Here is a 52,636-nt window from a genome sequence, read left to right as displayed (position 1 = left end):
TTAGCGAGTGTCTCGTGGGCTAGGAGATGTGTATAAGAGACAGCCCCCCCTCAACCGGACCCACCCCGCCTTCGACAGTTTCCCGCGATCTGTCGGACATGCCGCCGCTGCTGGTGGTGGGTGCCGACCGTTGGTCGGCACAGTTGAATTCATTCGATATCTGACAGATGTGTCGACCAAGGTCGACACCTACCAACAGCAGCCAGTACCAGCCGCCTCGGGAACCTGTCGGGGGTGGGGCGGTGTGGGTGGGCAGGACCGTTGGCGCCATGGATGGCGCCATCGAGCCCCCAGGGATGGGTTTACGGCGTGTCCTGCCCACCCACACCGTCCCGCCCAACTCACAGACAACCCAGAGCCGGCTGTTGCTGTTGACGTTGCCCTGGCTTGAAGCAGGTGCAGGGCGCAGCCCTGCCGAACCCCCACTACGGTAGGGTGGGCCGATGCGGCGCTGCAGCTTGGCGCCGCCACATATTTGATTACACTTGAAACTTGTTTGCCCACGACTCCGGACACCCACCATGAAGCTTGGTTCTTTGAAGGAAGGCGGCCGCGACGGCACCTTGATCGTCGTCTCGCGTGACCTGCGCCATGGCGTGCGCGCCACCGGCATCGCCGCCACGCTGCAGCAGGCCCTGGAAGACTGGAGCCACATCGCACCGCGCCTGAATGCGCTGTACGAATCGGTGAACGCCGGCGACGCCGACGGCGTGTTCGATCTGGACCCGCAGGCCCTGGCCGCGCCGATGCCGCGTGCCTATGAATTCGTCGATGGCAGCGCCTACCTGCCGCACGTCGAGCGCGTGCGCCGCGCCCGTGGCGCCGAAGTGCCGGAAAGTTTCTACAGCGACCCGCTGATGTACCAGGCCACCAGCGCCGGCTTCTACGGCCCGCGCGATGCGGTGAAGGTGATCAGCGAGGAATACGGCATCGACCTGGAAGCCGAGATCGTGGTCATCACCGACGATGTGCCAATGGCCGCCACGCCCGAGCAGGCCGCCGGCCATATCCAGCTGGTCGGCCTGGTCAACGACGTCTCGCTGCGCAACCTGATCCCGGGCGAGCTGGCCAAGGGCTTCGGCTTCCTGCAGTCCAAGCCGCGCTCGGCGCTGTCGCCGGTGTTCGTCACCCCCGATGAGCTGGGCGCAGCCTGGCAGGACAGCAAGGTGCACCTGCCGTTGCTGACCCACATCAACGGCGCCTGGTTCGGCGCGCCGGAAGCGGGCGTGGACATGCAGTTCAACTTCGCCCAGCTGGTCGCCCACGCAGCCAAGACCCGTCCGCTCAGCGCCGGCACCATCGTTGGCTCGGGCACCATCGCCAACGAAGACACCGGCAAGGGTGCCTCCTGCTTCGCCGAACAGCGCGTGGTGGAAACCCTGCGCGATGGCAAGCCAAGCACGCCGTTCATGTCCTTCGGCGATGTGGTGCGCATCGAGATGCTCGACGCGTCCGGCAACAGCATCTTCGGTGCGATCGAGCAGCGCATCGAACAGGCGGCCAAGGCCTGAGCGTGGAGGCGGCGATGGAGATCCCGGTCGACGACGGCATCGTGCTGTACACCTACTGGCGATCCAGCGCCGCCTATCGCGTGCGCATCGGCCTGGCCCTGAAGGGCCTGGCCTGGGAGGCGCGACCGGTCCATCTGGTGCGCGCGGGCGGTGAACAGCACCACGACAGCTACCGCGCGCTCAACCCGCAGCAGCTGGTGCCGACCCTGCTGCACGATGGCCGCGCGTTGACCCAGTCGCTGGCCATTCTTGAATACCTCGAAGAGCGCTTCCCGCAGGTGCCGCTGCTGCCTGCCGATGCCGCTGGCCGTGCCCGGGTGCGCGCACTGGCACAACTGGTGGCCTGCGATATCCACCCGATCAACAACCTGCGGGTGATGCAGTACCTGGAGCGGGATCTGCAGCTGCCCGCCGATGCACGCACGCAGTGGACGCTGCACTGGATGGCAGAGGGCTTCGCGGCGATGGAGGCGATGCTGGCCGCCAGCGCTGACACCGGCACGTTCTGCCACGGTGATCATCCCGGCCTGGCTGACATCTGCCTGCTGCCACAGTTGTACAACGCGCACCGTTTTGGGCTTGATCTGGCGCCCTATCCGACCCTGCGCCGCATCGAAGCGGCCTGCCAGCCACTGGATGCGTTCGCACAGGCACGCCCGGAAAACCAGGTCGACGCCGGCTGAGGCGCGTTTCATTCGCCGGGCATGGCCCGGCGCTACCGAGGCGCGACCGGTGATAGCGCCGGGCCATGCCCGGCGGGTGCGGAATCGTCTGCCAGCAATTGCCGCAGATCATCGCGGAACAACCGGTAGGCCTCCTCGCGCCGGGCCTCGTCCTTCTGCCGCAGCACCCAGGCCGGATGCACCGTGGCATAGCCGCGGGTGCCATCATCCAGCACATGCCAGCGGCCACGGTCGCGCATCAGGTTGAAGCCGCTACCGAACAACGCGGTTGCCGCCGTCGCTCCCAGGCACACGATCACCTTCGGCTGTACCCGCGCGATTTCGCCCATCAGCCAGGGCCGGCAGGCATGTATGTGCCGGCTCTCCGGCCGTTTGTGCAGGCGCAGCTTGCCGCGTCGCTCGTGGTGGAAATGCTTCACCGCATTGGTCAGGTACAAGGTGTTGCGTTCGATGCCCAACGCCTGCAGGGCGCGGTCCAGCAGTTTGCCGGCCGGTCCAGCAAACGGGCGCCCGCTCAGGTCTTCCACATCGCCGGGCTGCTCGCCCACCAGCATCACCCGCGCATCGGCACGGCCCTCGCCGAACACGGTCTGGGTGGATGCTTCCCACAATGGGCACTGCCGGCAGCTGGCCGCGCGCTGGCGCAGCCCGTGCAGGCTGCCATCCTCCGCAACGGCTGCGGTGGGTGTGCGTACGGGAACACGCCGCTGTGGCGCCTGCGCCGGCCGATCGTGCATCTCCTGCACGCGGCTGGCCGCATCGCGCACCAAGCCGGGCAACAGCTGTGCTTCCGGAAGATGTTTCCAGTAGCGGGCAGGCATCTCCTGCTGCATCATCCGCGTGTTGAGTCGTGCCGGATTGAAGATGCTGGCGTAATAGGTCTGCCACAGCGTCTCGCGTGCATCTTCGGCAGGCGCATCCTGGCGGGTGGCGCCGGCACCGAACGAAAGGGCACTGCCATCCCACTGCACGCTGCGTGCGGGCGTCAGGATCGCCCAGCGCATGCCGGCAAAGCGGCGGGCGAAGAACGGGGCGACACGGTCGACGATGTCGTGATCAGGCTCGAACCAGGCGATGAATGCATCGGTTTGGCCCGGCACCTCGCGGAAACGCACGAAGGCCTTCATCTTGTGCGTGTCGCGGCGCACTGCCTGGGCCAGGGCCATCAAACGCAGGACATCGGCATCGGCGGGGTTGGACAGCACCGTGCGTTCGCCGTGGGTGATGCGCCACAGCACCCGGTACAGCAGGGCAAGGCGTTGCGGATCGCGATGGCACAGGCAGGTGGCGGCCAGTTCGACGAAATCGCGCGGCACGTTCGGTGTGGCGGCGCCCTCGGGAACCGGCGCCTGCTGTACGGCCGGTGCATCCAGCAACGACGCTGCGCTGCCGACCATCCAATCCAGTTGTCCGGGGGGCACGCCGCGCAGCAGCGCCTCGCGCGCGGCGTTGCGCCAGGCATCCAGCGACCACGGTGGATCCACCCGCAGCGACCAGCGTTGCATCTCAGGCAGCAGGCGCGGCATCGAACAGGGTGCCTTGGCGCGGCGGCGGGGCCAGCTTGGCGCGCAGCGCCGCCGGATCATCCAGTGCACTGCGGGGGTGGTGGTCGGCCAGCTGTACGAACGGCAGCAGCTTGCTCATCGGCGCCTTCAGCCTTGCCACGTCGGCCACCCGCAGGCGGCCATGGCGCCGGGCCATCAGCACGCGCTTGACGTTGCGCACGCCCAGCCCGGGCACCCGCAGCAGCAGTTCCTTGGGCGCGCGGTTCAGGTCCACCGGGAAGCGTTCGGGGTGGCGGATCGCCCAGGCCATCTTGGGATCGATGTCCAGATCCAGCATGCCGTCCTGGGTGGTGTCGGTGATTTCCTCCACCCCATAGCCATAGAAGCGCAGCAGCCAGTCGGCCTGGTACAGGCGGTGCTCGCGCTGCAGCGGGGGCGGCTGCAGCGGCAGCTGGCGGCTCGCATCGGGAATTGGACTGAAGGCGGAGTAGTACACCCGGCGCATGCGGTAGTTGCCATACAGGGTGTCGGCACTGGTCAGGATCTGCTGGTCGCTGGCGCCATCGGCACCGACGATCATCTGCGTGCTCTGGCCGGCGGGGGCGAAGCGTGGCGGGCGAGGGCGCGCGCTGCGCGCTGCAACCGGCGCGATCACCGTCGGGGCCCTGCGCGCCTCCCTGGCTTCCTCGATGCGCCAGCGCAGTTCGCCCATCGCGCCGCGGATCGACGTGCTGGTCTTTTCCGGGGCGAGCGCGGCCAGGCCCGCCTCGGTCGGCAGCTCGACGTTGATCGAGAGGCGATCGGCATGACGGCCGGCGCTGGCCAGCAGCTCCGGCGACGCTTCGGGAATGGTCTTGAGGTGGATGTAGCCGGCGAACCGATGCTCCTCGCGCAGCCGGCGCGCAACCTCCACCATCCGCTCCATGGTGTAGTCGGCGTTGCGGATGATGCCACTGGAAAGGAACAGGCCTTCGATGTAGTTGCGCTTGTAGAAGTCCAGCGTGAGCGTCACCACTTCGTCCACGCTGAAGCGCGCACGCGGCACGTTGCTGGACACCCGGTTCACGCAGTAGGCGCAGTCGTACACGCAGAAGTTGGTCAGCAGGATCTTCAGCAGCGATACGCAGCGGCCATCGGGCGTGTAGCTGTGGCAGATGCCCATGCCTTCGGTGCTGCCAATGCCGCCGGAGGCGCGCGAATCGCGCTTGCCCGCACCGCTGGAGGCGCAGGAGGCATCGTACTTGGCGGCGTCGGCAAGGATGGCCAGCTTGCGGATGGTTTCCATTGAGGAAACCTACGGACAGGGGGTCTCATTGGATGAGACAGCCCCTTAACCCTTCAGGATTCCGCCGGGCATGGCCCGGCGGTCACGGCTCAGAACCCGTGGGTAATGCTCGGCGCGGCTGCCGAGAAATCCGCGTACGGATCGTGCTCGCCACTGCCGCCTTCGGACAGGCGGAACTTCAACGCCAGACCATCGCGCGAGTCGGCCGCGCGCAGCGCTTCCTCCTGCTCGATGGTGCCGTTCTTGGCCAGCCGGAACAGGCACTGGTCGAAGCTCTCCATGCCTTCCTCCAGCGAGGCCTCCATCGCCGCCTTGATCTCGTGCACCTGGCCGCGACGCAGCAGGTCGCGGATCATCGGCGTGTTGATCAGCACCTCGGTGGCCGGCAGGCGGCGCCCCTCGGTGTTCTTCACCAGGCGCTGGCTGACCACCGCCCGCAGGTTCAGCGCCAGGTTCATCAGCACGTTCTTGTGCGCGCTTTCCGGGAAGAAGTTGAGGATGCGCTCGATGGTCTGGTCGGCGTTGTTGGAATGCAGCGTGGCCAGGCACAGGTGCCCGGTCTCGGCGAAGGCGATCGCCGCCTCCATGGTTTCCGCATCCAGGATCTCGCCGATCAGGATCACATCCGGTGCTTCACGCATCGCGTTCTTCAGCGCGTTGTGGAAGGCGTGGGTATCCAGCCCGACCTCGCGCTGGTTGACGATGGACATCTTGTGCTTGTGCAGGTATTCGATCGGATCCTCGATGGTGAGGATGTGGCCGGTCGTGGTGCTGTTGCGGTGGTCGATCATCGACGCCAGCGAGGTCGACTTGCCCGAACCGGTGGACCCCACCACCAGCACCAGGCCCCGCGGGGTCATGATGACGTCCTTCAGCACCTGCGGCAGGTTGAGCTCCTCGATGCTCGGAATCCGGCTGCGGATGGCGCGGATGACCATGCCCACTTCACCGCGCTGCTTGAACACGTTGACGCGGAAACGCCCGGCATCGGCCAGGGCGATGGCCATGTTGAGCTCCAGCTCGCGCTCGAACTGGGGCACCTGGCCCTCGTCCATCAGCGAGTAGGCGATTTTCTTCACCATTCCCGGCGGCAGGCCGGTATTGCCGAGCGGATACAGCTTGCCCTCGATCTTGATGTAGACCGGCGCGCCGGTGGTCAAGAACATGTCCGAAGCGTTCTTTTCGGTCATCAGCTTCAGGAAGTAGCCGATATCCATTGCGAATTTTCCCCAACGAAACTGCCGGTGCCCGTTGCAAGCACGGTGCCGGCTTGACGACAATGGCCGCGAACCGACAACCGGTACGGCCTCCCCAATGAAACGACTTAGCTTCGCACGAATGCGCCACAGCCTGTATGTGATGGCGTTTGCATTCGCACTCTCTGCTCCCGCCTGGGCGCAGGATGGCGCGCTGGAACTGGCGCAGGCCCGGCAGGCGGTGGACAAGGCCACCCAGGCCGATGCCGACCAGTACGCCCCGGATCTGATCGGGCTGGCCCGCCAGGGGCTTGAGCAGGCCCAGCGTGCCGCTGGCGACCGCCGCGAGCGCAAGAACGCGCCGGCGCTGGCCCTGCGTGCCGCCGTCGATGCCGACCTGGCCCGCGCCCGCAGCGAGGAAGCCACCGCTACCGCACAGCTGCAGCTGCGCCGCAACGAGGTCAACCAGCTGCAGCGCCAGCTCTCGACCGGGGAGGACCGCCGGTGAAGCCGATCTCTGCCATGACCCTGGCCGCACTGCTGGCCCTGCCGGCGCTGGCGACGGCCGCCGACAACCCGATGGTCGGCCAGCTGACCCAGCGGCTGCTTTCGATCCAGGCCAACCCGGACACCGCTGAACTGGGTGCCTTCGAGCGCATGCAGGCGCAGCAGGCCATCGCCACCCTGGACAAGGCCAAGCGCCGTGACCAGGAACTGGCGACGTATCTGGCCGAACGCCGGGTCGAAATCGCCGAGACCGCCGTACGGGCCGCCCTGGCCGCGCGCGAGGTCGATCGCCTGGAACGCACCCGCAGCGATCTGCTGATCGAAGCCAGCCGCCGCGACGCCGCCCGTGCCCGCCAGGAAGCCGAGCAGCTGCGCATGCAGGCGCAGATGCAGGCCGAAGAGGCCGAACGCCTGCGCCAGGCCGCCGAAGCGGAGACCCTGGCCCGCCAGGACGCCGAGAACGCCCTGACCAGCGTGGCCGGCAAGCAGCAGCAGCGCCTCAGCTCGGCCCAGCAGAACGCGGCCAAGCTGGCCCGTGAGGAAGCCGAACTGGTGTCCGGGCAGAAGCTGCCGGGCTCGAAGTTCGATGGTCGTGGCGAGGTCTTCACCTTTGCCGGTGACGCGTTCGCCGCAGGCGGCTCCAGCCTGTCCGGTGGCGCCCGCAACCAGGCCAAGGCGCTGGCCGAGTATGTGAACATCGGCAAGAAGGGCCGTATCCGCATCGAGGCCTACGACAGTGCCAACGGTGTGGGCCAGAAGCGGGCCGAGGCACTGCGCGACGCGCTGGTCTCGGCCGGTGTCGCCAGCAGCCGGATCCAGCTCAGTGGCAAGAAGGCCGCCTCGACCCGGGCACGCTCTGCCGAGGTCGTCATCGCGCCGTAATTGATTGATATTGTTTGTTTTTCGTTGTCCTGAGTATTCAGCCTGAACCCCGCCCCGGCGGGGTTCGGTCTTTCTGTCGCAGAGGCTTGAACCCGGTCCGGAGCAGGCGTAGGGTCAATTGTCCGGGACGCAATAACGCGGACCGGACGATGGGAGGGCCGGGCCGATGCAAGCAGGGCGCGAACCGCAGCAGACCGATGTGCGCAGGCCAGTGCCGCACGTCGTTGTGGGCACCCTGGTGGGCATTGACCGGCACTCCTCCATGAACAACGCCCCGTGCCTTGCGGCCGGGGCGTTCGTGTATCTGTCGAAGGAGGTCCATCATGTTTGAAGATCAGCCCCAGAGCGAGATCGACGCCCGTCGCGCGCGAGATCCGGAGTTCCGGGCACTCCATGACCAGCACCGCAAGTTGAACAAGAAGTGCATGGATGCGGAGTTGGGTGTACTCCCGATCGATGATGTCACCCTGGGTCGAATGAAGCGGGAGAAGCTGCTGGCCAAGCAACGCCTTCTGCGCATGTACGAAACACCGCTCGCAACGTCGTCCCCCACGCATTGACGCACAGCGGTCCTGCCTGGAACGGCATGACCCGGCCACCGATGGCCCCGCCAGGCACTGATAGCCTGGCACCGCGGCGCCACTGAAACCGGCGTCGCGCCAAGGCACCACAGGCAGTGGTGCCTTGGCGTGCAGCCCATCACAGCAACCCATGTCCCCCGATGCGGGCGGTACCGGTCTCCTCGTCGATCCGGGGCCGCCCGCATCCTTTTTTCCCGGTCCCATGGCCCACCATCGAACCGGCCTGACTTTCGTCGCCATCCGTCGGATAATCATCTGTCCGGCCCTGCGTGGCGCGAACCGAAAGTCCCCGAATGCCCATCCACTCTTCCGTCCTCGAACTCATCGGCCAGACCCCGATCGTCAAGGCCCAGCGCCTGGACACCGGTGTCTGCGAGCTCTACCTGAAGCTCGAAAGCGCCAACCCGGGCGGATCGATCAAGGATCGCATCGGCCTGTCGATGATCGAGGCGGCGGAAAAGCGCGGCGATCTGAAGCCGGGCGCGACCCTGGTCGAGGGCACCGCCGGCAACACCGGCCTGGGCCTGGCGCTGGTAGCGCAGCAGAAGGGCTACAAACTGATCCTCGTCGTTCCCGACAAGATGAGTCGCGAGAAGATCTTCAACCTGAAGGCGATGGGGGCCGAAGTGCGCCTGACCCGTTCGGACGTGGCCAAGGGCCATCCCGAGTACTACCAGGACCTGGCCAAGACCATCGCCGAGCAGACCCCGGGCGCCTACTTCATCAACCAGTTCGGCAACCCGGACAACCCGGCCGCGCATGAATTCGGCACCGGCCCGGAAATCCTGGAGCAGATGGACGGCGATCTGGATGCCATCGTGTTCGGCTGCGGCAGCTCCGGCACCATGACCGGCCTGTCGCGTGCCTTCGCCAAGCTGTCGCCGAAGACTGCGCTGGTGCTGGCCGACCCGGTCGGCTCGATCCTGGCCGAATACATCAACGATGGCGTGCTCAACGACAAGTCGGGCAGCTGGCTGGTGGAAGGCATCGGCGAGGACTTCCTGCCGTCGATCTCCGACTTCAGCCGCGTCACCAAGGCCTACGCCATCAGCGACGCGGAGAGCTTCCACACCGCGCGCGAGCTGCTGGGCAAGGAAGGCATCCTCGGCGGTTCGTCCACCGGCACCCTGCTGGCGGCGGCGCTGAAGTACTGCAAGGAGCAGACCACGCCGAAGAAGGTGCTGGTGCTGGTGCCCGACACCGGCAACAAGTACCTGTCCAAGATGTACAACGACTACTGGATGCTGGACAACGGCTTCCTGCAGCGTCCGCAGCACGGCGACCTGCGCGACCTGATCCTGCGTCCGTACGGCCAGCGCGACACCGTGGTGATCGGCCCCAACGACCTGCTGACCACCGCCTACCAGCGCATGAAGCTGTACGACGTGTCGCAGCTGCCGGTGATGGACGGTGACCAGCTGGTCGGCATCGTCGATGAAAGCGACGTGCTGCTGCATGTCTATGGCGATGAAGCCCGCTTCCGCGACCCGGTGGCCACTGCGATGGTCAGCAAGCTGGACCGGCTGGACGTGAAGTCGCCGATCGAGGCGCTGCTGCCGGTGTTCGACCGCGGGCAGGTGGCGATCGTGATGGACGGTGACGCCTTCCTGGGCCTGATCACCCGCATCGATCTGCTGAACTACCTGCGTCGGCGCGTTCAGTAAGGCGTTTATCGCCGCAGATCGCCGCTGAGTTCCGGTTTATCCGCGTCAAAGCCCGTTAAGGCCGCGCTGATAGACTCCCGCTCCTTCGACGACACCGGTCATCGGTGTCATTCAGGAAACCACATGTCCAACGCTTCTTCCCAGGACCGCGCGCTGGCGCTGGCCACCCTCGCCATCCATGGCGGCCAGTCGCCCGACCCGAGCACCGGCGCGGTGATGCCGCCGATCTACGCCACCTCGACCTATGCGCAGTCCAGCCCTGGCGAGCACCAGGGCTTCGAGTACTCGCGTACCCACAATCCCACCCGCTTCGCCTACGAGCGTTGCGTGGCGTCGCTGGAAGGTGGCACCCGCGGCTTTGCCTTCGCCTCGGGCATGGCGGCCAGTTCGACCGTGATCGAGCTGTTGGACGCCGGCAGCCACGTGGTGGCGATGGATGACATCTACGGTGGCAGCTTCCGGCTGTTCGAGCGCGTACGTCGCCGCACCGCTGCGCTGGACTTCAGCTTCGTTGACCTGACCGATCTGGCAGCGTTTGAAGCGGCGATCACGCCGAAGACCCGGATGGTCTGGATCGAGACCCCGACCAACCCGATGCTGAAGATCGTCGATATCGCCGCGGTCGCTGCCATCGCCAAGCGCCATGGCCTGATCGTGGTGGTCGACAACACCTTCGCCTCGCCGATGCTGCAGCGTCCGCTGGAGCTGGGCGCGGACCTGGTGCTGCATTCGGCCACCAAGTACCTGAACGGCCATTCGGACATGGTCGGTGGCATGGTCGTGGTCGGCGACGACGCCGAACTGGCCGAACAGATGGCCTTCCTGCAGAACTCGGTGGGTGGCGTGCAGGGGCCATTCGACAGCTTCCTGGCCCTGCGTGGCCTGAAGACCCTGCCGCTGCGCATGAAGGCGCACTGCGCCAACGCGCTGGCGCTGGCGCAGTGGCTGGACAAGCACCCGGCGGTGGAGAAGGTGATCTACCCGGGCCTGGCCTCGCACCCGCAGCATGAACTGGCGGGCAAGCAGATGGCCGGCTACGGCGGCATCGTCTCGATCGTGCTGAAGGGCGGCTTCGAAGCGGCCAAGCGTTTCTGCGAGAAGACCGAACTGTTCACCCTGGCCGAGTCGCTGGGCGGCGTGGAAAGCCTGGTGAACCATCCTGCGGTGATGACCCATGCCTCGATCCCGGTGGCACGCCGCGAACAGCTGGGTATCAGCGATGCGCTGGTGCGGCTGAGCGTGGGTGTTGAGGATCTGGGGGATCTGCAGGTGGATCTGGAACGGGCGCTGGGAGCGCAGGCAGCCTGATGGGCATCCTCTCGGTCTTCGGCAAGCATCGCTCGCTGACCTTCGAGTTGAGCCAGCGCGAAGTGCTGGGCCGCTATCGAGGTGCCAGTTTCGGCCTGCTGTGGTCTCTGATCAGCCCGTTCCTGATGCTGCTGGTCTACACGTTGGCCTTCGGCTTCGTCATGAAGGGACGTTGGCCCGGGTCAACAGGATCGACCACCGATTTCGCCCTGATCCTGTTCGCCGGATTGACCGTGCATGGCTTCTTCGCCGAGTGCTTCACCCGTGCGCCGCAGTTGATCGTATCCAACACCGGGTATGTAAAGCGGGTGGTCTTTCCTCTGGACATCCTGGTCTGGAGCATGACCTTCTCGGCGTTGTTCCACCTGCTGATGAACATGGTTGTGCTGCTGCTGCTGCAGCTGGCGATCAAGGGCAGCATCCCGGTCACTGCCGCACTGCTGCCGCTGGTGGTGTTGCCCCTGGTGATCCTTACTGTCGGCGTAGGCTGGATGGTGTCTTCGCTGGGTGTGTACCTGCGCGACATCGGCCAGATCGCCGGCGTGATCGCTGCTGCGATGCTGTTCCTGTCCTCTGCGATCGTGCCGGTCGAATCGGTACCGGAGAGTTATCGAATCGTCTTTGAACTCAATCCGCTGACCTTCATCATCGACCAGGTGCGCGAAGTGGTGATTTGGGGTCGATTGCCCAATTGGACCGGGCTGGGCATCTACACCGCCATCGCATGCGTGGTGGCTCTGCTGGGCCATCGCATGTTCAACAAGTTGCGCGTGGGGTTTGCCGATGTGCTCTGAACGCGTCGAACAGGAAGTCGTCATCGACGTGTGCGGCGTCGGCAAGTCCTACCATATGTATGAGCGGCCATCGCATCGCCTCCTGCAGGCGCTGGCTGGCAGGCGCAAGACGTTCTACAAGGACTTCTGGGCACTGCGCGGGGTCAGTTTCTCGATTCGTCGCGGGCAGACGGTAGGCATCGTCGGCCGCAATGGCTCGGGCAAGTCCACCCTGCTGCAGATGATTGCCGGCACCCTCAACCCAACCGAAGGAAGCATTTCGGTCAAGGGGCGTGTTGCGGCTCTGCTGGAGTTGGGTAGTGGCTTCAATCCGGAGTTCACCGGGCGCGAGAATGTATATCTCAATGCCACGATCCTGGGCCTGACCCGGCCGCAGATCGAAGCGCGCATGGACAGCATCCTGGCCTTCGCCGACATCGGCGAGTTCATCGACCAGCCGGTACGCAGCTATTCCAGCGGCATGTCGGTGCGCCTGGCGTTCGCCGTGATCGCCCATGTCGACGCCGACATCCTGATCATCGACGAAGCACTGGCGGTGGGCGATGCTTTCTTCTCGCAGAAGTGCATGCGCTTCCTGCGCGAGTTCCAGAAGAGCGGCACGTTGCTGTTCGTCAGTCACGATGCCGCGGCTGTGACCAATCTCTGCGAAAGTGCCGTGTGGCTGCAGCACGGTCAGATGCGGTTGTCCGGTACTTCGCAGGAAGTGATTGAAGCGTACATGACCGAACAGCACGTGGTTGGACGCCGCGAGTCTGGTGCCGACGAGGTCGTGGTTGAACGAAAGCAGCGACGCCTGGCCACCGATGCCCCGGACTTCCGCCATCAGGCGTTGCTGGAGGCCGGCGCAAGCAACCGTATCGCGCTGTTCCAGTTCGACCCTGACAATGTCGGGCAGGAGTTTGGTGCCCAAGGCGCACGCATCATTGATGTGGCGCTCACCGACGAACATGGCGCGCCGCTGGGCATGGCCGAAGGCGGCGAGCTGGTGCGTCTGCGCATCCGCGTCGAGCTGGTGCAGGCGCTGGACAGCCTTATCGTCGGCTTCTATGTCAAGGATCGTCTGGGCCAGCGCCTGTTCGGTGACAACAGTTACTTCGCCTGCAAGGACGCACCCGTGGGTGGCATGCCAGGCGAGTGCATTGCAGCCTCGTTCCTGTTCCGCATGCCGGTGATGCCTTCCGGCTCCTACATGATCGATGCAGCGGTGGCCTCCGGCGACCAGCACGACCACACACAGCAGCACTGGATCCATGACGCGCTGGAATTCCGCGCGATCGACGAGACCATGCGGTTTGGCCTGGTGGGCTTGCCCATGCTGGCCATCGATGTCAACAAGGAACCCTGATGATCGAGTTTACCGGCGAACGTTTCGTCCCCACCGAACACGGTGTGATACGCCAGGAGCATCTGCACCGGTATGCCTGGTGCCTGCCGCTGGTCGCGGGCAAGGACGTGCTCGACGTTGCCAGCGGCGAAGGCTATGGCAGCGCGATGCTGGCCGGCAGTGCGCGATCCGTGCGCGGCGTGGACATCTCGCCCGAGGCGGTCGCGCATGCGGCGGAGCGCTACGCTGATGTGTCCAACCTGCGTTATCTGCAGGGCTCGGCGGCCGCGATCCCGTTGCCCGATGACAGCGTGGATGTGGTGGTGTCTTTCGAGACGATCGAACACCTGTACGAGCAGGAAGAGATGATGTCCGAAATCCGCCGCGTGCTGCGGCCGGATGGTGTGATGGTCATGTCTTCGCCGAACAAGGAGGTGTACTCCGATCGCGCCGGCTACCACAACGAGTACCACGTCAAGGAACTGTACCTGGAGGAGTTCCAGGCACTGGTAGCGCGCCATTTCCCGGCGTCTCGCCTGTGCGGGCACCGGATGTCGGTCTGCTCGACGATCACGTCGCTGGATGGTGGCCCGGACCAGAAGGTCTACCAGGCCTTGACCGATACCGGAGAAGGGGTAATGGAACGCGCGGCGGTCATCCCCGACGCGGTCTATTTCGTCGTTGTCGCTGCGGCCGCCCCTTCGCTGTTGCCGCAACTGCCTGCATCCATTCTGTATGCCGAAGCAGAGGATCTGTACGCGCATCACCATGAGGTGGCGCGCTGGGCGCAGGCCCAGGATGCAGAGATCGGCGAACTGCGTGGCCACGTGGTGCGCGAGCAGTCGGTCGTGGCAGAACTGCATGGGCGCCTTGAGACGCTGCGCGGACAGGAGCAGAGCCAGCGCGCGCTGGTCGACTCGCTTCATGACGAACTGTCGGGCGAAAAAGCCAGGGCCGAGCGGCTGGAAGCTGCGATGGCTGAGATCTGGGACGCGCGCGCAGGTCTTCAACAAAGGCTCAATGCAGTGACCGGCCTGACGGATGCGGCGCGTCAGGCACTGCAGCAGCACCATCAGCAGATCCAGCACCTGATGGAGCGTTCCGGTGTGGGCCATGCAGACACCGTACAGGACCTGGAAGGCGGCGCAGACGCAGACGAAGTGTCTGCACTGCTGAAGTCCTACAGGGCCGAACTCCATGGGCTGCAGCAACTCACCGCGTCGCTGATCAATTCCCGTTCCTGGCGCATCACCAAGCCGTTGCGGCTGGCCGGTCGCGTGCTGCGGGGTGAATGGCGCACGGTGCTGCATTCGCTGCGCGCATCCGGACTGGCGCGCCATCCGCTGCTCAAGCCGATGGTTCCGATGGCCAAGAGGATGCTGCTGCGGCAGGAGGCCTCTGCGCCGACGCCACTTGAAGGACTGCTGCTGGACGATGTCATGCGCGACCCGCAGGCGATCCAGAAGGATGTGCGCTTTGCAGAGGTCGAGAATCCGGTTGTCAGTATCGTGGTTCCTACCTACGGCAACTACGAGCAGAGCCTCGCATGCGTGGCGTCCATTGCCCGTGTCGGCGCGAAGGTTTCCTTCGAGGTGCTGGTGCTGGAGGACGCTTCCGGCGATCCCAGGATCGATGCGTTGTCAACGATTCCCGGCCTTCGCTACCACGTCCATGCAAAGAACCTGGGTTTCCTGCGCTCCTGCAACCAGGCGCTGAGCCTGGCCAGGGGCCGCTATGTCTATCTGCTCAACAACGACACCGAAGTGCGGCCGGGTTGGCTGGATGCCTTGGTCGATGTCTTCGAAAGCCATCCCGATGCTGGCCTGGTGGGTTCCAAGCTGGTGTATCCGGACGGGCGGCTGCAGGAGGCTGGCGGCATCGTCTGGTCTGATGGCAGCGCATGGAACCACGGCCGGCTGCAGGATCCGACATGTCCGGCCTACAACTACCTGAAGGAAGTCGACTATGTGTCCGGCGCATCGATCATGCTGCCGATGGCGCTCTTCCAGGAGCTGGGTGGCTTTGACGAGCACTTCGCACCGGCGTACTACGAAGACACCGACATTGCCTTCCGCGTGCGCGCACGTGGGCTGAAGGTCTACATGCAGCCTGCATCGGTGGTTGTGCACTATGAAGGTGTTTCCAGCGGCACCGATGAAGGCAGCGGCGTAAAGGCGTGGCAGGCGATCAATCGCGAGAAGTTCCTCGCCCGTTGGAAGGCCACGCTTGAACAGGGCCAGTTTGCCAATGGCGAGAATGTCTTCCTTGCACGCGATCGCTCGCGCAGCAAGCGCCACGTGCTGGTGGTCGATCACTACATCCCGCAACCGGACCGAGACGCTGGCTCGCGTGCGACCTGCCAGGTAATGCACACGCTGCTGCAGGAGGGCTGCCAGGTGACGTTCTGGCCGGCAAACGCCTACCTCGATGCGGTCTACGCGCCCCCCCTGCAGCGTGCTGGCATCGAAGTGATGCACGGCGCGGATTGTGTCGGGGTGGACGGTTTCGACGCGTGGATGGCCAGCAACGGGCGCTACCTGGACGCGGTGATCCTCAACCGGCCGCACGTATCGGCAGAACTGGTCGCCAGCGTGCGTCGGCACAGCAAGGCGACCCTGGTCTATTACGGACACGACATCCATCACCTGCGAATGCAGCAGCAGTTGCAGCTGCAGCCCGATCCCGCACTCGCGCGCGAGGCCGAGCGTTTCCGTGATTTCGAACACGCGCTCTGGCAGGAAACCGACGTGGTGCTGTACCCGTCGAGTGACGAAACCACCCACGTCCGCGACTGGCTGGCGAGCAAGGCACCGGATGCGGCCGTTCGTGCGGAAACCATTCCGCTCTATGCCTTTGAGCCGGTTGCCGACGCCGATGTGCCGGAAGCGAAGGAGCGACGGGATATCCTGTTCGTGGCCGGTTTCGCGCATGCGCCGAACGTGGATGCAGCGCGATGGTTCGTTGACCAGGTCCTGCCACTGGTGCAGGCGCAGTTGCCGGCAGTGCGTGTGAGTCTGGTCGGGTCCAACCCGCGTCCGGAGATACTGGCCATGTCGTCCGACAACATCGACGTTACCGGCTATGTAAGCGACGACGTGCTGGAGGGCTGGTACCGCAGGGCTCGAGTTTCAGTGGCACCGCTGCGATTCGGTGGCGGGGTCAAGGGCAAGGTGCTGGAAAGCCTGCGACATGGCCTGCCCTGTGTGACCACTTCGGTCGGCATGCAGGGCCTGGGCCAGGCAGCCACCTTCATGCCAGCGGCCGATGATGCCGCCGGCATGGCAGCGCATATCGTGCTGCTGCTGCAGGACGACGTGCGTTGGCAGCAGGTATCGGACGATGGCCGCAGATTCATCGACCGGCACTATTCGGATGATGCCCTGCGGCGCATCCTGTCCAAGGCCATTGCACCTCGCTGAGCATCCACAACCCCGCCGGTGAGCGGCACCGGCGGGCCCTGGTCCATGGTTTCGTGGGCCACGCAGGCAAGTGAACACGGGCTTTACGCTGCCGGTCGCATGCGTGAAAATGCGTCGTCTTCGCCTCGGTTGCTGGCGATCTCTAGGAGCATTCCATGCGGACTCAATCGCGTGCGCTGTGGGTCTGCGCACTGGTGCTGACACTGGTCGGCTGTTGTGATGAAGCCGGACGGCGACGCGCTGGCGCGGCCGGAACCGCACCCGAAGTGCCCGGCCTGCAGGCTGCGGTGACCGACGCATCTGTTGCCGGAATGAGCCTGGTCCATGCAAGTGTGCATGGCATGGCGGTTCAACCGAAGGTAATCAAGCTTGATTGCCGGGGTGCGGCCGGATCGTCCGCCGAAGTACAGGTTGTATGGGCGTCCGAGGTCGCAGGTGTGTCTTTCGTTAAAACCACTGTGGGCAGTCTGACCCAGGCGCCGAAGGTCTGGGTCGAAGGTGGTGCCGCAGGCAACGAGGTCACGGGGCCATGGATCAATGACGGTTCCGAGTTGACTCTGAGCGACGGCAACGGTCGGATTCTGGCCACCATCCGTGCCGTGGCTACGGCCTGTCCGTCCCCTTGATCGGGGCGGACCTGCACAACCTTTTCCTGCCCACCGGAGCCGTATCTTGAAAATGCCTGTCTTTGGATTCGGCGCGAGCCGTTTCGTGCTTGCGTCGCTGGTGGCAGCCTCGCATCTGTGGTCAAACATGCCGCACGGCTATGCGGCCTATGCGGTGTGGGCGTTCTTCGTGCTCAGCGGCTTTCTCATGACGCTGGTGCTGACGACCAAGTACGGCTTTGACGGTGCAGGCCTGAAGGCGTACGCGTTCAACCGCTTCATGCGCATTTTCCCGCTCTACTGGCTGGCCGCGATCATGGGCCTGCTTACGCTCTGGTACTACGGCAGCGTGGGTATCGATCTTCGTCCCATCAACGGCGAGTTCCACATGCCGCGCGGTCTGCAGGACTGGGCTTATGTGGTCACCCTGTTCCCCGGCATCACCCGCGGTGGCCTTCCGGTGCCGGTCGCCAACGCGCTGGCCATCGAAGTGGGTTTCTATCTCTTGATGCCGATGATGGCGACCTCGCGAGGTGCGGCGGCACTCGGCGTGGTCATTGGCGCGTTGATCAACCTCAAGCTGGGCATTCATCAGGACAGTTTCGGCGAGCGTTACGCCACGTTCCTGCCATGCCTTCTGCCCTTCGCGGTTGGCGCGCTGGTCTGCCAGTACCGTGAATCGCTGGCGCGCATCCGTATGCCCTTCATCAGTTGCGCGGCGTGGTTGCTGCACGGTGCAGTCTGGTTCTTCGTGCCCAGCTGGCCGTGGGACTGGGGCCTGTACGCATCGCTGCTGCTGTCGGCGTGGATGGTGGTATCGCTGCACCAGCAGCGCGGGGGCAAGCTGGACAAGATGCTGGGCGACCTCAGCTATCCGGTCTACCTGATCCACACCACGGTGGCGGCCTGGTTTGTCTGCGCCTGCGGCTTCACCCGTCCGTTCACCACGTTCTTCCTGCCTGCATTTGCAGCCACTGTTGCATTGTCGTGGCTGATCGTCGTCTTGATCGACCGCCCGCTGTCACGCCTGAAGCGCAAGCCGCCGGCACATGTGGTTGAGGCGCACTAGAGAAAGCTGCGCAGTACTGGCAGGGCCGCAAAAAAAATGCCGGCGCGGAATCCCGCGCCGGCATTTTTGTTGGTTCTCCGGGCTGATCCCAGCGGGGTCAGTGCACCGGTGCCTCTGCAGGACAGGCCGGCAGCTCGATCTGCTGCTGGGTAAGGACGCCTTGGCTGTCGGAGCGGACCAGCGACAGCAAGGAGTGGTTCGGCAACGCGTGTTCGACCGTAAGTGTCGTTTCCTGTGACGTCGTGCTGGCCAGCAACGTTCGCTGTGCACCCACCGAATCCACCCACAACTGCGCGCCGAAAGGCGCCAGGTTCCGGGTATCAAACTGGATGTGCACCGGCTGTGCAGCACCGCGCCCGCTGCAACTGCCAGTCACTGGAGTGGCCACCAGCGTAGCCTGCGCTGATGCCTGCATGATGCGCTGGTCGAAACGCTGTTCCTGCGTGGTGCCTGGCCAGAAACCGGGCACCGTGGCCAGTGACGGGTAGAGGCGATTACGGATCTGGAACCGGTTGGAAAAGATGTTCAGCTGCTTGTCCACCAGCAGCGAGATCAGTTTCACCCGTTGTTCCTCGGGATAGCCGCATACGGTCATGATGTCCGGGCAGGCCGCCGGCGGGTTGCGCGGGTCGGTTGCCAGCCGTTGCATGGCCAGTGCCGTGTTCTGCCAATAGGGAATCAGGTAGTGCGGCAGTTTCCAGTTGTAGACCGACGCTTGCCATTGCACGCCGAGCAGGCCGGCGATCAACAGCATGATGGCGCCACGCTCGATCACGCCAGTCCTCGTCGAGGCGGGCGACGTCGGGCGCGTGAGGCGATGGTGGAACATCACCGCGATGGCTACCAGGTTGATCTGGTAGGACATGACATACCGCGGCTGGTGCAGATAGTTCCAGTCGAACGCAGGCACCCTGCTCAAGATGATGCCCGCGGTCAGGGCATACGCCACCAGCATCAGGAACGTGGCCATGGCCAACGTACGGTCATAGGCGCGTGCACGCCAGGCACCGAATACGGTCACCCAGAAGAACACCTGCAGAGCGAGCACTACGGCGGCACAAACCAAAGCCGCCTTGCCGGTGCTGTCGGGGAAGCGCGAGGCAAGCAGCTGCAGGTGCACCAGGCTGTCGGAGAAGGGGATCAACAGCCCGCTGAAGGCGTCAGCAGTAAACAGCGATTCGACCAGGCCACGGCTGGGGAGCAGTACGGCCGAGCCAGTGCCTGCGTGCTGCGCGACCCACCACAGAAACACGCGCGCCAGGATGAGGCCGCCCACGCCGGCAGCCAGAATCCTGAGCTTGTTGCCTCGCGAGCAGTTCAGCATCGGTACGCAGGCAAGCGCTGCGGCGGTCACCAGCACCAGTGCGATCTCGTCGGTGCACAGACCCAGCAGGAGGGTCGCAAGCAGCACCAGCACGGGCCTGGCTTTCTCCAGCTCGCTCATCACCAGCGAGAAGTACAGCGTGCCCAGCAGCAGCGGGATGTACCCGAGTGTCGCCAGCGGCCAGGTGAAGATGTTGGAACTGTTGAGCGACAGGCCAAGCGCGAATACCAGCCCGATGCACAGCCACGAGAACGCGTTGCGCAGGGAATCAGCCTGGGGCTGGCGCGTCATCTCGCGGGAAATGGCCCAGCACCAGGCGATGCCGATGGCAATGCCGATCAAACCCTCGATGCGGAAGTCCAGATCGAAGTACTTGGTGTGAAACAGCAGCACCAGCTTCTGCAGGGGCTGCGCGTGATCACCTGCACCGCGCTGCATGAACAGGTCGAAGAAGGTCAGCGAACCATCGAGATAGCGCGGCAGGAACTTCTCGAGGAAATACCACGCGTCCGACTGCACAAGCGGCGTAGCAACGGCGTCGCTGTACAGCAGGGCATTTGCCGACGCCGCGATCACCAGCAGAATGCCGAAGGCACGCAGGACCGGGGCCATCGGCGCTGTCACTGGAAACGACAGCGCCGTTTCGTGGCGCGCGGCACGTGTCTTCGATACTTCATTCATGCGTACTGCCTCAGTGCCGCGTCGGCCGCCTCCATCACTGCATCCAGCTGCGGCTCAACACCGATCCACAGGGGCATGCGCACCAACCGGATGCTGATATCGTCGGTGACGTGCATGGCCGAGCCTGTACGCCCATGGGAGATTCCCGCCGGGGAGGAATGCAGCGGGATGTAGTGGAATACGGACTGCACACCGCGTGCCTTCAGTTCCTGGATGAACTGCGTCCGTGCCTCCAGCGAGGGCAACAGCATGTAATACATGTGCGCATTGTGGCTGCAGTGGGCCGGTATGGTCGGCCGTACCAGGCGGCCTGCAGCCTCATGCGGTGCTGCCCAGGCGTGGTAACGCTCCCAGATCGCCAGGCGGCGGGCGGTGATGTCCTCGGCCGCATCCATCTGCGCGGCCAGGAAGGCGGCAGTGATCTCGCCGGGGAGGAACGAGGAACCCACATCCACCCAGGTGTACTTGTCGACCTAGCCGCGGAAGAAGCGGCTGCGGTTCGTGCCCTTTTCGCGAATGATCTCGGCACGCTCGGCGTGGGTGTGGTCGCGACACAGCAACGCGCCGCCTTCGCCGGAAATGATGTTCTTGGTTTCGTGGAAGCTCAGGGCGCCGAGATCGCCGAGGGTGCCCAGCGGCCGGCCCTTGTAGGTGGACATGATGCCCTGAGCGGCATCCTCGACCACCGCCAGGCCATGGCGCGCGGCAATGGCCAGGATCTCGTCCATTTCGCACGATACACCGGCGTAATGCACCACGCAGATGGCCTTGGTCCGCGGGGTGATGGCCGCTTCGATCAGCGCCTCATCGATGTTCAGCGTGTCCGCGCGGATGTCCACGAACACCGGCACTGCCCCACGCAGCACGAATGCATTGGAGGTCGAGACAAACGTGTAGGACGGCATGATCACTTCGTCGCCGTCTTCAAGGTCCAGCAGCAGGGCTGCCATTTCCAGGGCGGCGGTGCACGAGTGGGTCAGCAGCGAGGCGCTGGCGCCGGTGCGCGCATTGAGCCACGCATGGCATTGCTTGGTGAAGGGACCATCGCCGCTGAGATGACCATTGGCATGCGCATGGGTGATGTTGACCAGTTCCTGGCCAGTCATGAACGGCTTGTTGAAAGGAATCACTGCTGCTCCTGATCGTGGCTGGCGTCGGCCTGGCGCACGCATTCCATGATGTAGTGTGTATAGGGGACGAAAAGCATATCGCTTCTGACCTGGCCTTTGACCACCCCGAACTCTGCCTCGGCGAGGGCATGGTAGGCGGACGGCGTGCGGATGCTCTGGCCACGATCGCGGGCGATCAGGCCGTGGGCGATGGCCGACTGGCCATCGACGTAGGCACCGTCGAGCGAGATGAAACGGCCGCCCGGCTTGAGGGCGGCATGTGCGGTGCGCATCAGCGCCCGCGCGTGTGAATCGTCAAGGTGGTGCAGGATGCCGATGGCCAGCACGAGGTCGGCCTTCTGCTGCTCCTGACCCACCTTGTAGTCGGCCACATCCATGCATTCGAAGCGCGCGCGGTCACCAAAGCGCTTCCGTGCGGCATCGATATAGTCCTGGGACAGATCGAACCCGACGTAGCGCAGGCCCGCGGGCAGCTGGCTGAAAAGTTCGCCGGTACCGCAGCCGATATCGAGGACATGATCACCCTGGCGGGGGCGGATATGGTCGCGGATCAGCCGTGCACGGGAACGGCGGGCGCCCAGCAGGTTCTGCAGCAGGTCGTAGACCGCCGGGTGTGAAAGCACTGCGTGCAACCCATCGGTCTTCTGCGACATGGTTCAGGCTCCGGAGCGAGACAGGACAATGACGCCTAGGATGATCAAGGCGGTGCCGGCGATCTTATGCGAGTCGAAGGACTCGCGGAAGAGCAGTACCGCAAGGGTTGCCACCAGCGGGAAACTCAATGCGGTGAACGGGTAGGCCTTGCTCAGCGGCATCCGGCCGATGGCCGCCATCCAGCACAGCGAAGCGCCGAATGCCGCGGCGAAGGCGCTGATCACCCAGGGATTGAGCAGCAGGGTGATGATCGCACGCAGGTTCAGGCCGTCGATGGTCGACCCGGGATTGAGGCTGACCTGCCACTTCAGCATGAGCTGGCCATAGACGGTCAGCAGGATGGTCAAGGCAATGAAAACGTAGCTCATCGGGTCAGGTCGCTGGCAGGGTGATTTTGCGGGTAAGGACATCCAGCAGGTCGGTGCCGTCCCAGACCGGGTGGAAGTCCAGGGCGCGGCCGAACGGCACAACGCGATCGATGGCGCGATTGCCGAGACCGCACAGGAAGTCGCGCAGCGCCGAAGCCGTGAAGCCGTGCTGTACCAGCGTCTGGTCGCGGTCATCGAGTTGTGCTGCCAGCGCATCAAGTCCGTGCAGGTCGATTTCGACCACCAGACCGTGGCCGGACTGGATCTCGCGGATCCCGCCATCGGCGCGCGCCGCTTCCAGACGCAGCGGGTACAGGCCGATGGCATCGGCGGAGTGCACGCCATGACCGGTTGCAGCCAGCAGGTTGGCGTCGGTCACCCGTGCCATCAGCGCGGCCGGCTCGTCTTCCAGTGCGGCGGCCTGCATGCGCACCGCCGGCCAGAAGCGTGCCTTGGCTGCCGTGATTGCGGGCTCATCGCCGACCCAGTACAGGGTGCGCGGTGACGAGCAGGCCTGCTGGCCGAACCAGAGTACGTCGTTGCAGAAGCGCCGGGCCAGTTCCTGGAGATCGGCATCGCTGCCTTCGGTGAGGGCCGCTGCGCGCATCACCGCTACACCGAAGCGGTCCGGGAAGGCGAGTTCGACGGCCAGTGGGGAGATCGGCAGCGAGCGGATCTTGGCGACAGTGGCGTCCCCGCCCCAGATGATACGGGCGTGGCAGTGGCGGGAGATCGCGGTGGTGATCGAATCGTCGTGCGGGTAGGTCAGCAGCACTGCACGTTCCAGTACCTGCGGGTGCAGGCCCTCGCGCTGCATGTCATGCAGGATCGAAACCAGCGCATCGCGCTGGGTGCTCTGCTTCTGCGACAGGCGCGCCACGTTGGTGTTGCCCGACAGCACCGACATCAGCCAGGCGTATGCGAACAGTACGTCCACGTTGGCCGGCGCCAGATGGAAGATCAGCCCGCGGGCGAGGTCCAGTTCGGTCGGGTGCGTTCCGATGCGTTGCGACAGCTGGTTGACCGCAGCGCCGCGGAACCAGTGGCCCAGGGTGGCCAGCTCGGGGTGCTGGCGCAGCTGCGGCAGTGCGAATACACGTCGGGAGAAATCAGCGACGAACTCGCGCAGCGGTGCGCTGAACGGCAGCAGCGGCGGCAGTGCTGACAGGCGTTGCAGTTCAGCGTCCAGCGCGGCGTCCGGGTGGATTGAGAAGAGCAGTCTGGTCATGCGTTGGGTACCGTGCGGGTATCGCTGCAGCCGCGGATTTCTACGTTCTTGATACGGCCAAGCACCGCGAAGTGCTTGCCGGGACGGCCACAGGCGCAGTCGTCCTCGCCGTGGATCACGCCGAGATCTTCGGTCAGCAGGCTGTGGCCGGGATAGCTTTCGGGCAGGAGGCTCAGCACCTGGATGGCACCGGTGGTGCCATGTGGTACCGGGCGCAGGTCCTGCAGGTCACGCACGATCACGTCTGCATAGGCCGGTGCATGCAGGTGGCCCTGCTCGCATTCGAAGAAGATCGAGCCGACCTGTTCGACCATTCCGTAGTAATTGTGCACGCGCTCGATGCCGAACGTCTGCGACAGTGCGGCCTTGTAGGCGGCATTGTCGACCTTCTGCTCGTCCATCTTCTTCCAGCCGCCGCCATGTACCAGCATGCTGCCGGCCGGAAAGCGGATCTGCTTGCCGTCGCGGCGTGCGGCCTGCACGAACGACTGCCAGACGATGAAGGTAAAGCCGAACAGCAATACCGGCTCGTCTGGCTGGGCCTGCAGCCATTGCTCCAGTGCGGCCCAGTCCGGCTGCAGGTCTTCGTCCAGCAGGTACAGGTGGTCACGGCCGAAATTGGAGAAGCCGAGGATGCCTGCGGCGCGCGCATTGAAGCGGCTGCGGTCGCGCAGGAAGCTGGAGTCGTCGACCACCAGCATGCGCAGGCGCTTGGCGCCTGCGAAGTGGGAGAAGATGCGGGTCAGGGCACGGGCCTGGGCACGTGCGGTGTCGGCGTCGAGGAAAATGCGCGATACCGCGGCACCGGTGGTGCCACTGGATACCAGCGTGCGCGAAACCTTGTCATCCTCGATGCTCTTGAGGTCCATCAGCTTGAACATGCGCACCGGCAGCCACGGTACCTGCTCAAGGCTGGCCGCGTCGTCGGCCGGCCACAGGCCGTCGAGAATGCGCGCATAAGGGGCGCACTGCGCGCGGTGGTGGCCGGTCAGGCGATTGAGCCCGTCCAGCAGCCAGGCGCGCTTCTGTGCGCGGTCCAGGCCGAAGACATCGACATCCAGGGCGGCTGCCGCATCGGCAGCCGGCGCAGCGGGCAGGGTCACCTTGCAACTCCTTGTCCGGCCATCTGCCGGAGACTCTGGTAATCCACCTTGCCGCTGGCCATCAGGGGCAGCGCATCCAGATGGAGGGTACGGACGTGGCCACCGAACAGCTTGTAGCGTTCCTGCACAAGCTGGCGCACCTGCGCCTGTTCGGCGATCTCGGTGCCGTGGCTGAAGGCCACCAGGTCGTCATCGTCGCCTGAGCAGACGATCTGCTGGCTCAGTGCAGACGACAGCATGGCCTCGACTTCGTCGAGATTGACCCGGTTGCCGGAAATTTTCAGGAAGCGCTTGGCGCGTCCGGTGATGTAGTGAAAACCGTCTTCGTCGACGCGGGCGAGGTCGCCGGTGCGCAATACACCCTGCAGCTCGTCACCCTTGGCCAGGTCGGCGCGGGTGCTGGCATAACCCATCATCACGTTGGCGCCGGAATAGATCAGCTCACCGGTCGCGGCATCGACCTGCATGCGTCCACCGGGGACCGGAATACCGATGCTGCCGACCTTGTCGATGATGCGTGCGGAAGGAACGTAGCTGATCCGTGGCGATGCCTCGGTCTGGCCATACATGACGAAGAACTCCAGGCGATGGGCCTGGCTGGATTCAGCGAAATAAGCCACCAGTTCATCGCGCAGGCGGCCACCGGCCTGGGTCAGCATGCGCAGGCTGGGCAGCTGCAGCCGGGCAAGGCCCATTCGCCGCAGGATCTCGAAGGTGGCCGGGACACCGGACAGCGAGGTGATGCCGTGACGGCGTGCGCTGTCCCAGAACTCGCGGGTCATCAGGCTGTCCTCGCTCAGCACAACCGATGCCCCCACGGCCAGGTGGCTGTTGAGAATGGACATGCCGAACGAGTAGGCCAGCGGCAACGTGGTGATCGCGCGATCTTCGGCATGCAGGCCCAGGTACTCCACGATGGCGCTGGCATTGGCGTCCAGGCCGGTGGACGACAGGCGCACCAGCTTGGACGAACCGGTACTGCCGGAGGTGCTGAGCAGCAGTGCCAGGTCAGGATGTGGCGCGTCGGTTGCTGCGTCCGCCTCGCGCACGTGCAGGGACACCGCTGTGCCCTCCTGCACGGTCCGGTAGCCTTCGGCGGCCTTGCCCGGGCTGGCCACCCAGTCCGGCTGGTAGTGCGCCACCAGCGCGGCCAGCAGCTGCGGGTCGGTATCCGGCTGCAGCAGCAGCGGAACCTGGCGTCCGCTGCGCAGCGCGCCAAGGTACAGGGCAACAGCATCGACATGGCTGGGCATGCACAGCAAGCCCATGCCGCGCCCGTCCGGAAGCTGTGTGGCGTGCTGGTCGGCCAGCTTGGCCAACGCGGTGTAGTCCAGCGACTGCTCGCCGTCGATCAGCGCAATGCGCGCGCCGTGCTGCTCCAGGTTCCAGAACGACATTCAGACCACCATTTGTCCGTCGATGCCAATCACCTGTCCGGTGACATAGGTGGAGGCATCACTGAGCAGGAAGGCCACCAGCGCGGCGACTTCCTCGGGGGTGCCGGCGCGGCCCATCGCAATCGATGCAACGCGCTTGGCATGCGCTGCCTCAGGCATGTTGCGGGTCATGTCGGTGTCGATGAAGCCCGGCGAGACGGCGTTGACCCGGATGCCGCGGGGGGCCAGCTCCTTGGAGGCCGAGCGCGTGGCACCGAGCAGTGCCGCCTTGCTGGCTGCGTAGAGGCTGAGCCCGGCGGCACCATTGATTCCCATGATCGACACCAGATTGACGATGCTGCCTGCGCCGCTGCGGGCCATCAGCCGTGATGCGTACTGCATCGCCATCAGTGGTGCCTTGACGTTGACAGCCAGCACCTGGTCGATGTCCTCGCCACGGATCATGCCCAGCAGGCCTTCATGCAGCACGCCAGCGTTGTTGACCAGTCCGTCCAGCCGGCCGAAGCGTGCAAAGACCTGTTTGAACAGGCCGGCGATGGCCTCGGCGTCGGTGAGGTCCAGCGCCGCACACAATGCCGGCGGCGCGCCGAGTGCCTGGACCTGTGCATCCAGTTCGGCCAGGGCCTGTCCATCGCGGGCCACCAGTACCAGTTGCGCGTGCTGTGCAGCCTGCTGCAGGGCGATCGCACGACCGATGCCGCGCGATGCACCGGTGACCAGGACGACGGGCGCGACGTCGGCCATGATCAGACAGCCGCGCCGTGCTTGCGCAGGATTTCGCGGGCCTTGCCGACCGAACTCATGTCGATCACTTCGTCCATGTCGATCATCACGCCGAATGCCTCTTCCAGCGCGGCCACCACCGACATGTGGGCGATCGAATCCCACTGCGGGATGGTGGCGTAGCGCAGTTCATCGTTCACGCTGTCGGCCGCGATGCCCAGCACACGGGCGAACACGGCAACGACCTTGTCTTCGGTAACGGTGTCATTCATAGAAATTTCCTGAACCCAAACAGGGTGCTGTTGAAATGGAAGCCGAGGCGGGCATAAAGGTTGAGGATGCCCGTATTGGCGGCAGAAACCAGGGTCGTGCACTGCGGAACGCCGCGTGCGGCGAGCGATTCCAGAGCGGTGATCCAGAGCGGCAGGGCCAGCATCGCATAGGGGCCGGTGGCCCCGGTCAGGAGCAGCTCGCAGTTGCTGTTGTCGGCCGCCACCCGTTCGGCATGGAAACCGATGGTGCGTCCGCGTGATTCGGCGACCTGGGCCAACCCGCCGCTGACCAGATCTTCAATCCAGTTGGCGGTGCGCAGCGCCGCGCGCTGCGGGTCGATGGCAGGATCTTCCAGGAAGCGGCCATGCGCGAAATCGGTGGTGGCGATGCGCCGCAGTTCGGCCACGTCCGCGCCGGTCGCCGGACGCAGCGTCGGCAGCATGCCGCGCGGTACCGGCGGCAGGTTGGCAAAGCCGCTGCGCGAGACGGTCAGGGAGGTTTCCACGAAGGCGTAACCCTGCAGCAGCAGGGCTGATTTGGCCGCCGTCTGGGTCGCGTCGATGCGGCCGAACAGGTAGTGCACGGCATGCGTGGCGCACCACTGCTCCAGTTCGGAAAGCAGCGGGGGAGCCTGCTCGGCAGTGGAGATCTCCAGGCAGGTCACCTCGGCGGTGACAAAGCCCAGTGCGCGTTCGTCCCAGGGGGTCAGGCGCGCGGCAATGCGGCCCTGGCCGTTGTCGATGACCACGTTCACCGCATTTCCTCTGCGTCGTTCACCGCATCGGCGACGATGTAGTACGGGCGCTTCTGCACGTTGCGGAACACCTGGCCGACATACAGGCCAACCACGCCGAGGCAGAACATCACCAGGCCGCCAATGAGCCAGACCGAGCCGATGATGGAGGTGTAGCCGGCCACCTCGATGTCCCCGTCCCACCAGCGCAGCAGGCTCATGGCCACCAGCACGAAGGCGACCAGGGAGCAGACGATGCCGGTGCCGGCAACCATCCGCAGCGGCTTTTCGGAGTAGCCCAAGGCGATGTTCATCGACAGCTTGAGCAGCTTTCGCAGGGTGTAGGAGGTCTCCCCGACAGTGCGGGCCTGGTGCTGCACCGGCAACTTGCCGATGCGGAAGCCGGCCCACTTGACCATCAACGGGAAGGAACGGTCGCGTTCGGGCATCTGGCACACGGCCTGGATGACCTTGCGGTGGTAGATGCCGAAGTTGGCCGTGCTCGGGTCCTGGGGAACGCCGGTCAGCCAACCCAGCACACTGAAGAAGGTCCAGGAGGACAGGCGCTTGAGCGGGGTGTCCTGACGTTCCAGGCGCTGCGCAAACACCACATCCAGTTGTTCGGCATTGGCCTTGCGATAAAGCGCCGGGATTTCGCCGGGCACGTCCTGCAGGTCGCAGTCCATGACGACGGTCCATTTGCCACGTGCGTGTTCGATACCGGCGGAGATGGCTGAGTGTTGGCCGAAGTTGCGCGACAAACGCAGGCCCCGCAGCCACGGGCGGCTGCTGGCCAGTTCCGCGATCCGGGCCCAGGCCCCGTCGGGGCTGGCGTCGTCGACCAGGATCATCTCGAAGCTGACGCCCATCGTCGTGATCGCCGCTTCCACCTGGTCCACAAGGTCTTCCAGACAGCCCTGGCAGCCATAAACCGGCGCCACCACTGATATTTCAAGGCTGGCGTCCCCGCGGCTTGGAGAGGAAGGCATCGCGTCTGTCATGGCGTAGAGGGATCCTGGCGCGCCCTGCCTCGGCACGTGAATGTCACCATCTCGACAGGTGGCCGGATGCACGGAGAGCTGCGTGCCCCGGCATCCGCCCGCGCGACGATCAGTGGCGGCAGTCGCCGATTATAGCTTTACCGGCCGTCTCACACCGGCCGGGTGTCATCTTCGCCAGGCTGGGCGTGGGTCCACGCGTTCAGCTTCTGCCGGCTGTGTCAGTGGCTGGCCTCAAGCTGGATCGCGCCCAGTTCCACTGCCGCATGCCCCGGGCAGCCGATCGACACCGGCAGCGAGCCTGGCTTGGCGAGCAGTGCAGGATCGCTGAAGGCGGAGGTCACCAGCAGATCGCCGTAAGCGGTGGCTCCGGACGTGGTGCCGACACGTACCTGCGGGTGCCCCTGCAACTGCTTCATGGTGATCCAGATTCCACTGCTGCCGTCGGGCTGCAGGTTGAATCCCTGTGCTGCCGTACCGGTGCGTGGGCCCCACTGGTCAACCGTGAAGCTGCACGCGTCGGCAGCAACCGATGGTGCCGGTTCCGGCGCAGCCGAAACATCGAGGGTGCCCACCTGTACCGGTGGTTGGCCGGGGCAGCTGAGGGTGACCGGGGCGGGACCGGCGAGGTTGGCGATGGCGCCGGTGGCAAAGGCGGCCGTGATCAGGCGCTCGCCCGCATTGGCCTCGCCGACGGTGTTGCCGATCTTCACCTGGGGCGTGCCGCGCAGATGCTTCATCGTGAACCACATGGCGCTGGAGCCGTCGGGCTGCACATTGAACCCCTGTCCCGGCGCCGTCTGGTGCGGGCCCCATTGATCGACCTCGAACTCGCAGTCTGCATGGCTTGCTTCGACCACCATCGGGTGCAGGCGAGGCACGCGGAACGCCTCGGCATGCTGCGTGCGCAGGTAGTGGCCATCGCCCAGGACGGTGTCCTGGCGGAGGGCGCGCAGCTGGTCGAACTGCTTCCAGGCGGCATTGCAGGTCGGGGTACGCGGTGCGCTGTCGCGGCCGGCACAGTCGTTCCAGCTGCCGTCGTTGCCGGTGAGGAGGTGCCCGCGGAAGGGGCGCAGCGTCATCGGACCGCGCTGCGCCGACTGCGGCAGCAGGGCTGCGTTGCCCAGCAGCTGGCCGATAAGGCCCGGCAGCTCGTACATCGGCAGGTCGGTGGCTGTGCGAAGCGCTCCGCGGTGCCCATCGAGGATCAGCAGCGGGGTACGGCTGATGCCGACCTTGCGCCGGGTCGCCGGGGTGTCGAAGACTGCCTTGTCACCGCCGTTGACCGCGGTGTAAGGGTCAGGGTCCACATCGAGCGATGGCGAGTGATCGCCGAAAGCGATGATCAGGGCCTCTGGGTCGCGTGCCAGGACAGCTTCGGACCAATCCATGAAGGCCTTGGTGGTATAGGCCACTGCATTGGCATAGGCATGAAGCACTGGAACATCAGCCGGGCTGATCGTCACCAGGTCGGGGCGGCGCTCGGTATTGCGGACAAAGCCCCAGTGTGACGACAGCGAAACGAGATAGTTGAACAGGGGGCCGTCGGAATGGTTTTCATCCAGGTACTGCAGGTTCTGCCTGAAGAACGAACTGTCGGCCAGCAGACCACCTTCCAGATCATCCAGCTCGAAAGCGCTGATCGGTCGGTACAGATCGAAGCCGGCGTGGTCATAGGCACGTACCCGGTTCCAGTTGTCGGCAAGATGCGCGTGGCTGGCCACCGTGCGGTAACCCGAGCGCGCCAGCACTGCAGGAAGGCAGGGCGAGGGATTGCGCATCAGGTTGACGAAGGCGACCGAGTTGCGCGGAGCGGGCAGGCCGCACAGCACCTCGAACTCGGCGTTGGCGGTGGCCCCCCCCATTTCCGGCGACAGCACGTGGGGGCGTCCAGCGCTTTCCCACAGTGCCAGGAAGCGTGGGTCGAGCGGGCTGCGGGAGCTGTGGTAGCGGTCCAGGAGCGTGATGTCCCAGACGCTTTCGAGCAGGACGACGTGTACGTTGCGCGGCTTGCCGATGCTACCCGGGCGCCAGGCCTGCAGCGCCAGTGCATCGATCTCTGCAGCTGTAGGAACCTTGCGGGTGTCCTCGCGCATGATCCGCCAGTCTTCAAGCAGGTACAGCAACGGACCGCGCACCCGCAGCAGGCTGAGCTGATCCTCGCGGCCTGGAATCTGCACGATCTCGCCATTGGGCATCTTCAGTTCTTCGATTCCCACCGGAAGCAGGCTTTCGGAGATCGGACGCAACATGCCGGACGCAGTGGGCAGCAGGAACACGAACACGGTCGCAGTGGCCAGTGCCAGCAGGCTGCGCCAGCGCGGACGGAGGCTGCCCAGCGGGAGCAGCACAGCGATGGCAATCAGGACCGTGGCCAGCAGCAGGGGGCGGCCAGACAGGGTGGCCAGCAGGATGGGCAGCGCCTGTACATCTGCGATGGAAAGCGGCATGTGCAGCATCGCCACCTTCGCCGCGTTGCCGACCAGCAGCAGGCTGGCCAGTCCAGCTGCCAGTGCCGAGCCCCACCAGTGATTGCGCAGGGCAGGGCCAAGCAACCACAGCGCGCAGCCCAGCAACAGTCCGGTAGCAATGATCGCTCCGGCGCCATACGTGAATCCAAAGCTGATCCATGCCGCTGCGGCCATCACACCGCAGGCCACCAGGGCGATCGGCAGGTACTTCCATGAAGCAGCCAAATCCTTGGCAAATGCGCGGGCAGTTGCCCTTGTTCCTAATTTCATCAATATGACAAACGTGTGAAAACGGACGCATTCTGGTCCGCGAAGCCGCGCATGGCCAGCCCCGGGGCATGTCGCTATGTATCAGAATTTGTCGTGCCCGGCGCTTTGCGGTCACGCGAATATCCCCGGCGGAAGTGTGGCTCCAGCCGGGGATCGTGCCCACTGCTTCAGGCGTTGCAGCTATAGGGGCCGAATCAGCCCAACGCGGCTTCCAGCTCCGGCAGGATCGCAAACAGATCCCCCACCAGGCCGATATCGGCAATCTCGAAGATCGGCGAATCCGCGTCCTTGTTGATCGCCACGATCGTGCCGGCATCCTTGATGCCGGTCAGGTGCTGGATGGCACCACTGATGCCGACCGCCACGTACAATTCCGGCGAAATGATCTTGCCGGTCTGGCCGACCTGCAGGTCGCTGGGCACGTAGCCGGCGTCCACGGCCGCACGCGAAGCACCGACAGCGGCGCCGAGCTTGTCGGCCAGCTGGAAGATGACCTTGAAGTTCTCTTCCGAACCCACGCCACGACCACCGGAGACCACGCGCTTGGCGCTCTGCAGGTCAGGACGGTCGCTGGCGCCGGCGGCGAGGCCGATGAAGCGGGTGTGGCTCGGCAGGGCAGCGTCGACGCTGGCCGCTTCAACGGCAGCAGTGCCACCCTGGGCAGCTTCCGGCCACGATGCGGCGCGCACGGTGGCGACCACGATCTGCGCGGCGGGGGCTTCCACGGTGATGATCGCGTTGCCGGCGTAGATCGGGCGCTTGAAGGTGTGGCTGCCTTCGACGGCCATCAGGTCGGAGACCTGGTTGACGCCGAGCAAGGCGGCCACGCACGGCATCAGGTCCTTGCCGAAGGTGGTCGACGGGCCGAACACGTGGCTGTAGCCCTTGGCCAGCTGCGCGATCTGCGGGGCCAGTACCAGGGCCAGGGCCTGGGCGTTGGCGGCGTTGGCCACGGTCAGGACCTTGGCGACGCCGGCAATCTTCGCCGCTTCAGCGGCAACGGCGGTCGGGTCGGCGGCCAGCACCAGCACGTCGATGCTGGCGCCGCTGATGGCGGCGGCGGCGCTGACGGTCTTGGCGGTGGCGGCGTTGAGCTTGCCGTCGTGGTGCTCGGCGATGACGAGAATCTTGCTCATTACAGCAGCCCCTTCTGCTTGAGTGCGGCAACCAGTTCGGCCGCGTCCTTGACCATGACACCCTTGCTGCGCTTGGACGGCGCGGCGTACTGGGTGGTCTTGAAGGTATCGGCGGCTTCAACACCGAGGTCGGCCAGCTGCAGGGTCTCCAGCGGCTTGGCCTTGGCCTTCATGATGTCGGGCAGCTTGATGAAGCGCGGTTCGTTCAGGCGCAGGTCGGTGGTGACCACCGCCGGCAGGTCCACTTCCAGCGTTTCCAGGCCGGCGTCGACTTCGCGGGTCACCGTGGCCTTGCCGTCGGCAATGTCCAGCTTGCTGGCGAAGGTCGCCTGCGGCCGGCCCCAGAGCGTGGCCAGCATCTGGCCGGTCTGGTTGGCGTCGTCATCGATGGCCTGCTTGCCGAGGATCACCAGGTCCGGCTGTTCCTTCTCGACCAGCTTGAGCAGGGTGCGGGCGGCGGTCAGCGGCTGGATGGCCTGGTCGGTGACCACATGGATGGCGCGGTTGGCGCCCATGGCCAGGCCATTGCGCAGGTGCGCCTGGGCATCGGCCGGGGCGATCGTGGCAACCACGACTTCGCTGGCGATGCCTTTGTCGCGCAGGCGCAGGGCTTCTTCCAGCGCGATTTCATCGAAGGGATTGGGCGACAGCTTGACGCCGTCGGTGACCACGCCGGAACCGTCCGGCTTGACCTGAATGCGGACGTTGTAGTCCACCACGCGCTTGTACGCGACGAGGATTTTCATCTGGTACTCGATCCTTGTAGTGCCGGCCGCAGGCCGGCTCACAGTAACGGGAAACGTCCGGTCCTCGCACAGCAACCGGTTCGGGGGTGGGATCCCGATTCTAGCTGGCTTGGGGTGACCATGCGAATGCGTATGGTTATGCTGCGATGCCGCATGAGGCGCCGCTGCAGCGACCTGCGTTCACGTCCAGCAGGCAGTCGTGAAGACGGGGCCGATGTATCCTGTAACGCTGATTCGGGCCTCCTCAGCGTGGCCAGTAGACGAAACTTCAACAGGAGAACGAGTAGTGCCCACATGGCTTGTCACCGGCGGTGCCGGATTCATTGGCGGTAACTTTGTTCTCGAAGCGGTCGCCCGTGGCGTCAAGGTGGTCAATCTCGATGCGCTGACCTACGCCGGCAATCTCAAGACCCTGTCCAGCCTGGACGGCAATCCGGACCACGTGTTCGTGCAGGGCGACATCGGCGACAGCGCCCTGGTGACCCGCCTGCTGGCCGAACACCAGCCCGATGCGGTGCTGAACTTCGCCGCTGAAAGTCACGTGGACCGTTCCATCGACGGTCCGGGTGCCTTCATCCAGACCAATGTGGTCGGGACCCTCGGGTTGCTCGAGGCCGTGCGCGATTACTGGAAGGCGTTGCCGGCCGACAAGGGCGCGGCGTTCCGCTTCCTGCACGTGTCCACCGACGAGGTGTACGGCACGCTGGGTGAGACCGGCAAATTCAGCGAAACGACCCAGTACGCGCCCAATTCGCCGTACTCGGCGTCCAAGGCAGCTTCGGACCATCTGGTGCGCGCGTTCCACCACACCTACGGGCTGCCGGTGCTGACCACCAACTGCTCGAACAACTACGGCCCATACCACTTCCCCGAGAAGCTGATCCCGCTGGTGATCGCCAAGGCGCTGGCCGGCGAGCCGCTGCCCGTGTACGGCGATGGCAAGCAGGTGCGCGACTGGCTGTTCGTGACCGACCACTGCGAAGCGATTCGCACCGTGCTGGCCAAGGGCCAGGTGGGCGAGACCTACAACGTTGGCGGCAACTCGGAAAAGCAGAACATCGAAGTGGTGCAGGCGATCTGCGCACTGCTGGACCAGCGCCGCCCGCGCGCAGATGGCCAGCCGCGCAGCAGCCAGATCACCTATGTCGCCGACCGCCCGGGTCATGACCGCCGTTACGCGATCGATGCCTCGAAGCTGAAGAACGATCTTGGCTGGGAACCTGCCTACACCTTTGAACAGGGCATCGGCTTCACCGTGGACTGGTACCTGGACAACCAGGAGTGGGTGAACGGCGTGCTCGACGGCACCTACCGCCTGCAGCGCATCGGCACTTCGGCCTGAACCAAGGACACGACATGACCCAACGCAAAGGCATCATCCTCGCCGGCGGTTCTGGCACCCGGCTGTATCCGATCACCAAGGGCGTCAGCAAGCAGCTGCTGCCGGTGTACGACAAGCCGATGATCTACTACCCGCTCAGCGTATTGATGCTGGCGGGCATCCGTGAAGTGCTGATCATCAATACCCCGCACGAGCAGGCGCTGTTCCAGCAGTTGCTGGGCGATGGTTCGCAGTGGGGCATGGACATCCAGTACGCCGTGCAGCCGAGCCCGGACGGGTTGGCGCAGGCCTATCTGATCGGCAAGGACTTCGTTGGCGGCAAGCCGAGCTGCCTGGTGCTGGGCGACAACATCTTCCATGGCCACGGCCTGCGCGAGGTGCTGAAGCGTGCCGACGAACGCGTGGACGGCTCGACGGTGTTCGGTTACTGGGTCAATGATCCGGAGCGCTACGGCGTGGCCGAGTTCGACAAGGGCGGCAAGGTGATCGACCTGGTTGAAAAGCCGGAGAAGCCGCGCTCGAACTACGCCGTCACCGGCCTGTACTTCTACGACGGCAAGGCCAGCGACTACGCTGCCGAGCTCAAGCCCTCGCCGCGTGGCGAACTGGAGATCACCGATCTCAACAAGCGCTACCTGCAGGAGGGCAATCTGCACCTGGAAGCGCTGGGCCGTGGTTATGCATGGCTCGATACCGGTACCCACCAGTCATTGCTGGAAGCGTCCAATTTCATCGAGACCATCCAGACCCGCCAGGGCCTGCAGGTCTGCTGTCCGGAAGAAATCGCCTTCGGCCAGGGCTGGATCAGCGCCGAGCAGCTGGAGGCACTGGCGGCGCCGCTGATCAAGAATGGCTACGGCCAGTACCTGCACACGCTCGCACTGCGTGGAGTTGTACCGTGAAAGTGATCGAGACTTCACTGCCGGGTTGTCGGGTCATCGAGCCGGCCGTGTTCGGTGACGAGCGCGGGTTCTTCTTCGAGACCTGGAATGCCGAGCGCTTTGCTGCACTGGGTCTGCCTGATCGCTTCGTGCAGAGCAATGTTTCCACCTCTGCCAAGGGCGTGCTGCGCGGCCTGCATTACCAGTGGCCGCGCCCGCAGGGCAAGCTGGTCAGCGTGCTCGAGGGTGAGGTCTACGATGTCGCCGTCGACATCCGCCGCGGTTCGCCGACGTTCGGCCGCTGGGAAGCGGTCGTACTGAGTGCTGAAAACAGGAAGCAGTTCTGGATTCCCGAAGGATTCGCCCACGGATTCGCCGTTCTGTCCGAGCGCGCGCTGTTCAGTTACCTGTGCACGGATGTCTACCTCAAGGAAGCCGACGCCGGCATCCGCTGGAACGACGCCGACATCGCCGTGGACTGGCCGATCAGCGCACCGACGCTGTCGGCCAAGGACGAAAATGCGCCGTTCCTGAAGGACATCGCCGAGGACCGCCTGCCGGTTTACGTACCTTGACCGTGCTAGTGTTCGGCGGCAACGGCCAGCTCGGCCAGGAACTGCTGCGCGCACTGGCTCCGTTGGGTACGGTGGTTGCGACCACCCGCAGCGGTCAGCTGCCTGACGGCAGTGCCTGTGAAACGGCTGACTTCGGCCAGCCTGAGATGCTGCCGGCGTTGCTCGATCGCCTGCAGCCATCGGTGGTGGTCAACGCAGCGGCCTACACGGCAGTGGATCGTGCAGAGCAGGATACGGAGGCTGCCTTTGCCGCCAACGCACAGGCGCCGGGCATGATTGCGCGCTGGTGTGCTGCCCATGGCGTGCCGTTCGTGCATTACTCCACCGATTACGTGTTCGATGGTCAGGGCAGTGCGCCTTACCGCGAGGACGAACCGACCGCGCCGCTGGGCGTGTACGGCACCAGCAAGCGTGATGGCGAAGACGCGGTACGCGCTGCGGGCGGTCGTCATCTGATCTTCCGCACGGCGTGGGTGTATGCCTCGCACGGTGCGAACTTCCTGCGCACCATGCTGCGGGTCGGCGCCGAACGTGATCAGCTGCGGGTAGTGGCCGACCAGATCGGAACGCCGACGCCGGCGGCACTCATTGCCGATGTCACTGCGCAGGCGCTGCAGCATCCGGGTGCGCTGTCGGGAACGTGGCACCTGACCGCATCGGGCCAGACCAGCTGGCATGGATTTGCCGAAGCGATCTTCGCTGAAGCGCTGGCGATGGGCGTACTGGCCAGCGTGCCGTCGGTTGAAGCCATCCCCAGTTCCGAGTACCCGACCCCGGCCAAGCGTCCGGCCTGGTCGGTGCTCGACAACCGCAGGTTGCAGCAGGATTTCGGTATCGAACTGCCAACGTGGCAGGATGGACTGAAGCGGGTCATGGCAGAACTGACCCGCGTCTGACGGTAGATCCACGCCATGCGTGGATGAGGCCCGGATCGGAATCGAACAGCATCCACGCATGGCGTGGATCTACCAGTCAACCAGCGAGAGCCGGGCCCTAGGCCCGGCGATGTCACAACCTCAACTCCGCCCGTAGGTATCTTCGAACCGCACGATGTCATCCTCGCCAAGGTAGCTGCCGGACTGCACTTCGATCAGTTCCAGCGGCAACTTGCCAGGGTTGCGCAGGCGGTGGGTCACGCCCAGTGGGATGTAGGTGCTCTGGTTCTCGCTCAGCAGGATCACCTCGTCACCGCGGGTGACTTCAGCGGTGCCGCTGACCACGATCCAGTGCTCGGCACGGTGATGATGCATCTGCAGGCTCAGCGTACCGCCGGGCTTGACCGTGATCCGCTTGACCTGGAAACGCTCGCCGTTGTCGATTGAATCGTAGGCGCCCCACGGGCGGTAGACCTTGCGGTGCCAGGTCGCTTCGCTGCGGCCGTCAGCCTTCAACTGCGCCACCACCGTCTTGACCTCCTGCATGCGGTCGGCCTTGCCGACCAGCACCGCATCATCGGTCTCGACCACGATCACATCATCGAGCCCGACCATCGCCACCAGGCGTTGGCCATAGGCATAGGTGTTGCGGCAGTCGATGGCGATCACATCACCCTGGTGCGCATTGCCATCGCCGTCCTGCTGCGATACATCGCGCAGTGCGGTCCATGAGCCGACATCATTCCAGCCGGCATCCAGCGGTACGACCACCGCATCGGCGGTCTTTTCCATCACCGCGTAGTCGATGGAGTCGGACGGCACGGCGGTGAAGGCGTCCTTGTCCAGGCGGGTGAAGTCGGCATCGCGGCGTGCGCTCTGCCAGGCGGCGCGGCAGGCAGACAGCATGGCCGGCTGCAGGCGCTCCAGCTCCTGCAGGTAGCGCGAGGCCTTGAACAGGAACATCCCGCTGTTCCAGTAGTACTGGCCGCTGGCCACGTAACCGGTGGCGGTGTCCAGGTCAGGCTTTTCCACGAATCGCTCGACCGCGCGCACGCCCTGGCCATCGGCCGCCTTGATGTAGCCGTAGCCGGTTTCCGGGCCTGTGGGCACGATGCCGAAGGTCACCAGCTTGCCGTCGTTGGCGGCGCTGGCGGCGGCCTGCACGGCAGAGCGGAAGGCGGCTTCATCGGTGATGACGTGATCGGAGGGCAGTACCAGCAGCAATGCATCGTCGCCATCGCGGGTGGCTTCCAGCGCGGCCACGGCAATTGCAGGCGCCGTATTGCGGCCGACCGGTTCCAGGATGATCGCGGCCGGTTCGGCGCCGACCTGCTGCAGTTGTTCGGCGGCAACGAAGCGATGTTCCTCGTTGGCGATCACCAGCGGTCCACGTGCGGCAATCGGCGCCACGCGCTGCCAGGTGGCCTGCAGCATCGTCAGTTCACCGGCCAGAGGGAGGAACTGCTTGGGATAGGCCTCGCGCGAGAGGGGCCACAGGCGGGTGCCGGAGCCGCCGGAGAGGATGACGGGCTGGATGGTACTCATGATCGTCCTTGCTTACGACTGGAGGAGGGCAGAGATTTCATCGGTGCGCGCCTGCATCAGCGCCGCGTCGCCACGCGCTTCGACGTTCAGGCGCAGCAGCGGTTCGGTATTGGAGCTGCGCAGGTTGAAGCGCCAGTCGCCGAAGTCGGCGCTGATGCCATCGGTATGGTCCAGCGCCGGCGACTGCGCGGCGAAGTGTTCCATCACCCGGGCCACGGACGCCTTCGCATCGCTGACCTTGAAGTTGATCTCGCCGCTGCACGGATAGGCGGCCATGCGGTCTTCGACCCAGTCGGCCAGCGAGCGGCCGCTTTCGGAAATCAGCTGGGCGATCAGCAGCCACGGGATCATGCCCGAATCGGCATAGGCGAACTCGCGGAAGTAGTGATGGGCGCTCATCTCGCCGCCGTACACGGCATCTTCGGCGCGCATCTTTTCCTTGATGAAGGCATGGCCGCTCTTGCACAGCACCGGCACGCCGCCGGCCTGCTCGACCATCTCCACGGTGTTCCAGACCAGGCGGGGGTCGTGCACGATCTTGCCGCCGGGGTTGCGGTCCAGCGCGGCCTTGGCCAGCAGGCCGACCAGGTAATAGCCCTCGATGAAGCGGCCGGTGTGGTCGAAGAAGAAGCAGCGATCGAAGTCGCCATCCCAGGCAATGCCGAAATCGGCGCCGTGCTGGCGTACCGCCTCGGCCGTGGCGGCGCGGTTTTCCGGCAGCAGCGGGTTGGGGATGCCGTTGGGGAAGGTGCCGTCGGGTTCGTGGCAGATGCGGATGAACTCGAACGGCAGGTGCGGTGCCAGCAGGTCGACGATGGCGCCGGCGCCGCCGTTGCCGGCGTTGACCACCAGCTTCAGCGGCTTGAGCTTGCCGGCATCGATATAGGACAGCAGGTGGTCGATGTAGGCGCTCTTGTCATGCTGGGCGGTCTGCCCGGCGCTGGCAGGCGCGGCCGGTGCGGTATCGGCCGCCACGGCATCGGAGATCGCGAACAGGCCGGTATCCGAACTGATCGGCCGGGCGTTCTGCTTGACCAGCTTCATGCCGTTGTAGTCCATCGGGTTGTGGCTGGCGGTCACCATGACCCCACCGGCCGCACCCAGGTGGTCGGTCTGGAAGTAGACCTCTTCGGTGCCGCACAGGCCGATGTCGATCACTTCGCGGCCGGTGCCGCGCAGACCCGCCGCCAGCGCATCCTGCAGCGCCGCGCTGGTCAGGCGCACGTCGTGCCCCAGCACCACCGGGCCTGGCGACAACTGATCGGCCAGGGCCACGCCAATGCGGCGGGCCAGCTCTTCGTTCAGTTCTTCCGGCACGCGGCCGCGGATGTCATAGGCCTTGAAGGCGGGCAGGGGCATCGTGGAATCCTTTGTCAGATCAGCTGGCTAGTGTAATCCCAGCGTTGTATGGGAATCGTTTCCATAGCCCCAACGGCGGCTGACCGCCGATGTCATGTGCGGGCGGTCCTGCGCTTGCCAGCGGTGCGTTTGCCTGGTGCGCCGGGCAGTGGAGACAGCAGCGCCTCCAGATCGGCTGCGTCGAAGCGGGGGCCGGTGCCGCCACCGCCTTCCAGGATCGCATCGGCCAGGTCGGCCTTGCGCTGCTGCAGGTCGGCGATCCGTTCCTCGATGCTGCCGGCGGCGATCAGCTTGTAGACGAACACCGGCTGATCCTGGCCGATGCGGTGGGCGCGGTCGGTGGCCTGGTTCTCGGCGGCCGGGTTCCACCAGGGATCAAAGTGGATGACGGTGTCGGCGGCGGTCAGGTTCAGCCCCACGCCACCGGCCTTGAGGCTGATCAGGAACACCGGAACCTCGCCCTGCATGAAACGCTGCACGGGCGTGACCCGGTTCTGGGTATCGCCGGTCAGGGTCACGTAGTCCAGGCCCATCCCATCCAGTGCCTGTGCGATCAGCGCAAGCATGCCGGTGAACTGGGAGAACAGCAGGATGCGGCGACCTTCCTCGACCATGGACGGCAGCATCTCGCGCAGCAGGTCCAGCTTGGCCGAGCCCGCGTTGCGTGCCGGCGTTTCGCCCGGCAGCAGGCGCGGATCGCAGCAGACCTGGCGCAGCTTCAGCAGCGCATCGAGCACCACGATGTGGCTGCGCGCCAGCCCACTGCCGTTGATCGCCTCGCGGACCTGTTTCTCCATTGCCACACGCACGGTTTCATACAGCTCACGCTGGCCGCCTTCCATCACCACGGTGCGGGTGATGACCGTCTTCGGTGGAAGTTCGGAGGCCACCTGGTCCTTGCGCCGGCGCAGGATGAAAGGGCGCATGCGCTGGGCCAGCAGTTGCGCGCGGCGGTGGTCGCTGCCGCGCTCGATGGGGTGGCGCCAATGCTGGTTGAACTGCTTTTCGCTGCCGAGCAGGCCGGGCAGCAGGAAGTCGAACTGCGTCCACAGCTCGCCCAGGTGGTTTTCCAGCGGGGTGCCGGTCAGGCACAGCCGATGGCGGGCCTGCAGCGTGCGCAGGGTGACCGCCGCACGCGATCTGGGATTCTTGACCTGCTGCGCCTCGTCCAGGATCAACAGGTGGTAGGAATGCGCCTGCAGCGCCTGTTCGTCGCGCCAGAGCAGGGGATAGGTGGTGAGTATCAGGTCATGCTCGGCAATGGCCTGGAACTGCGCGTCACGTGCCGGTCCGTGCAGGGCCAACACGCGCAGGTCCGGGGTGAAGCGCGCCGCTTCACTCTGCCAGTTGTGCAGCAGAGATGTCGGCACGACCACCAGGGCCGGCCTGTCCAGGCGGCCGCTCTGCTTTTCAACCAGCAGATGGGCAAGGGTCTGCAGTGTCTTGCCCAGTCCCATGTCGTCGGCCAGCACGCCGCCCAGCCCCTGCTGGCGCAGGTACTGCAGCCAGGACAGGCCTTCGAGCTGGTAGCTGCGCATCGTTGCACGCAGCCCCGTGGGTGCCGGTACGGCGGTCATGGCCGGCGCATCCAGCAGGCGCTGCACGCGCGCACGGGTATCGTCGCTGCTGTGCAGTCGCAGCTGCGCGGCTTCCTGCAATGCCTGCAGGCGGCCGCGGTCGTGCGCCTGCAGGCGCAGGGGTTGGCCGCGGTCACCGAACAGGTCCGCCAGCAGCGCGATCACCGGTTTCAGGCGACCCGCGCGCAGCGCCAGGCGCTCATTGTCGGCCGTGGTCAGCAACACGTTCTCGTCGTCGCCGATCGCGTCGAGCTGGCCGCGCAGCCAGCGCGGATCGGACTGCAGCACGCCGTGCAACAGCGGAACCAGCGCGACACGGCGGCCATCGACGTCGATGGTCAGGGCCAGGTCGAAGGTGGCACTTTCCGCAGGCGCCGACTGCACATCCAGGTCGATCTCGTCCACCCGGGTGATGCGGTGGCGGAAGCCATCGTCGGTCTCGATCTTCCAGCCCAGTGCTTCCAGCCGCAGCACGTCCTCCAGCAGGAAGCGGGTCCAGTCGAAACTGCGCAGCTCGAACAACGGACCACCACCATCGAGCACGATGCGGGGGTGCCGCTCGCGGTGCAGGTGCACGCTGCGCAGTTCAGCTTCGCGCTGGGCCTCGGCGGGAAGATCGCGCGGCAACAGGTAAAGCTGGCCCTCGGCGCCATGCACGAACAGCGATGGGTCGTCGAGAAAGCGCACATGCTCGCCGTACTCGAAGGCGACAGTGGCCACGTCCAGCCACTGCGAAGGATCGCGTTCGGTAAGCCAGGCCGGGCGGTACTCCATGCTGTGCAGATGGAGAATCGGCGTCATTGCCTGGACCTGCAGGGTCGGCAGCGTTGGATCGGCGGCCGGACGCAGCGTGCCGGCGTCGCCGTCCAGCGAAGTCTGCAGTGCCGCCAGCAGCACGGCGGCAACATGCTCGCAGCGGCTCCCTGCCGGGCAGGTACAGCGACTCTGCAACGGGCTGTGCGGTGCGCGGGCGCTGGCATCCAGGTCGATGGTCACGGCCCATTGTTCGACCTGCGCGGTCAGCAGCGGCGCCCGGTAGCCCAGCCCACGCACTGCCGATACGCGTTGGTTGCCTCTTTCCAGTGTCCCGGCATCCAGCCAGCGGGACAGCTCCCCTCCGGTGAATACTGCGGCCATGCGTCGTCCTGTCCTCTCCATCTGCAGCACGCGTTGCCAAGGGCACCGCAAGCGGGGAAGGGGACATTCTACGGATTGGCGGCCCGGCATGCTGGTTCATGCTGCGGCGCATCCCAGCCGGTAACCGCTGTACCGCTAGAATGGCTGCATTCTCACCGGGTAGGGCAGTAGAGATGCAGCAATCGACTTCCAGCGGCACGCGCAGCAAGCGTTTCGCCTCTGCGGCGGATGCCCTGCAGGGCGTGGTCGCCGATGGCCAGGTTCTGGCCGTGGGTGGCTTCGGCCTGTGCGGTATTCCTGAGGCACTGATCGCGGCGCTGCGCGACAGCGGGGCCAAGGGCCTGACGGTGATTTCCAACAACGCCGGCGTGGATGGCTTCGGCCTGGGCCAGTTGCTGGAAACCCGGCAGATCAAGAAGATGATTTCGTCCTACGTGGGCGAGAACAAGGAGTTCGAGCGCCAGTTCCTGGCCGGCGAGCTGGAGCTGGAGTTCAACCCGCAGGGCACCCTGGCCGAGCGCCTGCGTGCCGGCGGTGCGGGCATCCCGGCGTTCTTCACCGCCACCGGCTACGGCACCGTGGTGGCCGAGGGCAAGGAAACCCGCGAGTTCGACGGCAAGCACTACGTGATGGAAACCGCGCTGCGCGCAGACCTCGCGCTGGTCAAGGCGTGGAAGGCTGATGAGGCCGGCAACCTGGTGTTCCGCAAGACCGCACGCAACTTCAACCCGGCCTGCGCGATGGCCGGCAAGGTGTGCATCGTGGAAGTGGAAGAGGTGGTGCCGGTGGGCGCGATCGACCCGGACCAGGTGCACCTGCCGGGCATCTATGTGCACCGCATCGTGCACAACCCCACCCCTGAAAAACGTATTGAACAGCGCACCATCCGCGCGGAGGGCAACTGAGATGGCATGGACCCGCGATGAGATGGCCGCGCGCGCTGCGCGTGAACTGACCGACGGCGCCTACGTGAACCTGGGCATCGGCCTGCCGACGCTGGTGGCCAACCACATTCCCGATGGCGTGGATGTGTGGCTGCAGTCGGAAAACGGCCTGCTTGGCATCGGCCCGTTTCCCACCGAAAGCGAAGTGGACGCCGACCTGATCAATGCCGGCAAGCAGACCGTGACCGCGCGTGCCGGTGCCAGCTATTTCGGCAGCCACGACAGCTTCGCGATGATCCGCGGTGGCCACGTCAACCTGGCCATCCTGGGTGCGATGCAGGTGACCGACAAGGGCGACCTGGCCAACTGGATGGTGCCCGGCAAGATGGTCAAGGGCATGGGCGGGGCGATGGACCTGGTGGCCGGCGTACAGCGCGTGGTGGTGCTGATGGAGCACACCGCCAAGAACGGCGAACACAAGATCCTGGCCGAATGCACGCTGCCGCTGACCGGCGTGGGCGTGGTCGATCGCATCATCACCGATCTGGCGGTGTTCGATGTGACCGATGACGGCCTGGTGCTGGTGGAGACCGCCTCCGGCGTCAGCGATGATGAGTTGAAGGAAAAGACCGGCGTTGCGTTCAAGCGCGCCTGAGTGCTGTGGGGCGGCCGACCGCCGCCCCGCGTTCGCCGAGCCTGTCCATGCTGTTCCCTGAAGCGCTTCCTGATGCTGACGTACACCATCTGCCCGGTTGGCTTCCAACCGCCGACGCCGATCAGCTGCAGAAGGTCCTGGCTCAGCAAATCCCCTGGGAAACCCACCGCATCCGCATGTTCGGCAACTGGGTGGATTCACCCCGGTTGAGCTGCTGGATCGGTGATCCGCAGGCGCGCTACCGCTATTCAGGCGCTGAGTTCATCCCGCAGCCGTGGCCGCCGCATCTGTTGGCGCTGCGCGAGCGCCTGCAGGCGCAGGGCATCGGTGAGTTCAACAGCGTGCTGCTCAACCGCTATCGCGGCGGCGCTGACTACATGGGATGGCACAGCGATGACGAGCCGGAACTGGGTCCGGCGCCGTTGATCGCATCACTGAGCCTGGGCGCGGCCCGCCGGTTCCTGCTGCGCCGTCGCGACGACACCACGCGCAAAGCCGAATTCCTGCTGGCCCATGGCGACCTCCTGCTGATGGGGGGACAGACCCAACGCTTCTACCAGCACGCGCTGCCGAAAATGGCGCGGGTACAGGGCGAGCGCATCAACCTGACGTTCCGCTGGATCCATCCGCGTTGACCGGGGTTCGCCGGGCATGGCCCGGCGCTACCCATGGCACGCATCTCAGGTAGCGCCGGGCCATGCCTGGCGTGCGAAACGGGCAACCTCAGCGCTTCAGCGCCTGCTTGTCGTTCTGCCCGCTGGTCAGCGTCCAGCCCACCACGTCCTGCGCCACCTGCTGCAGGCCGCGCTCAAAGGCGGCGGCCACGGCCGCAACGTCGGTGCTGCCTACCGGCTGCGACTGTCGGAAGGTGCGATCAGCCACCACGCGCTGGCTGGTCACATCAATCAGCTTGGCGTTGATCTCGATGACCACCGTCGGCGTGGCCTGGCCCTGGTAGTCCGATTCGAAGCGGCGGATGTCGGTGGACAGCTTGTAGTCGGCGCGGATGCCGGCGGCCACGCGGGCCACGCCGTGGATGCGACCGGAATCCTCGAAGCCGCGCAGCAGCGTGTCCTCGATCATATCGGTGGCCGGCTGCGCCCAGCTGGCGCCCTTGTAGATTTCCAGCTCCGATGGCGTTGGCCGCACGTTGATGCGGGGGCTGTCGACCATGCGTGCGGCGCTGGGCTTTGCCAGCACCAGCTGCCAGTCGGCCTGCGGCCAGCTGGGGTCGACCTTCACCTGCACCGCGGGCGAGTACAGGGTGACCGGATTCTTGTCGCCGCTGCCGAGGATCGAACAGCCGCCCAGCAGGGACACAAGGGACGCGGCGAGCAGCAGGCGCGGAAGGGTGGTCGGGCTCATTTGGGTTCGAACTCCTTCGGTGCGTCGCGGCCAAGCAGGTAGCGCGCGGGGTTGTTCTCAAGCCGGTCGCTGACCCGGCGCAGGTCGCGGATCAGGCCGCGCAGTTCACCCAGGGTCGGGCCGAGCTGGCCCAGGCCGTCATTGGCGAAGCTGTTGATGGCCGCGCGGTTTTCGCCAAGGATCGAGTCGGCGTTGCCTGCAGCCGAATCGAGCTTGGCCAGGGTGGCATCGAGCTTGTCGATGATGCCCGGCAGCTGCTGCACCAGGTTCTTGTCCAGGCGTTCGATGGTGCCGTTGGTGGTCTTCAGGGTTGTATCCAGGCTGCGCGCGGCATCGCGCGCGCTGAGCAGCAGCGACTGGGTGCCCTGGTCGCGGTCGGCCAGGCCGCCACTGATCGTTTCCAGGTTGGCCAGGGTGGCGTTGATCGACGCCACGTTGCGGTCGCTGAGGATCTGGTCCATGCGCTCGACGATGCGGTTGGCCACGTCGGTGATGTTCTGCAGCGCTGACGGCGTGGTCGGGATGATCGGTGCCGGATCCTTGTTGACCGTGGTCAGCGCCGGCGACTGCGGCGTACCGCCGCTGAGCTGGATGATCGACGGACCGGTCAGGCTGGTGATCGCCAGCTTGGCGCGGGTATCGGTCTTGACCGGCGTGGTCGAGTTCAGGCGGATGCGTGCAACCACCTGGCGCGGATCGTCCGGCACCAGGTTCAGTTCGGTGATCGAGCCCACCGCGATGCCGTTGTATTGCACCGGGCTGCCGACCGACAGGCCGGTGACCGCCTCGCGGAACACCACCCGGTATTCCTGCCAGGTGCGGTCGGACGAATACTTGGCTGCCCACAGGCCGAAGGCCAGCAGGGCCAGGCCGGTGATCAGGGTGAACGCGCCGATCAGCACGTAGTTGGCTTTGGTTTCCATGGCTCAGGCACTCTCGATCTGTTCGCCACGCGCGGCGCGCGCGCGGGGTCCGTGGAAGTATTCCTGGATCCACGGATGATCCAGTTTCTCTATGTCCGGCAGCGGCGCATTGGCCACCACCTTGCGGTCGGCGATCACCGCCACCCGGTCGCAGATGGCATACAAGGTGTCCAGATCGTGGGTGATCAGGAACACGGTCAGGCCCAGCGCTTCCTGCAGGGTCTTGATGAGGCGGTCGAACGCCGCCGCACCGATCGGGTCGAGGCCGGCGGTGGGTTCGTCCAGGAACAGCAGCGGCGGATCCAGTGCCAGCGCGCGGGCCAGGCCGGCACGCTTGCGCATGCCGCCGGACAGCTGCGAAGGCAGCTTGTTGATCGCATCGGCGGGCAGGCCCGCCAGTTTCACCTTCAGCAGCGCCAGTTCGTAGTGCCAGCGCTCGGGCAGTTCGCGGTGGTGCTCCTTCAGCGGCACCTGCACGTTCTCGCCAACGGTCAGCGACGAGAACAGGGCACCGTCCTGGAAGAGCACGCCGGTATTGCGCTCGATGTGCAGCCGGCTCTCGGCATCGTCGGCACGCGCATCGCGGCCGAGCACCTCGATCTGTCCTTCATCGGGCACGCGCAGGCCCAGGATCGAGCGCATCAGCACCGACTTGCCGGTGCCCGAGCCGCCCACCACGCCGAGGATCTCGCCACGGCGCACGTCCAGATCCAGCCCTTCATGCACGGTCTGGCTGCCAAACCGGTTGAGCAGGCCGCGCACGCGGATGGCCAGGTCATGGCCGTCGTCGTCCTGCATGGGTATTTCCTGGGGCATGGGATGCGTGCTCATCTCACCAGTCCATATGCATGAACCACAACGCCGCAAAGGCGTCGATGATGATCACCAGCGAGATCGTCTGCACCACGCTGGAGGTGGTGCGCTCGCCGACCGACTGCGCGGTGCCTTCCACCTTCAGCCCTTCCAGGCAGCCGATCAGGCCGATCACCAGTGCGAACACCGGCGCCTTGGACAGGCCCACCAGCATGTGCCGCACTTCCATCGTGTCGTGCATGCGGGCGATGTACATCTGCGGCGGAATATCCAGATCGAACGCGCCGACGGTGATGCCGCCGGCCAGGCCGGCGATCATCGCGATGAAGGTCAGCAGCGGCAGCGTGACCAGCAGCGCGACCAGGCGTGGCAGTACCAGCAGGTCGATGGGGTCCAGCCCCAGGGTGCGCATCGCATCGATTTCCTCGCGCGCCTTCATCGCACCGATCTGCGCGGTGAAGGCGCTGGCGGTGCGGCCGGCCAGCACGATCGCGGTGAGCAGTACGGCGAACTCGCGCAGGAAGGCGATGTTCACCAGTTCGACCACGAAGATCTCCGCACCGAAATCGCGCAGGATGGTCGAACCGAGGAAGGCGATCACCGCGCCGACCAGGTAGGACAGCAACGCCACCAGCGGCACGGCGTCCAGTCCCACCTGTTCCATCTGGTGCACGGTTGCGGTCAGGCGGAAGCGGCGCGGTTCCTTGACCAGGCGCGCGGCCTTGACCAGGTTCTCGCCCAGGAAGCTGCACAGCGCCTTGATGTTGTGGCCGGTGGCATGGACGCTGACGCCCAGTCGTTCCAGCGCCGCCAGCACACCGAAATCACGCTTCGGCTTGGGGCGGTCATCGGCCACCTCCTCGATGGTGCACACCAGCGCCTGGTGGTCGGGCCGGAACTGCAGGGCATGCTCGCCCAGATCGGCGCGATGGGCCACCCGCAACACCTGCAGCACGCCGGCCGAATCGAGCTGTTCGATGCCGGTGGCATCGATGCCGGTCAACGTTTCGGGAACGCCACGCAGCGCTTCGGCCGCGGCCAGCGCGGTCTTCAGTGTCCAGTGGCCGGACAGGCGGATCAGCCCCGGGTCCTGGGCATCCTGTTCGAGCTGAGGGGCGTGATTCGGAGTCATGGGGGCCATTCGGGTCGCAGCATAACCGTTCTGAATTGCACGTCGCGTCGAACTCCGATGAATTTCTCCAGTGGAGCCCGACGTAGGTAATACTACGGCGCATGTCTGCAGACGCTCACACGATCCCCACGCCCCAGGCCACCTACGCGCAGCGCGTGGCCTTTGTTTCCGAGATCGCCGGACGCCTGCACAGCTATGGCACAACGGCCCAGCGCCTGGAAGCGGCGGTGGTTGCATTGGCCCGGCAGCTCGATCTGGATTGTGAACCGTGGTCGAACCCTACCGGCATCATCCTCAGTTTCAGCGACCCGGCGCAGGCCATCGGCTCCAGCGACATCACCCGGGTGATCCGCCTGGCCCCGGGTGAGAACGACTTGCACAAGCTCAGCGTGGCCGATGGGATCGCCGAAGAGGTGGCCAACGGCCGCATGAGCATCGCCCAGGGCCATACCGCGCTGCGCCAGCTGGACAAGGATCCGGGCCGGCGCGGCAAGCTGCGCACGATCCTGTCCTTTACCCTGGGCGCCGCCGGCGTCGCAGGCATGTGGAAACTGCCGTGGCTGGACATCGCCACCGCCGGCGCCATCGGCCTGCTGATCGGCCTGCTGGGCATGGTCACCGACCGCCGTCCTGCCAGTCGCGAAGCGGCCGAAGCGCTGGCCGCGCTGCTGGCCGGCATGGTTGCCACCGTGGTCGCCACCTTCGTGGGCGCGCTGAATCTCAACACGGTCATCATCGCCTCGCTGGTGGTGCTGCTGCCGGGCATGTCGCTGACCAATGCGGTCAACGAACTGGCCAGCCAGCACTGGGTATCCGGCACCGCGCGTTTTGCCGGTGCGTTGACCACGATCATGAAGCTCAGTGTCGGCGCGATGATCGCGGTCACCCTGGCCGATGTGCTGGGACTGGACCCGATGATCCGCGCCTCGCGGCCGCAGGGGCCGTGGGTGGAATGGGGTTCGCTGCTGACGGCGGCATTCGCCTTTGCGATGTTGTTCAAGGCCAACCGGCGTGACTACCCGTGGGTGATCGCGGCCTCGGTGGCCGGCTATGCAATTTCCAAATTCGGCGGCCACGCCTGGGGTACGCCGGCCGGCATCTTCCTCTCGGCAATGCTGCTCACTGCCGGCGGCAACCTGTTCGGGCGCGTGGTTGGCCGTCCCGGCGCGATCATCCGCCTGCCGGGCATCATCATGATGGTGCCCGGAAGCACCAGCCTGCGCGGAGTGCTGACCCTGGTGCAGCAGCAGGACGTGGGTGCAGGCCAGAGCGTGTTCCTGACCGTGCTGAACGTGGTGATGGCGCTGGTTGCCGGCCTGCTGTTCGGCAATCTGCTGATGCCCGCTCGCAAAACCCTGTAGGTGTGGACCGTTGTTCCACACACCGAAGAATGAAGAACGCCGGCTTTCGCCGGCGTTCTTCATTCCTTCCCGATCCGGCCTCAGGCCTTCTTGATCAGGAAATCTTCCGGCTTCTTGCTGCCCTTGGCGGTCAGTTCAGCCATCCAGCGCGGCTGCTTGCCGCGGCCGGTCCAGGTTTCCTTCGGATTGGCCGGGTTGCGGTACTTCGGCGCGACCTTGCCCAGCTTGCGACCGGCGGCCTTGGACGGGGCCTTGGCGGTCTTGGCGACCTTGCGTGCACGCGGCGCGGGGGCGTCGCCGAACAGTTCTTCGATGGTGTAACCCTCGGTCTTGGCCAGCTTGCTCAGCTGGGCACGCACCTTGGTGATCGGGCGACGCTTGGCGACGATGGTCTGCTGCTTCTTGGCCGTGCGGATCAATGCGCCCAGCTCACGTGCCGACAGGCCGGTCAGGTCGATGCTCATCAACGATTACTCCAGAAACTAATTTAGGGACAGGGACGAGCCGGTCCGTGGCGTCGCACGACAGAATAATGATGAATTAATCACAGCACAAATAGTCCCGGTCACCGCCTGTCGGCTGGATGGCCCGGTTGCGACTATTTTGACCGGATTATGTCCGCTGCGGTTTTCGCGGCGAACCACATCGGCCCAAAAAAAGACCGGGGCATGCCCCGGTCTTTCCGATCAACCCTGCAGGCGCTGCAGCAGGGTGGCCTTGTCCAGGCTTTCCGCCTCGGTGGCACGACGCGAGCGGTACTCGAAGGTTCCCGCCGCCAGGCCACGTTCGCTGACCACCACGCGATGCGGAATGCCGATCAGTTCCATATCGGCGAACATCGCGCCCGGGCGCAGCCCGCGGTCGTCCAGTGCGGCATCCAGGCCGGCCTCGCGCAGTTCCTGCAGCAGGCCTGCGGCAGCGTCTGCGACCCCGGCGTCACCCTTCGGATTGATCACGCAGACCACCACCTGCCACGGCGCCATCGCGTCGGGCCAGATGATGCCCGCGTCATCGTGGTTCTGCTCGATTGCCGCCGCCACCACGCGCGAAATGCCGATGCCATAGCAGCCCATCGCCATCACCGCCGCCTTGCCGTTCTCGTCCAGTACGGTGGCTTCAAGTGCCTTGGCATAGGTGCGGCCAAGCTGGAACACGTGGCCCACTTCGATGCCGCGGGCAATTCTCAGCTCGCCGCCATCGCGTGCACGATCACCGGCGCGCACGTTGCGGATGTCGGCCACTTCCGGTTCCGGCAGGTCACGGCCCCAGTTGACGCCGGCCAGATGGAAACCGGCCGCGTTGGCGCCGACGACGAAGTCGGACATCGCCGCCACTTCGCGATCGGCGACGACACGGATCGGCTTGGCCGGTGCCACCGGACCGAGGAAGCCGGGAACGCTGCCGAGGTATCCGGCGATTTCCGCTTCACTGGCAAAGCGCTGGTCTTCCAGACCGGCCACCTTGCCCAGCTTGATCTCGTTGACCTCGTGGTCACCGCGCACAAGCGCCAGCACGAACTGCTGGGCCTCGCCTTCGCCGGCCATCAGCGCCACCGACTTCACGGTGCGCTGCAGGTCGATACCGAGCAGGGCGGCGACCTCTTCGCAGGTCTTCTGGGTCGGCGTATCCACTTTCCGCATCGCTTCGCCGGCTGCGGTGCGCGCAGCGGGATCGGCGGCGACGGCCGCCTCCATGTTGGCTGCGTAATCCGAGCCGGTGGAAAACACCAGTGCGTCTTCGCCGGAGTCGGCGATTACATGGAATTCCTGCGAGGCGTCACCGCCGATCGCGCCCGAATCGGCCTGCACCATGCGGAAGTCCAGGCCAAGACGGGTGAAGATGCGGCTGTAGGCCACCTTCATGTTTTCGTACTCGCGCACCAGGTCTTCATCGTGCAGGTGGAAGGAGTACGCATCCTTCATCAGGAATTCGCGCGCACGCATCACGCCGAAGCGCGGACGGATCTCGTCGCGGAACTTGGTCTGGATCTGGTAGAAATTCACCGGCAGCTGCTTGTAGCTGGACAGCTCGCTGCGGGCGAAATCGCAGGCTGCTTCTTCGGCGGTCGGGCTGTAGCAGTAAACCTGGTCCTTGCGGTCCTTGATCTTCAGCAGCTGCGGGCCGAACTTCTGCCAGCGACCGGTCTGCTCCCACAGTTCCTTCGGCTGGATGGTCGGAATCTGGAATTCGACGGCGCCAGCACGGTCCATCTCCTCGCGGACGATGCGTTCGACCTTGCGCAGCACGCGCAGGCCCAGCGGCGACCAGGTGTACAGGCCCGATGCCAGCTTGCGGATCATGCCCGCGCGCAGCATCAGCCGGTGGCTGGTCAGCTCGGCGTCGCTGGGGGTTTCCTTGGTGGTGTGCAGGTGGAACTGGGAGAGGCGCATCGGCAGCTTCGGATAACGGCAGAGGGGCCTATTCTGCCAGCCCGGCCGGGGGTGGGGGTACTGGCAGGGCTTGCAGCCCTGCACCCGCAGAGGCAACGGCCACGGCTAGAGCCGAAGCAACAGCACAAGCGGGGTTCCTGTGGGGAGGCGGGGGGGGGGGGGGGGGGGGGGGGGGGGGGGGGGGGGGGGGGGGGGGGGGGGGGGGGGGGGGGGGGGGCGCGCGGGGGGGCGGGCCCCGGCGGCGCGCCGCCCCC

Annotated in this window: 44 protein-coding genes and 2 pseudogenes; 20 read left to right on the top strand and 26 right to left on the bottom strand. The window is 65.4% G+C overall.

The features are described 5' to 3' along the window. Positions 1-521 precede the first annotated feature (521 nt). Positions 522-1,511, top strand: a complete 990-nt coding sequence (locus tag ACVOLJ_RS14855) for a fumarylacetoacetate hydrolase family protein (protein ID WP_481564451.1) — start codon at positions 522-524, stop codon at positions 1,509-1,511. 14 nt (positions 1,512-1,525) lie between these two features. Then, the gene (gene maiA, locus ACVOLJ_RS14850; RefSeq protein WP_481564450.1) at positions 1,526-2,194 is read left to right on the top strand and encodes a maleylacetoacetate isomerase; all 669 of its coding nucleotides are present in this window, start codon (positions 1,526-1,528) and stop codon (positions 2,192-2,194) included. A gap of 32 nt (positions 2,195-2,226) precedes the next feature. Here maiA and ACVOLJ_RS14845 read toward each other — a convergent pair whose 3' ends face one another. The 3 genes from ACVOLJ_RS14845 to ACVOLJ_RS14835 all read right to left on the bottom strand — a co-directional run bounded on the left by ACVOLJ_RS14845 (position 2,227) and on the right by ACVOLJ_RS14835 (position 6,201). Beyond that, the gene (locus ACVOLJ_RS14845; protein ID WP_481564449.1) at positions 2,227-3,720 is read right to left on the bottom strand and encodes a UdgX family uracil-DNA binding protein; all 1,494 of its coding nucleotides are present in this window, start codon (positions 3,718-3,720) and stop codon (positions 2,227-2,229) included. After that, entirely contained in the window at positions 3,701-4,984 is a 1,284-nt protein-coding gene (locus ACVOLJ_RS14840; RefSeq protein WP_475279357.1) for a putative DNA modification/repair radical SAM protein, read from the bottom strand. The genes ACVOLJ_RS14845 and ACVOLJ_RS14840 overlap by 20 nt, the downstream gene beginning before the upstream one ends. 89 nt (positions 4,985-5,073) lie before the next feature. Continuing rightward, positions 5,074-6,201 carry a PilT/PilU family type 4a pilus ATPase gene (locus tag ACVOLJ_RS14835; RefSeq protein ID WP_475279356.1) on the bottom strand — a complete coding sequence of 376 codons (1,128 nt, stop codon included), beginning with the start codon at positions 6,199-6,201 and terminating at the stop codon, positions 5,074-5,076. 121 nt (positions 6,202-6,322) lie between these two features. Between ACVOLJ_RS14835 and ACVOLJ_RS14830 the strand changes: the two genes are divergently transcribed. The 10 genes from ACVOLJ_RS14830 to ACVOLJ_RS14785 all read left to right on the top strand — a co-directional run bounded on the left by ACVOLJ_RS14830 (position 6,323) and on the right by ACVOLJ_RS14785 (position 18,333). Beyond that, complete coding sequence (locus ACVOLJ_RS14830; protein ID WP_099820401.1) at positions 6,323-6,688, top strand: DUF4398 domain-containing protein; 366 nt, start codon at positions 6,323-6,325, stop codon at positions 6,686-6,688. Then, positions 6,685-7,569 (top strand): OmpA family protein, encoded by an 885-nt coding sequence (locus ACVOLJ_RS14825; protein ID WP_475279355.1) that lies wholly within the window; start codon positions 6,685-6,687, stop codon positions 7,567-7,569. Before ACVOLJ_RS14830 ends, ACVOLJ_RS14825 begins: the two co-directional genes overlap by 4 nt. A gap of 323 nt (positions 7,570-7,892) precedes the next feature. After that, positions 7,893-8,129: an HP1242/YdcH family protein gene (locus ACVOLJ_RS14820; RefSeq protein ID WP_025878453.1), complete on the top strand. Its 237-nt coding sequence runs from the start codon at positions 7,893-7,895 to the stop codon at positions 8,127-8,129. 314 nt (positions 8,130-8,443) lie between these two features. Beyond that, the gene (locus ACVOLJ_RS14815) at positions 8,444-9,814 is read left to right on the top strand and encodes a pyridoxal-phosphate dependent enzyme (RefSeq protein WP_475279354.1); all 1,371 of its coding nucleotides are present in this window, start codon (positions 8,444-8,446) and stop codon (positions 9,812-9,814) included. Positions 9,815-9,937: 123 nt separating this feature from the next. Then, positions 9,938-11,122: a cystathionine gamma-synthase gene (locus ACVOLJ_RS14810; protein WP_481564448.1), complete on the top strand. Its 1,185-nt coding sequence runs from the start codon at positions 9,938-9,940 to the stop codon at positions 11,120-11,122. Beyond that, positions 11,122-11,916 (top strand): ABC transporter permease, encoded by a 795-nt coding sequence (locus tag ACVOLJ_RS14805; RefSeq protein WP_475279352.1) that lies wholly within the window; start codon positions 11,122-11,124, stop codon positions 11,914-11,916. The genes ACVOLJ_RS14810 and ACVOLJ_RS14805 overlap by 1 nt, the downstream gene beginning before the upstream one ends. After that, positions 11,906-13,261, top strand: a complete 1,356-nt coding sequence (locus ACVOLJ_RS14800; protein ID WP_475279351.1) for an ABC transporter ATP-binding protein — start codon at positions 11,906-11,908, stop codon at positions 13,259-13,261. The genes ACVOLJ_RS14805 and ACVOLJ_RS14800 overlap by 11 nt, the downstream gene beginning before the upstream one ends. After that, on the top strand, positions 13,261-16,659 hold the full coding sequence (locus ACVOLJ_RS14795; protein WP_481564447.1) for a glycosyltransferase: 3,399 nt from the start codon (positions 13,261-13,263) through the stop codon (positions 16,657-16,659). The genes ACVOLJ_RS14800 and ACVOLJ_RS14795 overlap by 1 nt, the downstream gene beginning before the upstream one ends. A 155-nt stretch (positions 16,660-16,814) precedes the next feature. Further along, positions 16,815-17,285, top strand: a complete 471-nt coding sequence (locus ACVOLJ_RS14790; protein WP_475279349.1) for a hypothetical protein — start codon at positions 16,815-16,817, stop codon at positions 17,283-17,285. Positions 17,286-17,337: 52 nt separating this feature from the next. After that, complete coding sequence (locus ACVOLJ_RS14785; RefSeq protein WP_475279527.1) at positions 17,338-18,333, top strand: acyltransferase family protein; 996 nt, start codon at positions 17,338-17,340, stop codon at positions 18,331-18,333. 97 nt (positions 18,334-18,430) lie between these two features. Here ACVOLJ_RS14785 and ACVOLJ_RS14780 read toward each other — a convergent pair whose 3' ends face one another. From ACVOLJ_RS14780 to ACVOLJ_RS14715, 14 genes and pseudogenes are all read right to left on the bottom strand, one after another. After that, complete coding sequence (locus tag ACVOLJ_RS14780; RefSeq protein ID WP_481564446.1) at positions 18,431-20,338, bottom strand: hypothetical protein; 1,908 nt, start codon at positions 20,336-20,338, stop codon at positions 18,431-18,433. Next, positions 20,335-21,468: pseudogene (gene rffA / locus ACVOLJ_RS14775) on the bottom strand (dTDP-4-amino-4,6-dideoxygalactose transaminase). The gene ACVOLJ_RS14780 and the pseudogene rffA overlap by 4 nt, the downstream one beginning before the upstream one ends. Then, complete coding sequence (locus ACVOLJ_RS14770) at positions 21,465-22,121, bottom strand: SAM-dependent methyltransferase (RefSeq protein ID WP_475279346.1); 657 nt, start codon at positions 22,119-22,121, stop codon at positions 21,465-21,467. The pseudogene rffA and the gene ACVOLJ_RS14770 overlap by 4 nt, the downstream one beginning before the upstream one ends. A gap of 3 nt (positions 22,122-22,124) precedes the next feature. Next, positions 22,125-22,469, bottom strand: a complete 345-nt coding sequence (locus tag ACVOLJ_RS14765; protein ID WP_230111665.1) for an EamA family transporter — start codon at positions 22,467-22,469, stop codon at positions 22,125-22,127. A gap of 25 nt (positions 22,470-22,494) precedes the next feature. Further along, positions 22,495-23,718, bottom strand: a complete 1,224-nt coding sequence (locus ACVOLJ_RS14760; RefSeq protein ID WP_475279345.1) for an acyl-CoA reductase — start codon at positions 23,716-23,718, stop codon at positions 22,495-22,497. After that, positions 23,715-24,821, bottom strand: coding sequence for a LuxE/PaaK family acyltransferase (locus ACVOLJ_RS14755; RefSeq protein WP_475279344.1), 1,107 nt, complete (start codon positions 24,819-24,821; stop codon positions 23,715-23,717). The genes ACVOLJ_RS14760 and ACVOLJ_RS14755 overlap by 4 nt, the downstream gene beginning before the upstream one ends. Further along, complete coding sequence (locus ACVOLJ_RS14750; protein ID WP_481564445.1) at positions 24,818-26,218, bottom strand: AMP-binding protein; 1,401 nt, start codon at positions 26,216-26,218, stop codon at positions 24,818-24,820. Before ACVOLJ_RS14750 ends, ACVOLJ_RS14755 begins: the two co-directional genes overlap by 4 nt. Continuing rightward, a complete protein-coding gene (locus ACVOLJ_RS14745; protein WP_475279342.1) occupies positions 26,219-26,962 on the bottom strand; it encodes an SDR family NAD(P)-dependent oxidoreductase in 744 nt (247 codons plus the stop codon). Positions 26,963-26,964: 2 nt separating this feature from the next. Then, positions 26,965-27,213 (bottom strand): acyl carrier protein, encoded by a 249-nt coding sequence (locus tag ACVOLJ_RS14740; RefSeq protein WP_315830338.1) that lies wholly within the window; start codon positions 27,211-27,213, stop codon positions 26,965-26,967. Further along, positions 27,210-27,968: a GNAT family N-acetyltransferase gene (locus ACVOLJ_RS14735; RefSeq protein ID WP_481564444.1), complete on the bottom strand. Its 759-nt coding sequence runs from the start codon at positions 27,966-27,968 to the stop codon at positions 27,210-27,212. The genes ACVOLJ_RS14740 and ACVOLJ_RS14735 overlap by 4 nt, the downstream gene beginning before the upstream one ends. Further along, complete coding sequence (locus tag ACVOLJ_RS14730) at positions 27,965-29,020, bottom strand: glycosyltransferase family 2 protein (RefSeq protein WP_475279340.1); 1,056 nt, start codon at positions 29,018-29,020, stop codon at positions 27,965-27,967. Before ACVOLJ_RS14730 ends, ACVOLJ_RS14735 begins: the two co-directional genes overlap by 4 nt. 146 nt (positions 29,021-29,166) lie before the next feature. Next, positions 29,167-31,641, bottom strand: a complete 2,475-nt coding sequence (locus ACVOLJ_RS14725; protein WP_481564443.1) for an LTA synthase family protein — start codon at positions 31,639-31,641, stop codon at positions 29,167-29,169. Positions 31,642-31,880: 239 nt separating this feature from the next. Further along, a complete protein-coding gene (locus ACVOLJ_RS14720; protein ID WP_475279338.1) occupies positions 31,881-32,822 on the bottom strand; it encodes an electron transfer flavoprotein subunit alpha/FixB family protein in 942 nt (313 codons plus the stop codon). Continuing rightward, positions 32,822-33,568 carry an electron transfer flavoprotein subunit beta/FixA family protein gene (locus ACVOLJ_RS14715; protein ID WP_005407983.1) on the bottom strand — a complete coding sequence of 249 codons (747 nt, stop codon included), beginning with the start codon at positions 33,566-33,568 and terminating at the stop codon, positions 32,822-32,824. Before ACVOLJ_RS14715 ends, ACVOLJ_RS14720 begins: the two co-directional genes overlap by 1 nt. A 286-nt stretch (positions 33,569-33,854) precedes the next feature. Here ACVOLJ_RS14715 and rfbB point away from each other — a divergent pair, with 286 nt between their 5' ends. Genes rfbB through rfbD form a run of 4 tightly spaced genes read left to right on the top strand, consistent with a single transcriptional unit; the run spans position 33,855 to position 37,262 of the window. Then, on the top strand, positions 33,855-34,910 hold the full coding sequence (gene rfbB / locus ACVOLJ_RS14710) for a dTDP-glucose 4,6-dehydratase (protein ID WP_481564442.1): 1,056 nt from the start codon (positions 33,855-33,857) through the stop codon (positions 34,908-34,910). A gap of 14 nt (positions 34,911-34,924) precedes the next feature. Beyond that, entirely contained in the window at positions 34,925-35,812 is an 888-nt protein-coding gene (gene rfbA / locus ACVOLJ_RS14705; RefSeq protein ID WP_475279336.1) for a glucose-1-phosphate thymidylyltransferase RfbA, read from the top strand. Next, positions 35,809-36,366 carry a dTDP-4-dehydrorhamnose 3,5-epimerase gene (gene rfbC, locus ACVOLJ_RS14700; protein WP_475279335.1) on the top strand — a complete coding sequence of 186 codons (558 nt, stop codon included), beginning with the start codon at positions 35,809-35,811 and terminating at the stop codon, positions 36,364-36,366. The genes rfbA and rfbC overlap by 4 nt, the downstream gene beginning before the upstream one ends. After that, on the top strand, positions 36,363-37,262 hold the full coding sequence (gene rfbD / locus ACVOLJ_RS14695) for a dTDP-4-dehydrorhamnose reductase (RefSeq protein ID WP_475279334.1): 900 nt from the start codon (positions 36,363-36,365) through the stop codon (positions 37,260-37,262). The genes rfbC and rfbD overlap by 4 nt, the downstream gene beginning before the upstream one ends. A gap of 120 nt (positions 37,263-37,382) precedes the next feature. Here rfbD and ACVOLJ_RS14690 read toward each other — a convergent pair whose 3' ends face one another. The 3 genes from ACVOLJ_RS14690 to ACVOLJ_RS14680 form a co-directional block, all read right to left on the bottom strand. Continuing rightward, positions 37,383-38,786: a mannose-1-phosphate guanylyltransferase/mannose-6-phosphate isomerase gene (locus ACVOLJ_RS14690; protein WP_475279333.1), complete on the bottom strand. Its 1,404-nt coding sequence runs from the start codon at positions 38,784-38,786 to the stop codon at positions 37,383-37,385. Between the two features lie 12 nt (positions 38,787-38,798). Continuing rightward, positions 38,799-40,145: a phosphohexomutase domain-containing protein gene (locus ACVOLJ_RS14685; protein ID WP_475279332.1), complete on the bottom strand. Its 1,347-nt coding sequence runs from the start codon at positions 40,143-40,145 to the stop codon at positions 38,799-38,801. A 92-nt stretch (positions 40,146-40,237) separates the two neighbouring features. Next, positions 40,238-42,859 carry a DEAD/DEAH box helicase gene (locus ACVOLJ_RS14680; RefSeq protein WP_481564441.1) on the bottom strand — a complete coding sequence of 874 codons (2,622 nt, stop codon included), beginning with the start codon at positions 42,857-42,859 and terminating at the stop codon, positions 40,238-40,240. 173 nt (positions 42,860-43,032) lie between these two features. Here ACVOLJ_RS14680 and ACVOLJ_RS14675 point away from each other — a divergent pair, with 173 nt between their 5' ends. The 3 genes from ACVOLJ_RS14675 to ACVOLJ_RS14665 are packed head-to-tail and all read left to right on the top strand — an operon-like array spanning position 43,033 to position 45,033. After that, complete coding sequence (locus tag ACVOLJ_RS14675) at positions 43,033-43,764, top strand: CoA transferase subunit A (protein ID WP_475279330.1); 732 nt, start codon at positions 43,033-43,035, stop codon at positions 43,762-43,764. 1 nt (position 43,765) lies between these two features. Then, positions 43,766-44,398, top strand: coding sequence for a CoA transferase subunit B (locus ACVOLJ_RS14670; protein WP_475279329.1), 633 nt, complete (start codon positions 43,766-43,768; stop codon positions 44,396-44,398). 47 nt (positions 44,399-44,445) lie between these two features. Then, positions 44,446-45,033 (top strand): alpha-ketoglutarate-dependent dioxygenase AlkB family protein, encoded by a 588-nt coding sequence (locus tag ACVOLJ_RS14665; RefSeq protein WP_475279328.1) that lies wholly within the window; start codon positions 44,446-44,448, stop codon positions 45,031-45,033. Between the two features lie 88 nt (positions 45,034-45,121). On the opposite strand, the gene ACVOLJ_RS14660 is transcribed toward ACVOLJ_RS14665, so the two are convergent. The 4 genes from ACVOLJ_RS14660 to ACVOLJ_RS14645 are packed head-to-tail and all read right to left on the bottom strand — an operon-like array spanning position 45,122 to position 48,640. Then, a complete protein-coding gene (locus ACVOLJ_RS14660) occupies positions 45,122-45,763 on the bottom strand; it encodes an ABC-type transport auxiliary lipoprotein family protein (protein WP_475279327.1) in 642 nt (213 codons plus the stop codon). Next, on the bottom strand, positions 45,760-46,686 hold the full coding sequence (locus tag ACVOLJ_RS14655) for an MlaD family protein (protein ID WP_100551507.1): 927 nt from the start codon (positions 46,684-46,686) through the stop codon (positions 45,760-45,762). Before ACVOLJ_RS14655 ends, ACVOLJ_RS14660 begins: the two co-directional genes overlap by 4 nt. A 3-nt stretch (positions 46,687-46,689) precedes the next feature. Next, positions 46,690-47,517, bottom strand: a complete 828-nt coding sequence (locus ACVOLJ_RS14650; protein ID WP_475279326.1) for an ABC transporter ATP-binding protein — start codon at positions 47,515-47,517, stop codon at positions 46,690-46,692. A gap of 1 nt (position 47,518) precedes the next feature. Then, positions 47,519-48,640 (bottom strand): ABC transporter permease, encoded by a 1,122-nt coding sequence (locus ACVOLJ_RS14645; protein WP_475279325.1) that lies wholly within the window; start codon positions 48,638-48,640, stop codon positions 47,519-47,521. Positions 48,641-48,732: 92 nt separating this feature from the next. On the opposite strand from ACVOLJ_RS14645, the gene ACVOLJ_RS14640 reads away from it, so the two are divergent. Further along, positions 48,733-49,992 carry a threonine/serine exporter family protein gene (locus ACVOLJ_RS14640; protein WP_475279324.1) on the top strand — a complete coding sequence of 420 codons (1,260 nt, stop codon included), beginning with the start codon at positions 48,733-48,735 and terminating at the stop codon, positions 49,990-49,992. 86 nt (positions 49,993-50,078) lie between these two features. On the opposite strand, the pseudogene ACVOLJ_RS14635 reads toward ACVOLJ_RS14640, so the two are convergent. After that, positions 50,079-50,456, bottom strand: a pseudogene (locus tag ACVOLJ_RS14635) (H-NS histone family protein); the annotation flags it as partial. 222 nt (positions 50,457-50,678) lie between these two features. Next, entirely contained in the window at positions 50,679-52,382 is a 1,704-nt protein-coding gene (locus ACVOLJ_RS14630; RefSeq protein WP_481564440.1) for a proline--tRNA ligase, read from the bottom strand. Positions 52,383-52,636 lie beyond the last annotated feature (254 nt).

The sequence above is a fragment of the Stenotrophomonas sp. STEN046 genome (assembly GCF_056759755.1).
Note: the sequence above shows the minus strand (reverse complement) of the source record. Positions and strands in the feature narration are given on the sequence as shown.

What these genes read in the sequence shown, in the direction of transcription:
- ACVOLJ_RS14855 (WP_481564451.1), top strand. Translation starts at nt 522, where the DNA reads ATGAAGCTTGGTTCTTTGAAGGAAGGCGGCCGCGACGGCACCTTGATC.
- maiA (WP_481564450.1), top strand. Translation starts at nt 1,526, where the DNA reads ATGGAGATCCCGGTCGACGACGGCATCGTGCTGTACACCTACTGGCGA.
- ACVOLJ_RS14845 (WP_481564449.1), bottom strand. Translation starts at nt 3,720, where the DNA reads ATGCCGCGCCTGCTGCCTGAGATGCAACGCTGGTCGCTGCGGGTGGAT.
- ACVOLJ_RS14840 (WP_475279357.1), bottom strand. Translation starts at nt 4,984, where the DNA reads ATGGAAACCATCCGCAAGCTGGCCATCCTTGCCGACGCCGCCAAGTAC.
- ACVOLJ_RS14835 (WP_475279356.1), bottom strand. Translation starts at nt 6,201, where the DNA reads ATGGATATCGGCTACTTCCTGAAGCTGATGACCGAAAAGAACGCTTCG.
- ACVOLJ_RS14830 (WP_099820401.1), top strand. Translation starts at nt 6,323, where the DNA reads ATGCGCCACAGCCTGTATGTGATGGCGTTTGCATTCGCACTCTCTGCT.
- ACVOLJ_RS14820 (WP_025878453.1), top strand. Translation starts at nt 7,893, where the DNA reads ATGTTTGAAGATCAGCCCCAGAGCGAGATCGACGCCCGTCGCGCGCGA.
- ACVOLJ_RS14815 (WP_475279354.1), top strand. Translation starts at nt 8,444, where the DNA reads ATGCCCATCCACTCTTCCGTCCTCGAACTCATCGGCCAGACCCCGATC.
- ACVOLJ_RS14810 (WP_481564448.1), top strand. Translation starts at nt 9,938, where the DNA reads ATGTCCAACGCTTCTTCCCAGGACCGCGCGCTGGCGCTGGCCACCCTC.
- ACVOLJ_RS14805 (WP_475279352.1), top strand. Translation starts at nt 11,122, where the DNA reads ATGGGCATCCTCTCGGTCTTCGGCAAGCATCGCTCGCTGACCTTCGAG.
- ACVOLJ_RS14800 (WP_475279351.1), top strand. Translation starts at nt 11,906, where the DNA reads ATGTGCTCTGAACGCGTCGAACAGGAAGTCGTCATCGACGTGTGCGGC.
- ACVOLJ_RS14795 (WP_481564447.1), top strand. Translation starts at nt 13,261, where the DNA reads ATGATCGAGTTTACCGGCGAACGTTTCGTCCCCACCGAACACGGTGTG.
- ACVOLJ_RS14790 (WP_475279349.1), top strand. Translation starts at nt 16,815, where the DNA reads ATGCGGACTCAATCGCGTGCGCTGTGGGTCTGCGCACTGGTGCTGACA.
- ACVOLJ_RS14785 (WP_475279527.1), top strand. Translation starts at nt 17,338, where the DNA reads ATGCCTGTCTTTGGATTCGGCGCGAGCCGTTTCGTGCTTGCGTCGCTG.
- ACVOLJ_RS14780 (WP_481564446.1), bottom strand. Translation starts at nt 20,338, where the DNA reads ATGAATGAAGTATCGAAGACACGTGCCGCGCGCCACGAAACGGCGCTG.
- ACVOLJ_RS14770 (WP_475279346.1), bottom strand. Translation starts at nt 22,121, where the DNA reads ATGTCGCAGAAGACCGATGGGTTGCACGCAGTGCTTTCACACCCGGCG.
- ACVOLJ_RS14760 (WP_475279345.1), bottom strand. Translation starts at nt 23,718, where the DNA reads ATGACCAGACTGCTCTTCTCAATCCACCCGGACGCCGCGCTGGACGCT.
- ACVOLJ_RS14750 (WP_481564445.1), bottom strand. Translation starts at nt 26,218, where the DNA reads ATGTCGTTCTGGAACCTGGAGCAGCACGGCGCGCGCATTGCGCTGATC.
- ACVOLJ_RS14745 (WP_475279342.1), bottom strand. Translation starts at nt 26,962, where the DNA reads ATGGCCGACGTCGCGCCCGTCGTCCTGGTCACCGGTGCATCGCGCGGC.
- ACVOLJ_RS14740 (WP_315830338.1), bottom strand. Translation starts at nt 27,213, where the DNA reads ATGAATGACACCGTTACCGAAGACAAGGTCGTTGCCGTGTTCGCCCGT.
- ACVOLJ_RS14720 (WP_475279338.1), bottom strand. Translation starts at nt 32,822, where the DNA reads ATGAGCAAGATTCTCGTCATCGCCGAGCACCACGACGGCAAGCTCAAC.
- ACVOLJ_RS14715 (WP_005407983.1), bottom strand. Translation starts at nt 33,568, where the DNA reads ATGAAAATCCTCGTCGCGTACAAGCGCGTGGTGGACTACAACGTCCGC.
- rfbA (WP_475279336.1), top strand. Translation starts at nt 34,925, where the DNA reads ATGACCCAACGCAAAGGCATCATCCTCGCCGGCGGTTCTGGCACCCGG.
- ACVOLJ_RS14690 (WP_475279333.1), bottom strand. Translation starts at nt 38,786, where the DNA reads ATGAGTACCATCCAGCCCGTCATCCTCTCCGGCGGCTCCGGCACCCGC.
- ACVOLJ_RS14685 (WP_475279332.1), bottom strand. Translation starts at nt 40,145, where the DNA reads ATGCCCCTGCCCGCCTTCAAGGCCTATGACATCCGCGGCCGCGTGCCG.
- ACVOLJ_RS14680 (WP_481564441.1), bottom strand. Translation starts at nt 42,859, where the DNA reads ATGGCCGCAGTATTCACCGGAGGGGAGCTGTCCCGCTGGCTGGATGCC.
- ACVOLJ_RS14675 (WP_475279330.1), top strand. Translation starts at nt 43,033, where the DNA reads ATGCAGCAATCGACTTCCAGCGGCACGCGCAGCAAGCGTTTCGCCTCT.
- ACVOLJ_RS14670 (WP_475279329.1), top strand. Translation starts at nt 43,766, where the DNA reads ATGGCATGGACCCGCGATGAGATGGCCGCGCGCGCTGCGCGTGAACTG.
- ACVOLJ_RS14665 (WP_475279328.1), top strand. Translation starts at nt 44,446, where the DNA reads ATGCTGTTCCCTGAAGCGCTTCCTGATGCTGACGTACACCATCTGCCC.
- ACVOLJ_RS14660 (WP_475279327.1), bottom strand. Translation starts at nt 45,763, where the DNA reads ATGAGCCCGACCACCCTTCCGCGCCTGCTGCTCGCCGCGTCCCTTGTG.
- ACVOLJ_RS14655 (WP_100551507.1), bottom strand. Translation starts at nt 46,686, where the DNA reads ATGGAAACCAAAGCCAACTACGTGCTGATCGGCGCGTTCACCCTGATC.
- ACVOLJ_RS14650 (WP_475279326.1), bottom strand. Translation starts at nt 47,517, where the DNA reads ATGAGCACGCATCCCATGCCCCAGGAAATACCCATGCAGGACGACGAC.
- ACVOLJ_RS14645 (WP_475279325.1), bottom strand. Translation starts at nt 48,640, where the DNA reads ATGGCCCCCATGACTCCGAATCACGCCCCTCAGCTCGAACAGGATGCC.
- ACVOLJ_RS14640 (WP_475279324.1), top strand. Translation starts at nt 48,733, where the DNA reads ATGTCTGCAGACGCTCACACGATCCCCACGCCCCAGGCCACCTACGCG.
- ACVOLJ_RS14630 (WP_481564440.1), bottom strand. Translation starts at nt 52,382, where the DNA reads ATGCGCCTCTCCCAGTTCCACCTGCACACCACCAAGGAAACCCCCAGC.